Annotated in this window: 47 protein-coding genes (1 of these 47 running past the window's edge); 32 read left to right on the top strand and 15 right to left on the bottom strand. The window is 66.1% G+C overall.

What is annotated here, in order from left to right:
* The 4 genes from SOM47_RS16855 to SOM47_RS16840 form a co-directional block, all read left to right on the top strand.
* Positions 1-1,497: the 3' portion of an autotransporter outer membrane beta-barrel domain-containing protein gene (locus SOM47_RS16855; RefSeq protein WP_320506224.1), read on the top strand. It extends 2,181 nt beyond the left edge of the window; the window shows 1,497 of its 3,678 coding nt (coding positions 2,182-3,678); the start codon falls outside the window, past its left edge; the stop codon is at positions 1,495-1,497.
* A gap of 45 nt (positions 1,498-1,542) precedes the next feature.
* The gene (locus tag SOM47_RS16850) at positions 1,543-2,247 is read left to right on the top strand and encodes a VirB8/TrbF family protein (RefSeq protein WP_320506223.1); all 705 of its coding nucleotides are present in this window, start codon (positions 1,543-1,545) and stop codon (positions 2,245-2,247) included.
* A gap of 113 nt (positions 2,248-2,360) precedes the next feature.
* Positions 2,361-4,739, top strand: a complete 2,379-nt coding sequence (locus tag SOM47_RS16845; protein WP_320506222.1) for an ATP-binding protein — start codon at positions 2,361-2,363, stop codon at positions 4,737-4,739.
* Between the two features lie 109 nt (positions 4,740-4,848).
* Entirely contained in the window at positions 4,849-5,520 is a 672-nt protein-coding gene (locus SOM47_RS16840; protein ID WP_320506221.1) for a response regulator, read from the top strand.
* Between the two features lie 16 nt (positions 5,521-5,536).
* Here the strand turns inward: SOM47_RS16840 and SOM47_RS16835 are convergent, their stop codons facing one another.
* Positions 5,537-6,163 (bottom strand): response regulator transcription factor, encoded by a 627-nt coding sequence (locus SOM47_RS16835; protein WP_320506220.1) that lies wholly within the window; start codon positions 6,161-6,163, stop codon positions 5,537-5,539.
* 208 nt (positions 6,164-6,371) lie between these two features.
* Between SOM47_RS16835 and SOM47_RS16830 the strand changes: the two genes are divergently transcribed.
* The 11 genes from SOM47_RS16830 (at position 6,372) to SOM47_RS16780 (ending at position 18,445) form a co-directional block, all read left to right on the top strand.
* A complete protein-coding gene (locus SOM47_RS16830) occupies positions 6,372-6,599 on the top strand; it encodes a hypothetical protein (protein ID WP_320506219.1) in 228 nt (75 codons plus the stop codon).
* A 116-nt stretch (positions 6,600-6,715) separates the two neighbouring features.
* Entirely contained in the window at positions 6,716-6,847 is a 132-nt protein-coding gene (locus SOM47_RS16825; protein WP_320506218.1) for a hypothetical protein, read from the top strand.
* Positions 6,848-6,864: 17 nt separating this feature from the next.
* Positions 6,865-7,203, top strand: a complete 339-nt coding sequence (locus tag SOM47_RS16820) for a hypothetical protein (protein ID WP_320506217.1) — start codon at positions 6,865-6,867, stop codon at positions 7,201-7,203.
* Between the two features lie 45 nt (positions 7,204-7,248).
* On the top strand, positions 7,249-7,767 hold the full coding sequence (locus tag SOM47_RS16815) for a GspH/FimT family pseudopilin (RefSeq protein WP_320506216.1): 519 nt from the start codon (positions 7,249-7,251) through the stop codon (positions 7,765-7,767).
* A gap of 44 nt (positions 7,768-7,811) precedes the next feature.
* A complete protein-coding gene (locus SOM47_RS16810) occupies positions 7,812-8,231 on the top strand; it encodes a type IV pilus modification PilV family protein (RefSeq protein ID WP_320506215.1) in 420 nt (139 codons plus the stop codon).
* A gap of 26 nt (positions 8,232-8,257) precedes the next feature.
* Entirely contained in the window at positions 8,258-9,208 is a 951-nt protein-coding gene (locus SOM47_RS16805) for a PilW family protein (RefSeq protein ID WP_320506214.1), read from the top strand.
* Positions 9,208-9,771, top strand: a complete 564-nt coding sequence (locus SOM47_RS16800; RefSeq protein WP_320506213.1) for a pilus assembly PilX family protein — start codon at positions 9,208-9,210, stop codon at positions 9,769-9,771. The genes SOM47_RS16805 and SOM47_RS16800 overlap by 1 nt, the downstream gene beginning before the upstream one ends.
* A 45-nt stretch (positions 9,772-9,816) precedes the next feature.
* Entirely contained in the window at positions 9,817-13,482 is a 3,666-nt protein-coding gene (locus SOM47_RS16795) for a pilus assembly protein (RefSeq protein ID WP_320506212.1), read from the top strand.
* On the top strand, positions 13,479-13,856 hold the full coding sequence (locus tag SOM47_RS16790) for a type IV pilin protein (RefSeq protein WP_320506211.1): 378 nt from the start codon (positions 13,479-13,481) through the stop codon (positions 13,854-13,856). The genes SOM47_RS16795 and SOM47_RS16790 overlap by 4 nt, the downstream gene beginning before the upstream one ends.
* 81 nt (positions 13,857-13,937) lie before the next feature.
* A complete protein-coding gene (locus SOM47_RS16785; RefSeq protein WP_320506210.1) occupies positions 13,938-16,304 on the top strand; it encodes a TonB-dependent receptor in 2,367 nt (788 codons plus the stop codon).
* Complete coding sequence (locus SOM47_RS16780; protein WP_320506209.1) at positions 16,301-18,445, top strand: phosphocholine-specific phospholipase C; 2,145 nt, start codon at positions 16,301-16,303, stop codon at positions 18,443-18,445. The genes SOM47_RS16785 and SOM47_RS16780 overlap by 4 nt, the downstream gene beginning before the upstream one ends.
* A gap of 13 nt (positions 18,446-18,458) precedes the next feature.
* Here the strand turns inward: SOM47_RS16780 and SOM47_RS16775 are convergent, their stop codons facing one another.
* Entirely contained in the window at positions 18,459-19,097 is a 639-nt protein-coding gene (locus tag SOM47_RS16775; protein ID WP_042614729.1) for a response regulator, read from the bottom strand.
* A gap of 117 nt (positions 19,098-19,214) precedes the next feature.
* On the opposite strand from SOM47_RS16775, the gene SOM47_RS16770 reads away from it, so the two are divergent.
* Positions 19,215-22,421: an ATP-binding protein gene (locus SOM47_RS16770; protein ID WP_320506208.1), complete on the top strand. Its 3,207-nt coding sequence runs from the start codon at positions 19,215-19,217 to the stop codon at positions 22,419-22,421.
* Here SOM47_RS16770 and SOM47_RS16765 read toward each other — a convergent pair.
* Together SOM47_RS16765 and SOM47_RS16760 are read right to left on the bottom strand one after the other, a co-directional pair.
* The gene (locus SOM47_RS16765; protein WP_042614730.1) at positions 22,418-22,801 is read right to left on the bottom strand and encodes a c-type cytochrome; all 384 of its coding nucleotides are present in this window, start codon (positions 22,799-22,801) and stop codon (positions 22,418-22,420) included. The two genes, SOM47_RS16770 and SOM47_RS16765, sit on opposite strands and share 4 nt — an antisense overlap.
* 7 nt (positions 22,802-22,808) lie before the next feature.
* Positions 22,809-24,485, bottom strand: coding sequence for an electron transfer flavoprotein-ubiquinone oxidoreductase (locus SOM47_RS16760; protein WP_042614731.1), 1,677 nt, complete (start codon positions 24,483-24,485; stop codon positions 22,809-22,811).
* A gap of 374 nt (positions 24,486-24,859) precedes the next feature.
* On the opposite strand from SOM47_RS16760, the gene SOM47_RS16755 reads away from it, so the two are divergent.
* Together SOM47_RS16755 and SOM47_RS16750 are read left to right on the top strand one after the other, a co-directional pair.
* Positions 24,860-25,624: a polymorphic toxin type 15 domain-containing protein gene (locus SOM47_RS16755; RefSeq protein ID WP_052812042.1), complete on the top strand. Its 765-nt coding sequence runs from the start codon at positions 24,860-24,862 to the stop codon at positions 25,622-25,624.
* Positions 25,614-26,777: an acyl-CoA dehydrogenase family protein gene (locus tag SOM47_RS16750; protein ID WP_192084757.1), complete on the top strand. Its 1,164-nt coding sequence runs from the start codon at positions 25,614-25,616 to the stop codon at positions 26,775-26,777. The genes SOM47_RS16755 and SOM47_RS16750 overlap by 11 nt, the downstream gene beginning before the upstream one ends.
* Before the next feature lie 503 nt (positions 26,778-27,280).
* On the opposite strand, the gene SOM47_RS16745 is transcribed toward SOM47_RS16750, so the two are convergent.
* Together SOM47_RS16745 and SOM47_RS16740 are read right to left on the bottom strand one after the other, a co-directional pair.
* Positions 27,281-27,760 carry a tRNA (cytidine(34)-2'-O)-methyltransferase gene (locus tag SOM47_RS16745; RefSeq protein ID WP_042614241.1) on the bottom strand — a complete coding sequence of 160 codons (480 nt, stop codon included), beginning with the start codon at positions 27,758-27,760 and terminating at the stop codon, positions 27,281-27,283.
* Positions 27,761-27,880: 120 nt separating this feature from the next.
* Positions 27,881-28,354, bottom strand: a complete 474-nt coding sequence (locus tag SOM47_RS16740; RefSeq protein WP_320506207.1) for an XAC0231 family protein — start codon at positions 28,352-28,354, stop codon at positions 27,881-27,883.
* Positions 28,355-28,723: 369 nt separating this feature from the next.
* On the opposite strand from SOM47_RS16740, the gene SOM47_RS16735 reads away from it, so the two are divergent.
* Positions 28,724-31,576, top strand: a complete 2,853-nt coding sequence (locus SOM47_RS16735; protein ID WP_320506206.1) for a M16 family metallopeptidase — start codon at positions 28,724-28,726, stop codon at positions 31,574-31,576.
* 141 nt (positions 31,577-31,717) lie between these two features.
* On the opposite strand, the gene SOM47_RS16730 is transcribed toward SOM47_RS16735, so the two are convergent.
* Positions 31,718-32,233, bottom strand: a complete 516-nt coding sequence (locus SOM47_RS16730) for a DUF2059 domain-containing protein (protein ID WP_320506205.1) — start codon at positions 32,231-32,233, stop codon at positions 31,718-31,720.
* Between the two features lie 135 nt (positions 32,234-32,368).
* On the opposite strand from SOM47_RS16730, the gene arfB reads away from it, so the two are divergent.
* From arfB to dcp, 3 genes are all read left to right on the top strand, one after another.
* Positions 32,369-32,800: an alternative ribosome rescue aminoacyl-tRNA hydrolase ArfB gene (gene arfB, locus SOM47_RS16725; RefSeq protein ID WP_042614237.1), complete on the top strand. Its 432-nt coding sequence runs from the start codon at positions 32,369-32,371 to the stop codon at positions 32,798-32,800.
* 3 nt (positions 32,801-32,803) lie between these two features.
* Positions 32,804-33,406, top strand: coding sequence for a lysophospholipid acyltransferase family protein (locus SOM47_RS16720; protein ID WP_042614236.1), 603 nt, complete (start codon positions 32,804-32,806; stop codon positions 33,404-33,406).
* 114 nt (positions 33,407-33,520) lie between these two features.
* Positions 33,521-35,692 carry a peptidyl-dipeptidase Dcp gene (dcp, locus tag SOM47_RS16715; protein WP_042614235.1) on the top strand — a complete coding sequence of 724 codons (2,172 nt, stop codon included), beginning with the start codon at positions 33,521-33,523 and terminating at the stop codon, positions 35,690-35,692.
* Positions 35,693-35,814: 122 nt separating this feature from the next.
* On the opposite strand, the gene SOM47_RS16710 is transcribed toward dcp, so the two are convergent.
* Positions 35,815-36,261: a 3-dehydroquinate dehydratase gene (locus SOM47_RS16710; protein ID WP_320506204.1), complete on the bottom strand. Its 447-nt coding sequence runs from the start codon at positions 36,259-36,261 to the stop codon at positions 35,815-35,817.
* Positions 36,262-36,499: 238 nt separating this feature from the next.
* On the opposite strand from SOM47_RS16710, the gene lepB reads away from it, so the two are divergent.
* Both lepB and SOM47_RS16700 read left to right on the top strand, forming a co-directional pair.
* Positions 36,500-37,126: a signal peptidase I gene (lepB, locus tag SOM47_RS16705; protein WP_320506203.1), complete on the top strand. Its 627-nt coding sequence runs from the start codon at positions 36,500-36,502 to the stop codon at positions 37,124-37,126.
* A gap of 180 nt (positions 37,127-37,306) precedes the next feature.
* Entirely contained in the window at positions 37,307-38,599 is a 1,293-nt protein-coding gene (locus tag SOM47_RS16700; protein WP_320506202.1) for an MFS transporter, read from the top strand.
* On the opposite strand, the gene SOM47_RS16695 is transcribed toward SOM47_RS16700, so the two are convergent.
* Positions 38,565-39,473 carry a LysR family transcriptional regulator gene (locus tag SOM47_RS16695; protein ID WP_192084742.1) on the bottom strand — a complete coding sequence of 303 codons (909 nt, stop codon included), beginning with the start codon at positions 39,471-39,473 and terminating at the stop codon, positions 38,565-38,567. The two genes, SOM47_RS16700 and SOM47_RS16695, sit on opposite strands and share 35 nt — an antisense overlap.
* An 82-nt stretch (positions 39,474-39,555) precedes the next feature.
* On the bottom strand, positions 39,556-40,521 hold the full coding sequence (locus SOM47_RS16690) for a LysR family transcriptional regulator (protein ID WP_057509260.1): 966 nt from the start codon (positions 40,519-40,521) through the stop codon (positions 39,556-39,558).
* A 109-nt stretch (positions 40,522-40,630) separates the two neighbouring features.
* Between SOM47_RS16690 and aceB the strand changes: the two genes are divergently transcribed.
* The 4 genes from aceB to SOM47_RS16670 all read left to right on the top strand — a co-directional run bounded on the left by aceB (position 40,631) and on the right by SOM47_RS16670 (position 47,383).
* Positions 40,631-42,268 (top strand): malate synthase A, encoded by a 1,638-nt coding sequence (aceB, locus tag SOM47_RS16685; RefSeq protein WP_320506201.1) that lies wholly within the window; start codon positions 40,631-40,633, stop codon positions 42,266-42,268.
* A gap of 57 nt (positions 42,269-42,325) precedes the next feature.
* Positions 42,326-43,618, top strand: a complete 1,293-nt coding sequence (aceA, locus tag SOM47_RS16680) for an isocitrate lyase (RefSeq protein WP_042612293.1) — start codon at positions 42,326-42,328, stop codon at positions 43,616-43,618.
* Positions 43,619-43,789: 171 nt separating this feature from the next.
* Positions 43,790-44,833, top strand: coding sequence for a GGDEF domain-containing protein (locus SOM47_RS16675; protein WP_320506200.1), 1,044 nt, complete (start codon positions 43,790-43,792; stop codon positions 44,831-44,833).
* A 12-nt stretch (positions 44,834-44,845) separates the two neighbouring features.
* Positions 44,846-47,383: a putative peptide modification system cyclase gene (locus SOM47_RS16670; RefSeq protein ID WP_320506199.1), complete on the top strand. Its 2,538-nt coding sequence runs from the start codon at positions 44,846-44,848 to the stop codon at positions 47,381-47,383.
* Here SOM47_RS16670 and SOM47_RS16665 read toward each other — a convergent pair.
* A complete protein-coding gene (locus SOM47_RS16665; protein WP_320506198.1) occupies positions 47,338-47,640 on the bottom strand; it encodes an NHLP-related RiPP peptide in 303 nt (100 codons plus the stop codon). The genes SOM47_RS16670 and SOM47_RS16665 overlap by 46 nt on opposite strands.
* Before the next feature lie 132 nt (positions 47,641-47,772).
* Between SOM47_RS16665 and SOM47_RS16660 the strand changes: the two genes are divergently transcribed.
* Positions 47,773-48,945, top strand: coding sequence for a putative peptide maturation dehydrogenase (locus tag SOM47_RS16660; protein WP_320506197.1), 1,173 nt, complete (start codon positions 47,773-47,775; stop codon positions 48,943-48,945).
* 324 nt (positions 48,946-49,269) lie between these two features.
* On the opposite strand, the gene SOM47_RS16655 is transcribed toward SOM47_RS16660, so the two are convergent.
* The 3 genes from SOM47_RS16655 to SOM47_RS16645 are packed head-to-tail and all read right to left on the bottom strand — an operon-like array spanning position 49,270 to position 54,062.
* Positions 49,270-51,252 carry an acetyl-CoA carboxylase biotin carboxylase subunit gene (locus SOM47_RS16655; protein ID WP_320506232.1) on the bottom strand — a complete coding sequence of 661 codons (1,983 nt, stop codon included), beginning with the start codon at positions 51,250-51,252 and terminating at the stop codon, positions 49,270-49,272.
* Between the two features lie 26 nt (positions 51,253-51,278).
* A complete protein-coding gene (locus tag SOM47_RS16650; RefSeq protein ID WP_042613706.1) occupies positions 51,279-52,889 on the bottom strand; it encodes a carboxyl transferase domain-containing protein in 1,611 nt (536 codons plus the stop codon).
* A gap of 9 nt (positions 52,890-52,898) precedes the next feature.
* Positions 52,899-54,062 carry an isovaleryl-CoA dehydrogenase gene (locus SOM47_RS16645; protein ID WP_042613707.1) on the bottom strand — a complete coding sequence of 388 codons (1,164 nt, stop codon included), beginning with the start codon at positions 54,060-54,062 and terminating at the stop codon, positions 52,899-52,901.
* A 144-nt stretch (positions 54,063-54,206) separates the two neighbouring features.
* On the opposite strand from SOM47_RS16645, the gene SOM47_RS16640 reads away from it, so the two are divergent.
* From SOM47_RS16640 to SOM47_RS16630, 3 genes are all read left to right on the top strand, one after another.
* Positions 54,207-54,812 carry a TetR/AcrR family transcriptional regulator gene (locus SOM47_RS16640; RefSeq protein WP_192084722.1) on the top strand — a complete coding sequence of 202 codons (606 nt, stop codon included), beginning with the start codon at positions 54,207-54,209 and terminating at the stop codon, positions 54,810-54,812.
* 222 nt (positions 54,813-55,034) lie between these two features.
* Positions 55,035-55,553, top strand: coding sequence for a c-type cytochrome (locus tag SOM47_RS16635; protein WP_042613709.1), 519 nt, complete (start codon positions 55,035-55,037; stop codon positions 55,551-55,553).
* 117 nt (positions 55,554-55,670) lie between these two features.
* The gene (locus SOM47_RS16630) at positions 55,671-57,113 is read left to right on the top strand and encodes an ExeM/NucH family extracellular endonuclease (protein WP_320506196.1); all 1,443 of its coding nucleotides are present in this window, start codon (positions 55,671-55,673) and stop codon (positions 57,111-57,113) included.
* Positions 57,114-57,160: 47 nt separating this feature from the next.
* On the opposite strand, the gene SOM47_RS16625 is transcribed toward SOM47_RS16630, so the two are convergent.
* Complete coding sequence (locus SOM47_RS16625) at positions 57,161-57,664, bottom strand: DUF3011 domain-containing protein (protein ID WP_320506231.1); 504 nt, start codon at positions 57,662-57,664, stop codon at positions 57,161-57,163.
* Positions 57,665-57,671: the final 7 nt, after the last annotated feature.

Below are 57,671 nucleotides of genomic sequence, written 5' to 3'. Positions count from 1 at the left end.
ATCGCTTTCAATCATGACGACGGGGCATTCAAGACCCTGACCGTGACCGGCGATTACGTGGCCGACAACGCGGTGCTGCAGATGAACACCGTGCTGGGTGACGACACCTCGCTGACCGACAAACTGCACGTGCTCGGCAGCACCTCCGGGCAGAGCAGCATCCTGGTCAACAACGTGGGCGGGCAGGGCGCGGAGACCTTCGATGGCATCCAGCTGGTGCAGGTGGATGGCGATTCGGCCGGCGTGTTCAATCTGCTGGGCCGTGCGGTGGGCGGCTCGTACGAGTACTTCCTGCATCAGGGCGGTGTGGCCGATCCGACCGATGGTGACTGGTACCTGCGCTCGGAGCTGCCGGTTGAACCACCGGTCGACCCTGTCGATCCGCCGGTCGATCCGGTGGATCCCGTTGACCCGGTCGATCCGCCAGTCGATCCCGTCGATCCGGTTGACCCGATTGATCCGCCGACCGACCCGATCGTCATCGACCCACCGGTGGACCCGGAGATCGTTGATCCACCGGTCGTGCCGCCGCCGACCAAGATCTACCGCCCGGAAACCGGCGCCTATCTGGCCAACCAGGCCGCAGCAGTGGGCATGTTCGACATGACCCTGCATGAGCGTCTGGGCGAGCCCAACCTTGCGCAGCGGCTGAAGTCGGACGACACGCTCAACTCGGCTTGGGTCCGCACGACCTCAGACCACACCCGGTTCAACGCGGGCGAAGGCCAGTTGGACGTGGCCAGCCGCCAGTCGATGCTGCAGGTGGGTACGGACTTTGCCAAGTGGGGCGATGACAGCCGCGGCCTGGCCGGCATCATGCTGGCTACCGGCAAGTCCAGCAGCCAGACCACCTCCAATGTCACCGGTTACGGTGCCAAGGGCGAAGTGGATGGCAAGGCGCTGGGCCTGTATGCCACGTGGATGCAGAGCGCGGATTCCGAGAAGGGGGCTTACCTGGATGCCTGGCTGCAGACGGCGCGCTTCAAGAACGAGGTGCAGGGCGATGCCTTGGCGACCGAACGGTACGACAGCAAGGCGCTGATGGCCTCCATCGAAGCCGGCTACGCGATGCAGTTGCATGAAGGGGCAGATAAAGCCTTCTACCTGGAACCGCAGGCTCAGCTGACCTACACGGACTATTCCATGGACGGTGACCAGCACGTGGAGACCAATGGCACCACGGTGCAGACGGCGGATGCCGGCGGCCTGCAGACCCGCCTGGGCGTGCGTTTGTACGGGCATGACACCTCCAGCGAAGGCAACCGCGTGCAGCCGTTCGTGGCCGCCAACTGGATCCACAGCGAAGGCGACAACGCGGTGGCGTTCAACGGTGTGGGCCTGGCCGGTGGCCAGCCGAGCGATGTCTACGAGCTCAAGGCCGGTGCGCAGCTGCAGATGGGCGGTGGCTGGACGGGCTGGGGCGAGCTGAGCACGCTGCGCGGCAAGAACGATTACCGCAACTACGGTGCGCAGATGGGGGTTAAGTACAGCTGGTGAATCACGAGGAATCGGGTGTCCCCGGGCCCCCCGATTCCTCACCCATTGCCAGTTGTTCCCCTGATCGCCAACACCGAGGTCGCGACCGCTTTGAAGATATTCAGCTCCTATCTGCTTCTCCAGCAGAAACATAAGCAGGCAGAACGAGAAGCCCGCGCATGGCGTTGGGCAGCGGTAGGACTGGGCGCTATCGCGTTACTGGCCGTGGCCGGACTGGTTGCGTCGGTGAACCGACCGCCTCCCAAGCCGCTCATCACCCGGGTCAATGCAGATGGCAGCGTTGCCATGCTTGGGCGGGCGACTGCCGATTACACCGCGGCCGCCCCGGAGATCGAGCACTTTCTCAAGACGTGGATAATGCAGGTGCGCGCTGTGCCTGCGGATGTTTCGCGGCGTGAACAGAATCTGGCCAGTGCGATGCGTGTCCTCGGCCCAAGGGCGCTGGCAAAGTTGAAGGACTGGTCGGCGCAGTCCCGACGCCCGATCGACTCGCCGCTGACGGTGGAGATCATTTCAATTACTGCGGAGTCGGGAGAGCGTTACGCGATCGGATGGAATGAAGTGACACCAGACCCCCGGGGTAACGACCCACACACCTTGCGATGGACGGCGCAGCTGACCGTCCAGCAGGTAGTTCCCGCCCATGATGTGGACCTGACCAACCCCTTGGGGCTGTACATCACCGACTTCCGCTGGATGACGTCGCCCGGGGTGCCGACCGGTTCCCCGTCTTCACATCAATTCGAATAATTTCGAATTGTGGTGCGTGTTACGGTGGCACCCCGTCGATCGGTTTGGGGCTGCCCGCTGCATTGCCTCGTCCTGCCAACGTCGGATATACGGTCCGCCAGAGGAAGCTCCCTGTGATTGCTGCACTTCAGCGATGGTCCATCGCATTGCGGCGCGGCTGGCCAAGCGCGGTGGCGATGCTGATGTTTACCTTCCCGGCCGTGGCCAGCGCGCCTGAATTCACCGCGGCCGAGCGCCAATGGATCGCGGAGCACCCGGTTGTCTACTATGCCGGCGCACCCAACGTCAGTCCCCTTGAAGACATCGTGGACGGCAAGTACCAAGGCCTGATCGCGGCGTACCTCGACACGATTTCCGAGCGCACCGGATTGTCCTTCCAGATCGTTCCCACGCGTACCTGGGAAGAGTCCCAGCAGGTCTTTCTGCAGGGACGCGTGGATTTGTTTCCCAATGCCAGCCCTACCACGGTCAGTCGCGAGGTGGACCGCTCATTGCGCTACTCGCAGGCGTACTTCGCCAGTCCACTGATCCTGGTGACGCGCGGCGACGCCGCTTCGACCTTCGGGCCGGACACGTTGAAGGGCAAGCGTGTGGCGATCCGTGGCGGCCCTGATATCCAGAAAATCCTGACCGATCGACGGCCAGGCGCAATACCCATCGAGGTCATCAGCCCCGAGGAAAGCCTGCGGAAAGTAGTGGAAGGAGAGGCCTACGCTTCGGTGGGCACCGAAGCCACCCTATCGCCGCTGCTGCGACGCAAGTACGGGCGCCAGCTGGGTACTGCCAGCATGTTGGACATCCCGCCTTACCGGGCGCAGATGGGGGTACGCGCCAGCAATCCAATGTTGCTGACGATTCTGGGCAAAGCGTTGGGATCAATCACAGCGCACGAGAGCGACGAGATCTACGAACGTTACCTGTCCCAGGCAGATTACGGCGCACCCACCATCTGGTCTATCCTTCACTACCGCCGAGTGGAGTTGATGCTGTTGCTGCTGTCGGTGGCTCTCTTGGCATTCTTCGGCTGGCGGGCACGCGAGGAAAGACGCCGCGCCGTACGCAGCGAGCAGACCAAGGCGCGTTTCCTTGCGACCATGAGTCATGAGATACGCACCCCGATCAACGCCATGCTGGGCTCGATCGAGCTGCTGGGCCGTACACCGCTTGATAAGCGGCAGAGGGGTTTTACCGATGGCGCCACGGTAGCGGCCGAGGCGCTGATGGACCTGCTGGACAACGTCCTGGACTTGTCCAAACTGGACGCAGGAAAGCTTACGCTGGAAAAGCTGCCCACGGATGTCCGCGAGCTGCTGCAGCAGGCGGTCGACCTCATCCGTCCGCGTGCGGATGAAAAAGGCCTGATGATCAATTACGGGCTGGAGTATCAGGTCAATGGCCTGGTGATGATCGATCCGACGCGCCTGCGTCAGATAGTCAACAATTTGCTGGGAAACGCCGTCAAGTTCACCAAGCGCGGATGTATCAACCTGGATGCCCGGCTTGAGCCATCGAGCCCATCGGATCCGCGTAGTGCCACGCTGCTGATCCGGATCACGGATACCGGAGTGGGCATTCCCTTCGACCAGCAGCACCACCTGTTCCAGGCATACTCCCAAGCTGATGGATCGACGACGCGTGAGTTCGGCGGCACAGGTCTGGGACTCACCATCTGCCGCGAGCTGGTCACGATGATGGGGGGCAGCATCACGCTTGACAGCATCCCGGAAACCGGGACGACCGTGGTGCTCGCCATCCCGGTCAGTATGGTCGAGACGGCCTCGCGCGTGGTCGATCCGGCCGGGCCCGATCGCGCTTGTACGGCCCCTGAGGCGCACGATGCGCCCCCCGGCACAGTGCTGGTGGTTGAAGACCATCCCGGGAATCGGTCGCTGATCCAACAACAGCTGCTGGAACTGGGCGTTGCGCCTACGCTGGTTGAAAGTGGTGAGGCCGCCTTGGCCATCCTTGCACAGCAATCCTTCGACTTGGTGCTGATGGACTGTCACATGCCGGGCATGGATGGCTATGAAACGACCCGTCGTATACGGGCGGTCCACCGGGCCGAGCACCTGCCCGTGGTGGCCATCTCGGCCTCAACGGGCGCAGAGCACCTGGCGCGGTGCCTGGAATGCGGCATGGATGGTGTGCTGCGCAAGCCGCTGCGCCTGCAGGAGCTGCAAGGCATCCTGGAGTTGTGGCCCGTCCGGATTGTTCCACGCCGCATCGAACCCGTAGAGCCGGCGGGGATCGAGATCGACCACGAAGCGCTGCTTTCGGAGGACTTGAACGCGCTGGATGCTGCGCTGGCCCGTGGCGAGCTTGATCGGGCGCTTCACTATGCGCACCGGATCAACGGTGCCGCGTTGATGTTGGACCGCACAGAGCTCGCACGCTGCGCGCAGGCGGTGGAATCGGCCCTCAGCGAAGGTGGCAAGCCGTCCGATGGTCTCATGAATGCGCTGCACACGGCGTTGAACGCAGCGACGGGATAATGCGCTGCGGGTAAAGTGAATGGCGACACCGGCTTTCAAGCCATAACGTGCGTTGGATCACCGTGCTCTGGTAATCTCGCTGCGGCGCTTCCCTCCGGGATTATCGACGATGCATCCGAAAAAGATCCGCGTGGTGCTGGTCGACGATCACCCCATCGTCATAGAAGGGATCCGTGGGCGCCTCTCCGACGTGGGCGGTATCGATATTGTCGGTACATACACCAGCGCCCGCGATCTCATCCGTGCACTTGGCACAATGGGCGAGCCGGTGGATCTGGCGATCGTGGATTTCTCGTTGGGACCGCAGGACGTGGACGGGGTCAACCTGCTGCGCTCGCTGCGGACGCGCTTCGGCGACCTCTCCATCCTGGTACTGTCCTCGCACTTCAACCCGGCGACGGTATCGCTGGCGCTGCAGGCCGGCGCCAATGGATTCCTTTCCAAGGGAGAAGGGGCAGATGAGCTTCTCGTGGCGATTCAGGCCGTCACCAGTGGCAAGACCTATCTCAGCGGAGCCATGCGACAGCAACTGGCCGATCTGAGCGGCCTACGCGCCCAACGCGACGCCGTCCCGCAGGGCATTGCAGAACCGCTGACACCGCGGGAGCATGAGGTGCTGCGCTGCATTCTGGACGGTATGTCGACGACGGAAATCTCAGCCAAGTTCTCGCGTGCGGTTAGCACCATCAGCACGCAGAAGAAATCGGGCTACCAAAAACTGGGTATCCGCACCGATGCCGAGCTGTTCAAGGTGCGCGCCTTGATCGACAAGACGGGCTGACCCTCTGAGTTTCCGATCAGTGGAGCGGCCAGCGGAAATCAGGCGGCAGCAGTTTCAGGAACTCGTTCTCACTGCTGACCTGCAGCTTACGTAGCCCGCTCCATTTCTGTGCGCTCACTGTGCTGGTGGCGCGCATCAGCGCTTTGGCGATCTGTTTCGTACACAACCCATCCGCTACCAGCTGCATCACCTGCCTCTCCCGAGGCGTGAGGCCATGCAATGCCGAGCCGAGAAAGTCCATGTCTGCCCCGCGGTTGCGTGGCTGGGCCATCTCGACGACTGACCGCACGGTGGATGCAAGCGTGTCCAGTAGCTCGCACTTGCCGACATACGCATCTGCGCCTGCCGCGATGCACATGGCACGAGCACTGCTTGTCAGGTCGGAACTGAAGACCACCAATCTGCATTGAGAGCGGTGCTGTATCGCCAGAAGCAGTGCCTGCGCCTTGGCGGCATGCTTGCCCTGGAAGCAGTCCAGTACCACCACGTCTGCATGATGATCCTGCAGGTGGTCCAGCAACGCGCCCGCGTTGCGGAACTCCTCGGTGATCCGGATGCCATAGAGCGTATTGAAGAATGCGCGCAAGCCTGTGCGCACCAGCGCATGCTGATCGAGAACGATCACTGTTGTATCTGAACGCATGTGACGCCCTCCATCCATTAGTTCATGGGCCGTATCCATGATCAGATAAAAGCGATCCGAACGATTTCGAAATGCAGCACTACAGGACGATTTCTTGCCTCGAACGGGTGCTGCAGGCAACAGACGCGAGGTACCGTGCGGGAAGGCGGACGAAGAGCGTCGCCAGCCGTAGTCATCTGCCTGCACTCTTCACTCGGAGCACCGCGAAATGTCATCTGGTCACGTCACAGACGCCACGAAAGGTCTGGCCCGCACCTGCGAAGCCGGCGAACTGCATCCGGGTGATCTGATACTCGCATGCATTCCCGGTTGCGCCGAGTTCCTGTGCCGGGTGCTGCGTGTGAGACGGAACGAGCGCGGGCAGATACGGGTGGATCTCATGGATGGCTTTGGCAGCGTCTACTTCCACCCGCACGATAAGATCCGCTGCTTCTGAAGTGGCGGATAAGTAATTTCGAGGTTCTTCGATTCTTAATTCGGGAGGGCTTTCCTATTCTCCATCGACAGCGCCGGATCCTTGGCCGGTGAGTGAGCGAGCAGATGGAGAACGTGTTGAAGATACTGTTGATCCTAGTCGGTGCATGGTCCGCGATGGCGGTATGTCTGGGTCTGTTGTTCGGGCGCTGGATGAGCTTGCAGAAGGATGTGTCCGACCGCGATGAGCTTATGGAGCAGGCGCGGTGAGTCTGTCAGGTCCACCCATGGACGCCACCGACCCCTTGCGCAACCGGTTGGCGACGATCGTGCATGCATGGCTGACACACTTGGCCATGAACGACGAAGAGTTCGAGATGGTCGCCGGCAAGGACAAGCTGCGGATGACGATGGCAACTGCTGCGATTCTGCAGGTTCTCATTGGTGATGATGCACGCCTGGGCGCTGCCACCAAACGCATCACCACGCTGCTGCAGCGACGGGATCTCGCAGTAGGGACAGTGGACATCAAATCCGAGAGCACACCGAAGTTTGAAGCGCGTGTTGTCCGCGACGGTGATGCGGGTGCTCCACCACCAATGGACCGGCGCTCGACATTGCGCTAGCTCGCCGCCGCGTACGGATTCCACCTTCTCCCACCAGAGCAAAGCATGAGCTGTAGAGCTGTCCCGAACCGAGTCACCAGCGGCTTCACCTTATTGGAACTCATGGTCGCATTGGCGGTGCTGGCGACCCTGGTATCGCTCTCGATGCCTTCGTTCTCCGCCCTGATCGCACAGACGCGAATTGCCAGCGCAACGAACGATCTGTTGAGCGACATGGAGTTTGCCCGTCATGAAGCCATCCGCCGCAATGACAGCGTCGTCCTTTGCGGTTCGCGCGACCGCTCTGGATGCGCATCCGATGGCTGGCAGCAGTGGATCGTAACCACGGGCAAGGGTTTGGTGCTCCGTACGGGTCGCATGCCGGACAGGAGTGGCGTGACGGTCTCCGAGGCGCTCCGACGTGGCCTTGTCTTCCAGTCGACCGGGCTGGTGAGCATGGGGGGCCGCGTGCCGGCAGAAGGTTCGATCCTGGTCTGCAGCACGGCGGTACTGAAGCGTTATCGGCTGACCATAGCTAACGGTATCTCGCTTCAGCGTCGGAAAGAGGAACAGGGGTGCGGATGATGATGCGGGGAGTTGGCTCAAGGCGGGGCGTGGAAGGAGCAGGGTTGATCGAGGTCATGGTGGCGGTGCTCCTGCTCTCCATCGGCGGGCTGGCTGCGGCTTCTGCGCAGCTGGTGGCACTGAAGCGTAATGAAGGAGCGCTGGTCAGAACGGCCGCCGTGTACGCCACGTCCAGCCTCGCCGAGGCAATCCGTGCCAACCCTGCGGGATTCAAGTCGGGTGCCTATGACACGAACGGCACGGTCTGCACGCATGACGAGGCCCCGACCGGGGATCTGGCACGGCAGGACATCACACACTGGCTGCAGGGGCTGAGCGGACAAGGGGATGCGTCGATGCAGGTGTGTGGTGCAGTACGCTGCACGGCCGATGCCTGTACGGCGTCGATCACGTGGGACGACCAACGCGCCGGTGCGGGAACGGATCCGGACGCGGTGGAGATCGAGCTGGGATTTACGCCATGAGGCGCGCGGAGTGCACTGGACTCAGCTTGGTCGAGCTTATGGTGGCGCTGGCGCTTGGCCTGCTGCTCATCATGGCATGCGGGGGCATTTACCTGAACTCGGCCGCCAACGCCCACAGTACGATAGGCGTATCACGGACTCAGGAAGCCGCCAGGGTCGCGATGGAACTGATCGGCCAGGACCTGCGTGGCGCGGGGGATACCCTGTGCGACAATCGGCACCCGGTGGTCAATCTTCTCGCGCAGCGGGACAACCTGTTCTGGCAGACGCTGTCCGAGCCGGTAAGAGGAGCCGATGAAGCGAGCAGTGCGCGGGTCTTTCAGATGCCTGCACTCGACTCTGGAACCGCAGAAGCCGAACGCCTGGCCGGGACCGAGAGCATCCGGCTGTGGACGCTGACTCCGCTACAGCTATCGGTCACCGACACGGCGCAGTCCACGCAGCCGATTCCGGTCACCGGTGACGATACGCCTGTTGTGGGTGATGCATTGCTCGTGTGTGATTTCAAGGTCACCACTCTGCTGCGCGTTACCGCAACGGGCGCTGCCATCGGCCACACTGCGCCCGCCAACTGCGTGGACTACTTCGTCCGCGGCAATGCCTGCGCGGGGGCCATGCCACCGATGGCTGCCATGCAGCGCTATGGCCCTGATACCGCCATGGCGCTGCCGGAGCAGGTGCGCTGGTATGTAGGCACCGGCCCGGATCAACGCGCGGCGCTGTACCGCAGCGTGGTGCGTGACGGTAAACAGGCCCGGGCCGCGGCGATCGTACCGGGCATCGACAGCTTCCAGCTCAGGTACTTGGTCGGCGGTGGGTCCCGCTACGTCACTGCCGCCGAGGTCCCGGACGCGGAGTGGCAGAAAGTGACCGCCGTCTCTGTGCGCTTCTCGGTCGTGCCACAGCTGCCCGGGCGAATAAGCGACACGGCGGCGCGGCACTTTCAACACACCTATCAGATAAGGTCCCGAGGCTGATGCGCGCCCTTCAAAGCAAACGCGGCGGACAGCGTGGCATCGCCCTGTTCGTCGTCCTGATCACCTTGTTGCTGTTGTCGATCATCGCGGTGATGAGCTTGAACGCCGGGGTACTGCAGGAGCAGATGACGTCGTCCATGCGCGACCGCGCCCTGGCGCTGCAGAGCGCGGAGGGCGCCCTCGCGGCGGCCGAGAAGACAATTCAACTGAAGCGGTTCGGTGCCGGCGGCGAAGGCACGAACTGCTCTGAAAGCGGGTTGCCTGACAGTCCTGCATGCCGTCCCCTGCCCATCAGCAGCAGCGCAACCGAGGCCGGCCGAAGCTGGCAGGTGGCGCCGGATATACAAAGCAAGGAGATCAGTGCGGGCGCGCCCGAGTTTTCGGTGCAGTACATGGGCCGACGCGAGACCCATGTCGAACTGGGCCTGGGCAATGAACCCAACTACGGTGAGTCGCCGGGTCTGGTCGAGGCGGAATACTACCGGGTGCTGGCCCGCGGCTCGAACCCGGATGCCAACGGGCGGTCACGCGTGGTGCTGCAGACCGTCGTCGTACGTGAGTAAGGTGAAGTCATGCTGAGATATGGATATGCCGGTGCAGTAGCGGGCTTGACCCTGGTACTGGCGCTGGGTAGTGGTGGGTTGCACGCGAAAGTCGCACAGACGCCACTGACTGCGGAGATCCAGGTGCCCGCTAATCTGGTGCTGGTGCCGTCGGTGGAGTTTCCTACGCTGATCAGTGCGGCGAACCTCGGCAACTATTCTTCGACCAGCGCTTATGTGGGCTACTTCGATCCTGGTAAGTGCTACCGCTACGTCTATGCGACGCAGGAAGATCAGCGTCACTTTGCGCCGGTGTCGCTGCGTCCTGCAGCAGGCTGCACAGGCAAGCTCTGGGATGGCAGATTCATGAACTGGGCCGCCACGCAGACCATCGATCCTTTCCGCAAGGGCCTGACTGGCGGTTACAGGGTTCGTGACACACCGACAGAGACGTGGCTTGAGAAAGCCGACTTCTCCATCCAGGGCCGGGCAGCCAATTTCGAGACACGGCGGCTGCCCAGCGGCACGGCTGCCAACGAGCGTGCGGTCAATGCGGCCACTCCGGCGCAGTACAGGGCCTTCTATGCGCGCGTTTACGGGCTGGGTGCACGCATGTATTTTTCGTCCACGAGAAACCTGGATACGGCGACATCATCGGTCGCCTACAACCCGGAAAACGCGCGTCATACGCTTTCGCCAGCAAGCGGTACGAACCCTGGCGACGAAGGCGTCATCTATGAAGTGAGCATCCGGGTAAAGGTCTGCGATCCGGCCGTTGGCCTGGAGGACAACTGTGTGGCCTACGCAAACGGCTTCAAGCCAGAGGGTCTGCTGCAGAAGAACAACGATCGCCTGCGTTACTCCATCTTCGGTTATCTCAACAACGGTGGTCCCTCTGCCGGGCAGACGGGTGGCTATGAGACAGCAGCAGATGGAGGTGTATTGCGTGCGCGACAGAAGTTCATCGGGCCGTTCGTCCACGACCCGCTGACGCCACCCACGGTCAATGCGGCGCGGGAATGGGACCCGGTTACCGGCGTACTGCTGGACAATCCGGACCCTGCCGACGCGGCCGCGACGGGAGGCGGTGTCAGGAACAGCGGCGTGATCAATTATCTCAACAGATTCGGGCAAATGAAGACGGGACGCACGCCCAAATCTTATGACAATGTGAGCGAGCTCTACTACGCCGCACAGCGTTATATCCGCGGGCTGGGTAACGTAAAGGAATTCAGCGAACTATCGAAAAACACCACGACGCGCTATCGTCAGGCGGACGGCTTCCCCGTCATCGCGGCGTGGGATGATCCGATCCGCTACCAGTGCCAGAGCAATACCCTGCTAGGCATCGGCGACACCAACACCTGGACCGACAAGAACCTGCCTGGAGCAACCAGCAGGGGGGGGGAACCCGTGAAACCCGCAGGGGTTTCATCGGACACGTCGGTTGATGTCGTGAAGGCGTTGAAGCAGATCTGGTTGATGGAAGGATTTTCCGCTTCCCTGGCCAGCTCACGTGCGGTTGCGCCTTGGTACAACGGGGCGTCGCAGCAGCAGAACTCTGCCTACATCGCGGCGCTGGCCTATCTGGCCAACACGACGGACATTCGGCCTGACGAAGCGCGCAACGGATTCCCCGGCAAGCAGACGCTGCAGACCTATTGGGTTGATGTGATCGAGACGGGTGATTACAAGCTCACCAACAATCAGTATGTATTGGCTGCGAAGTACGGCGGCTTCGAGGTCCCGAGTGGCTACGAGACCTACGACCCGAAGGCACCGCCGCTGCTGCCAGAATGGTGGTGGAACGGCGTTGACTATGTGAACAATGACAAGCGGGAGCGCCGGCCGCGCAACTTCTTTGCAGCTTCCGACGCGGCGCGGATGGTCGCCAGCCTTGAGCAGGCGTTCAAGGCAATCTCCCAGGTCAAGCTGGGCGCTGGCTCTGCCGTGTCCACCAATGGCGGTGAGCCCGGGGACGATGGACGCATATACAGTGCGACCTATCAGACAGGGAGCTGGCGCGGAGACCTCAGCGCGTACCAGGCCGACGCGCGCACCGGAGTGGTGGGGACTACTGCGGTCTGGAGCGCGTCGACGCGGCTGGATGTACGCCCTTGGCGTGAGCGGAAGATCCTCATCTCAAAGGGTGGGGCGCTGGTGGCCGCAAGCTGGAATGCCTTGAGCGCGGAGCAGCGCAGTGCATTGGGCGAGGAGCGGGTGCTGCAGTATCTGCTGGGAGACCGCAGCATGGAGGGGAAAGAGACGTTCCGCCTGCGCGCAGGCGTACTCGGCGATTTCGTCAACTCTTCGCCCGTGTATGTCGGGCCGCCCAACCCCAGTCTTTACTGGGGTAAGCGCTTCCAGGGAGCTGACCGTTACGCCGCTTTCGTGCAATCGTTGTCCGGGCGCAGGCCGGCGCTGTATGCAAGTGCTAACGACGGCATGCTGCATGGCTTCGATGCAGCCAGTGGCGACGAGAACGTCGCGGTCATACCAAGCTCGGTTCCCTTTGAGGGCCTGCTGCAGTATGCCGGGCAAGGCTACCAGCACCGCTACCTGCTAGATGGCGAGCTGACCGTGGCGGACGCCTATGTCGGCGGGAGCTGGAAGACGATCCTGGTGGGAACGCGCGGTCGCGCTGGCCCGGGGGTCTTCGCACTGGACATCACCCGACCAGGCGACGTCCGCCTGATGTGGGAGCTGGATGGCAAGGCACTTGAAGGCATGGGTGCAGTTATCGGAAAGCCGTTGATCGCGCAGGTGGCCGATGGGGATTGGCGCGTCGTGCTGGGCAATGGTGCAGACGGTGGCGATGATCTGTCTCGGCTCTACAGCATCACACTCGATTCCGCGCAGGTGCATACCACTGTGCTGGATCGAGCCGGTGGTGGCGCTTACGGTGCGCGGCCATGGGATGCCGATGGGGATGGGTTTGCCGAGACGGCCTACGTGGGTGATGCAGCCGGTGGCCTGTTCCGCGTGGACCTGGTCCGCTCGCAATCGCAGCGTCTGTTCACCGCGCAGTACGGCGGCGCACGGCAACCCATCACGGCAACCCCCTTGGTCGGCCGCAATCCGGAAGACGGTATGACGTGGGTGTTCTTCGGTACCGGCGCGCTATTGGAAACGCGTGATCTGACCAACCTGGGCGTCCAGTCGTGGTATGGCATCCGCGACCGCGGACAGACCATCACCGGGCGCGTGGGGCTGGTGTCCACACGCATCTTCGCCGAAACGGCGACGGGGCGTGCGCTGGACAAGAACGAACAACCGGGAGCAGATGGTTGGGTGATTGACTTCATCTCACCTGGCGCGCCGCCGCGAGGCGAACGCATGGTGTTGCCCAATCAGTTCCGAGGCCGGACGCTGGTAGGTACGACCCGCATCCCCGATGCCAGTAACCCTTGCAATCCATCAGGGTCAGGCTATTTCATGGCAATTGATCCGTTCACAGGTGGGAGGCTGGACGACAGTTTCTTCGACATGGATGGCGATGGCACGGTGGGCAATCCTGGCGACCTGATCGATGCGGACGGGCATCCCGTGCCGTCCTCGGGCTTTCTGGTTGGACAGGGGCCCAACGGTCCGGGTTTCCTGGGCGACTGGTTGGGCGGGTCGCTGGAGGATGGTGGCCTGTCCGGTGTGATAACCAACCCGATCGGCAACCGGCTGCGTCGAGCCAGTTGGCGCGAGCTTCGCTGGCGCGGTGATACAGGCTTATCACGATGAGGCGCCGCAACCGGGGTATCACGCTGCTGGAGCTGATGATCGTGTGCGCGATCGTGGCGATCCTGGCGTCCATCGCGTTTCCCTCCTACACCCGATACATCATCAAAACCCGTCGCGTGCTGGCTCAGCACTGCATGCTGGATCAGGCTTCTGTGCTGGAGCGGCTGTATACGCGGCAGCTCAGCTACCGGAATCCTCCGGTAGCCGCCTGTGCAGGCGAACTGGTCGGTTACCGTCTGGAGGTGATGGTACCCGGCACGGGCGGGTATCTGGTGCGCACCACGCCGATCGACGCGCGAGGAGACAGCCGCTGCGGCGTGATGTCGCTGGATCGCGCAGGCAGGCGTACGGCCGCAGCAGACGATTGCTGGTAGCGCACGCACGGCGCTTGATGTAACAGCCACGTCACCGCTCCCCCCAATACTCCGGCGGACCCCACCCCATGAACCGACCCGATGCCTGCTCCCCGACTCCGCCGTTTGCCCCGCGCCTGCCTGCTCAGTGTGATGCTGCTGCCCGCCCTGCACGCCTATGCCAATGACGCAGCGCCTGTAGACGATGCGCGCACGCTGGACCAGGTGCAGGTGATCGGCCAGGCCACCAGCTATGCCAAGACATCGGTCAGCAAGGAAACCATCAACCGGCAGACCATCCTGAGCAGCGTCAACAACGCGCTCAACGAGCTGCCCGGCGTGGTGGTCAGCGAAGCCGATGCCACCGGTTCGTCGGTGTGGGGCACGCAGATCAGCATGCGCGGCTTCGTCACCAACCGCGATACGCAGCAGATCGGCACCACCATCGACGGCCTGCCCAACGGCGGGTCCGGCTATGGCGGTGGCTCGCTGGCCAACCGCTACATCGACACGCTGGACCTGGAAACGGTGGAGGTCAGCCAGGGCACGGCGGATATCTCATCGCGTTCCAACGAAGCCCTGGGCGGCACGCTTAATTTCCTGACCAGCGATCCGCTGCAGGAACAGCGCGTGCGCTTCGTCGTTGGCGGCGGTGACAACGATGCGCGCAAGTATTACGCACGCTTCGATACCGGCCTGCTGGCCGGACACACCCGCGCCTGGATCAGCGCTTCGTCCGCTGAGGTACGTGACTGGATCGACGGTAGTGGACGCACCAGCAACGACCACGTGGCGGCCAAGTTCGTCACTGAACTGGATCGCTGGACGCTGACGGGGTATGCGTCCTACAACGATGCCAACGAACCGGAATACACCAGCGTTTCGCCGGCCAGCTTCGCCACCAACCCCGACCGTGATGGCTTGGTCGGCAACCTGACCGGCATCCCGAACCTGGACCAGAACTTCCGTTCCGGCTCGCGCGCGCTGCGCGAAAACACATTCGGCTACCTGCGCGCAGCGTTCGATGGCGGCAATGGTTTCAAGGCCAGCGTGGCCGGCTACGCACACAAGATGGAAGGGCGGGGCGACTGGCTGCCGCCCTATCTGGTGCAGGCGCGCGAAGACGGCGTGGGCAATCCGGAGTCCGAGTACCGTGGCGGCGACACCGTGTACGGCGGGTCCGCGCTGGGCCAGTTCTATTTCGTCAATCCCGATGGCAGCGCCGCGCAGATGATCCCAGGATGCACGCCGCGTGCCGGATTCACCGCCGACTACGATCCCAACTGCTACGCCGCAGGCGTGCAGGGCATTCAATCCTATCGTCACTCGCACTACGACAACGCTCGTGCCGGCTTCACCGCCGACGTGGAATGGAAGCAGGACTTCGGCACCGTCGAGAACACCGTGCGCGGTGGCGTGTGGGTCGAAAACGTGGACCGCAGCGTGCGCCGCGACTGGCACCGCCTGCTCAACGTCGGAACCGATATCTCCTTCGACAACGTGCCGTACTGGGTGCAGTTCGAAGACCGTTACAAGGTGGACGAGCAGATGTACTACGTCGAAGACGTGGCGCGCTTCGGTCCGTTCAGTGCACGCGTCGGCGTCAAGCAGTTCTTCGTCGACCAGAAGCGCCAGCGCACGATCGGTGCGGCGGAGAACGTGCGATCCGATTCGAAGTCCGATCCGCTGCTGTCCGCCGGCGCCACTTGGACGCTGCCGGTGCAGGGCCTGGAGGCATTCGCCGGGTACTCACAGAACTTCGCCGCCATTCCGTCCGGCGTGCTCGGCGAGACCGACGCCCAGCGCTTCGCACGGGTGGAACCGGAAACCGCGGACAACATCGAACTGGGCCTGCGCGTCAGCCGCTGGCCGCTGACCGGCTCGATCACTCTGTACAACATCAAGTTCGACAACCGCATCGTCTACCTGCCGGCGCGACTGGCCGACGGCATCGACTACCTGGACGAGACCGATGGCGTCTACGAAAACTTCGGCGGCGTGGAAAGCACCGGCGTGGAAGCCGCGCTCGGTTACGGTTGGGACAACGGCTGGCGCATCAACGGGGCCTACACCTACAACCGCTCTGAATACCTGGGCAGCGGCAACGCCGCGCGCGATGCCGAACTGGGCATCGTCGACGGCGCCGATGTGATCGGGCAGCCGCGCCACATCCTGGTGATGTCGGCTGACTGGCAGGGTGAAAGCTGGAACTTCGGCGTCTCCGGTCGCTACCTGGGTGAGCGCTACCTGGATGCGTCCAATGCCAACAAGCTGCCGTCGGCCACGGTGTTCAACGCCAACATCGGCTTCGACCTGCAGGATCTGTCGCCGAAGCTGAAGGGCGTGGGCGCCAGCTTCGTGGTCAGCAACCTCACCGACCGCCGCTACCTGTCCGGCGTGGATGGCAGCGATACTGCGTTCATCGGTGCACCGCGCACCGTGGGCTTCTCGGTACGGGTAGATCTGTGAGCGAACGGCAACACACGCCGCACGATATCGGCCGCCGCCGCCTGCTGCAGGGCGGCGTGGCGGCCGGCATCGCCGCGTTGATGCCGAGCATCGCGCGCGCGGCCGCGATCGCCCCGGATGCGCGCACGCGCAGCCTGCAGGATCTGCAGCACATCGTGGTGCTGATGCAGGAAAACCGCTCGTTCGACCACTACTTCGGTACCCTGCCGGGCGTGCGCGGATTCGGCGACCGCTTCGTGCCGCCGGCACCGCCGCTGCAGGCCGGGCAGCCGATCCGCACGCTGTGGCTGCAGCCCAATGCCGCCGGTACCCACGGCATCGCGCCGTTCCCGCTGGATACCGCCGCGCACTTCGGCCACATGCGCGTGGAGGGCACCCCGCACACCTGGCCGGATGCGCAAAAAGCCTGGGATCACGGGCGCATGGCGCACTGGCCTGCGGCCAAGCAGGACCACGCGATGGGCTATTACCAACGCGCCGACCTGCCGTTCCAGTTCGCGCTGGCCGAAGCCTTCACCGTCTGCGATGCCTACCACTGCGCGATGCAGGCCGGCACCAACCCCAACCGGCTGTTCCTGTGGACCGGGCACAACGATCCGCACGCCCTTGGCGGCGGGCCCGCGGTAGCCAACTCGCACGACAACTTCCCGGAGCTGGGCGGCCACGCCGCGTCCTACACCTGGACCACCTATGTCGAGCGGCTGCAGCAGGCAGGCGTGGACTGGCGCATTTACCAGGACATGGCCGACAACTTCACCGACAATCCGCTGGCGGGGTTCGAGGCGTTCCGACTGGCCTGGCGCAACGCACCCGGTCATGACACCGAACTGCGCGAACGCGCGGTCAGCACGCGCGGACTGGGCCAGCTGCGCCAGGACGTGCTGGATGGGCGCCTGCCGCAGGTCAGCTTCCTGATTGCCGATGCCGCCGGCAGCGAGCACCCCGGTCCGTCCAGTCCGGCCCAGGGCGCGGCCTATACCGCGCAGGTGCTGGACGCCCTGACCGCCGATCCGACGGTCTGGAGCCGCACCGCGCTGCTGGTGATGTTCGACGAGAACGACGGCTTCTTCGACCACATGCCACCGCCGGCGCCCCCTTCAGCCGATCCCGCGCGGGCCGGTGGATGGGCAGGCGCCTCGGTGGTCAGCACTGAAGGCGAGTATCACCGGCGTCCTTCGCCGGGCAACGAGAAGCAGGACGAAGTCGCGCTGCGTGGCCGCCCCTATGGGCTGGGGCCGCGCGTGCCGATGTACGTCATTTCACCCTGGAGCCGCGGGGGTTGGGTGGATTCGCAGGTCTACGACCACACCTCGGTGATCCGCCTGATCGAGCGGCGCTTCGGCGTGGCCGCGCCGGATATTTCAGCGTGGCGGCGCGCGGTGTGTGGCGACCTGACCGCCGCCTTCGATTTCTCCCAGACCGACAACCGCCCGTTCGCGCACGCATTGCCGGCCACGGCCGCCACCGCGGCGCGCGCCGCTGCCTTGCCCGCGCGTACCGTGCCGGTGCCCCCGCAGGCCCTGCAGCCGGCGCGCCAGGAGCCCGGCGTGCGTCCCTCCCGCGCACTGCCCTATCGCCCCAGCGTGGCCATCCAGACCGACCCGGAGGCAGCAGACATCCGCCTGACGCTGGCCTGCGAGGGGGCCGCCGCCGTGCTGCACGTCTACGACCTGCTGCGGCTGGATGCGCTGCCGCGTCGCTACACCGTAGGCCCGGACGAGGACCTGCAAGGCATCTGGCCGCTGGATGCGGAACAGGGCTATGACCTGTGGGTGCTCGGCCCCAATGGCTTCCATCGGCGCTTCCGCGGCAGCGCCCAGGCGCCGATGCCGGTCGAAACAGCGATCGAGCGTGTCGCGGATGGCATGGTCCTGCAGCTCCGCAACCCAGGTTCGGCCCCCGTGTCGGTGGCGGTGCGCGGGGCGGCCTATCCGGGCCTGATGCCGGAGCGATCGCTTTCGCTGGACGCCGGTGAAGCGGCGCGCATCACCTGGCCGGCGGCTCCAACGGGCGCCTGGTACGACCTGCAGGTGCAGCAGCCGGGCGCCCGCCAGCGGCTGGCCGGGCGTGTGGAAAACGGCCTGCCCGGCAGCAGTGATCCGGCCATGGGCACTGCACCGCTGCGGTTCGAGATGGGATGAAACCGGTGCGGGATTACAGTTGGCCGTTGCGCAGGTAATCGAACAACTGCGCATCGCTGTTCAACCCCAGCTTCAGCATCGCATCGCCCTTCTGGCGGCTGATGGTGCTGGCGCTGCGATGCAGCAGCGTGGCGATCTCCTTGACCGTCATGCCCTTGCCGAGCAGGCGCAGCACCTCCACTTCGCGCGGTGACAGCGGGCGGCCTTCGCCTTCCACCATCGCGCTGCTGCCCGCTGCTTCCACGCGTTCCTTCAATGAGAGGCTGACGTAGGGCAGGCCACGGTGGACGGTGCGGATGGCGACGGGCAGTTCGTCCATCGACGATCCCTTGTCCACCAGCCCCAACACGCCGGCGTCGCGCACCATGCGCAGGATCGCCAGGTTGCTGGAAACACTGAGCATCAGCACCGGCAACAACGGATAGCGTCGACGGATCATGCTGATCATCGCAAAGCCATCCGGCACGGTGCTGTCCGGCATCGAGTAGTCGGTGACCAGTACATCGCAGGGATGGGTGGACAGGTAGGCCAGCAGGTCCTGCGCGGTGGCGGCTTCGGCCACGACTTCGCCGACGCCGCTGCCGTGGATGACCGACCGGGCGCCGATGCGAACCACGGGGTGGTCGTCAGCGATGATGATGCGAAGCGTCATGCTCTAGTATGGCCCCGGGTGACATGGGTTAGGTGGAAAGCAGGCATCGACGATATCCCTATTCTAAGGAGAGCGAACCTGGTGCGCACGATCCTGGCTCACTGCCGAGGATGCGGCATGGGCATCCTGCTGTCGCTGTTGCCTGCGATGGCATGGGCCGCGCCCCCCGCGCCCCCCGCGCCGCGTGCCGAGGCACCGTCGCCTGTACGGCCCCCCGCGGTTCTGTCGGTGGGGGTCTACGACAGTGGCTGGCCGCCGTTCGAGTTCGTCGAAGGGGACAGGGTGCGCGGGCTGGGCCCGGACACGCTGGCCGATCTTGCGACACGGATGGGCGTGACCCTGGATTACCGTCGCTATCCGGACTGGGCGCAGGTGCAGGAGGCCGCCTGCCGGGGCGATATCGACGTGGTGATGAACGTATCGCCGAGCACGTCCCCGAACCGGTGCCTGGCCTACAGCACGTCGTATGCGACCGCGCCGTTGGCCGTGGTCGGACGCAGCGATGACCTGCGCGCGTCCAATGATCCGAACCTGGCGGGCCTGCGCGTAGTGAGCGAGCAGGGCTTCCTGACCCAGGCGCAGATCCGCACCCGCTTTCCCGCCGCGCGCCAGTTGCTTGCAGCGCACACGCTGGATGCGCTGCGGATGGTGGCGCGGCAGGAGGCGGATGTGTTCATCGGCAACGCCTACGTGGCCAGCCAGCTGATCAACGACACGGCGTTGGAAGGCATCGCCCTGTTGCGTCCGATAGACATGGAGCTGGATACGCTGCACTTCGGCGTGCCGCCGTCCCGGCCGCAGCTGGTGGAAGCGCTGGACCAGGCGATGTCGCAGCAGCCGGCGTCGGTGCGTGCAGGCATTGCCGCGCGCTGGCTGCGCGTGCCGGTGTGGTCTGCGCCGGCGCGGCAGGCATTGGACCAGGTGGAGCGGCGGGCGCTGTCCACGCCGCTGCGTACCGGCTTTGCGCCCAATGCCGCACCGCTCTCCTTCACCGATGCCGATGGCCGGCCTTCCGGGCTTGCCAGTGACTACCTGCAGCGGCTGCGGCAGGCCGGTGCCACGCTCACCCCCGAACCCAGCCACGACTGGTTCGACCTGCGCGAAAAAATGCGTCGCGGCCGCATCGATGCCGTGATGGGCGTGCCCAACGATTCCCGTTACCTGGGCGAGGGCTGGGTGTTCAGCCAACCCTTCATCAGCGTGCCCAATGTCATCGTGACCGGGCCGCGCAGCGGCAGCGTGCTGGACATGGACGACCTGGCCGGCAAGCGCGTTCTGTTGTCCGATCCCGAACGGCTGCGCCTGCCGGTGCTGCAACGTGCGCCGGAGGCGCGCATCCTCGCCGCGCGCAGCGCCGAACAAGCCCTGCAGCGGCTGCTCGATGGCGAAGCACAGGCCTACATCGGCAACCTGGCGATCGTGGACCGGCTGCTGCGCGAACGCTTCCCCGGTCAGTTGCAGGTGACGGCACCGGCGGGCTTCGACGATGACCTGTCATTGGCGGTCAAGCGCGAGCACGCCGGGCTGGCAACGCGGTTTGATCGCCTGCTGCAGGAAATGGGCCCACGCCAACGCGAGGCGCTGCGCAACGACTGGCTGGCGGTGGCCTACCAGGGCGGCAGCGACTGGCGAACGGTGGCGCGCTGGGGAATTCCGATCACCCTGGTGTTGTTGACCGCGCTGCTGGTGCACCTGCTGGGCTACTGGCGGCTGCAGCGGGAAGTGACCAGCCGTCGGCGACTGGAAAAGCGCCTGGCCGACGTCACCGGCAACCTGCCCGCAGTGGTGTACCAGATGCGCCGGGCGGCCGATGGCGGCCTTGATTTCCCGTACGTTGCCGGCGACATGCAGCCGCTGTTCGGCATCGACCACGACAAGGCGATGGCCTCGGCGCAGGCGGTGCTGGACGCGATCGATGCGCGTGACGTAGCCGACGTGCAGGCCGCCATCGAACGGGCGGCGCGCGATTTCCTTCCCTTCGAGCTCGAGTTCCGCACTGTCGGCATGCCGGAATCGCCGCGCTGGGTACGCAGCCAGGCTCAGCCGTACGCGGCTGATGCCGGGATGGTCACCTGGAGCGGATACTGGGTGGACATCAGCGAGGCCCGCGCGCAGGCCGACGCACTGGAAGCGGCGATGGCCGCGGCCGAGCAGGCGGCCGAGGCGAAGGCACGCTTCCTGGCGACCATGAGCCATGAAATCCGTACGCCGATGAGCGGCGTGCTGGGGATGCTGGAGATGCTTGCCCATACGGCCCTGCAACCCGCCCAGCGCACCCAGCTGGAGGAAGCGGAATTGGCCGCGCAGGCGCTGCGGCAGATGCTGGACGACATCCTCGACTACGCCAAGATGGATGCCGGTGCACTGCGCCTGGATCCGTTGCCACTGCCGTTGCGCCCGCTGCTGGAATCGCTGCAGCAGCGCTACGCCGGGCAGGCCGCGGCCAAGGGCCTCGGCCTGCGGCTGGAGCTTGACGTGCGGCTCGCGGCCACCCACGAGGTGGATGGACTACGGCTGCGACAGGTGCTGGAGAACCTGCTGGACAATGCCATCGCCTTCACCAGCGAAGGGGGGGTGGTGCTGCGCGCGGAGGTGCTGGAAGGAAGTTCGCCGAGCCTGCAGGAACTGCGCCTGCAGGTCATCGACAGTGGCATCGGCATGCAGCCGCAACAGGTGCAGGCATTGTTCCAGCCCTTCACCGAAGTAGACCCCGCCGCGCCGCACCACCAGGGTGGCATCGGCCTGGGACTGACGCTCTGCCAGCGCCTGGTGCAGCTGATGGGCGGGCGCCTGCTGGTGCACAGCGTGGCGGGAAAGGGAACCGAGGTCGACGTGCTGCTGCCGCTGCCGGTGGCCAGCGATGATGACCTGGTGGCCAGCGCGCCGGGGCCGGGCAGCGTCCCGCCGCTGCCGGTGCACCTGCGCACGGCGCGGGTCCTGGTGGTGGAAGACCACCCTACCGCGCAGGCGATGATGGCTTGGCGCCTGCAGCAGCTTGGGGTATCGCACGCGGTGGCGGGCGACGGCCGGGAAGGGTTGGAACTGCTGGCCGCATCCGCCTTCGACATGGTGATCAGTGATTGCCGCATGCCGGTCATGGACGGCTATGCGTTCACCCGCCTGCTGCGCGAGCGCGAACAACGCCAGGGCGTTCGGCGCCTGCCCGTGGTGGCGTTGACGGCCAGCCTGCTGGAGCAGGACCTGCGGCGCTGCCGTGAAGCGGGCATGGATGAAGTGCTGACCAAGCCATTGTCGCTGGCCCAGCTGCGGCAGTGCCTGCTGCGCTGGTTGCCGGCCTCGCCGGTCGGCGCCGCCGGCGCCTAGCGCGCGTTCTGCTGCAGGTATTCGATGACCAGCCGGCGCCGCTCCGGATCCGGGAATGCGTTGTACATGCGCGTGCCCGGCACGCTGGCGCTGGGTGAACGCAGGAAGGCGTCCAGCGTCTGTTCGCTCCACACGATGTCCGCCGCACGCATGCCATCGGAGTACGCATAGCCGGCCAGGCTGCCTGCGCGCCGTCCGAACACGCCGTGCAGGTTGGGGCCATAGCGGTGGATGCCACCGGCGTGCACGGTATGGCAGCCGGCGCAGATGGCGAAGGCGCGCTCGCGTTCCAGCGCGGCGGCCTGCTCCGGATCCTGCGGTGCACGCGCGCGACACGCGCTCAACGCGGCGATGCTGGCCAACAACAGCAGGATCCGCATCGTCGCGTCACATGCCGGCGTAGTTCGGGCCGCCGCCACCCTGCGGGGTCACCCACACGATGTTCTGGGTCGGGTCCTTGATGTCGCAGGTCTTGCAGTGCACGCAGTTCTGCGCGTTGATCTGCAGGCGCTGGTCGCCCTCGCTGCCGACGAATTCGTACACCCCGGCCGGGCAGTAGCGCGCTTCGGGTCCGGCGTACTCGGCCAGGTTGACCTGCACCGGAATGCGCGCGTCCTTCAGCGTCAGGTGGCTGGGCTGGTCTTCGGCATGGTGGGTGCTGCTCAGGAACACCGAGCTGAGCTTGTCGAAGGTCAGTACGCCATCCGGCTTGGGATAGTCGATCCTGGTGTGCTGTGCCGCCGGCTCCAGGCAGGCGTGGTCCGGGGTGCTGTGGCGCAGCGTCCACGGCGCATTGCGGATGCCCAGCTTGGGCAGCAGCCACTGCTCGATCCCGGTCATCAGCGTGGCCACCGCCTGGCCCTTCTTGAACCACTGCTTGAAGTTCTTGGACTGCTGCAGCTCGGCATGCAGCCAGCTGGATTCGAACGCCTGCGGATAGGCACTGAGCTCATCGTGCTGGCGGCCCGCGGCGAGTGCATCGAAGGCGGCGTCGGCGGCCAGCATGCCGGTCTTCAGCGCCGCGTGGCTGCCCTTGATGCGGCTGGCGTTGAGGTAGCCGGCTTCGCAGCCGACCAGCGCTCCGCCCGGGAACACGGTTTTCGGCAGCGACAGCAGGCCACCGGCGGTGATCGCCCGTGCGCCGTAGCCGATGCGCTTGCCGCCTTCCAGGTGGGTGCGGATCGCCGGATGGGTCTTGAAGCGCTGGAACTCTTCGAACGGGCTCAACCAAGGGTTTTTGTAGTCCAGACCCACCACGTAGCCGATGGACACCTTGCCACCTTCGGCGTGGTACAGGAACGCGCCACCGTAGGTGCTGCCGTCCAGTGGCCAGCCCGCCGCGTGAACCACCAGGCCCGGCTCGTGCTTGGCCGGGTCGATCTGCCACAGCTCCTTGATGCCGATGCCGTACGCCTGCGGATCGCGGCCTTCATCCAGCTTGAAGCGGTTGATCAGCTGGCGGCCGAGGTGGCCACGCGAGCCTTCGGCGAAGACGGTGTACTTGGCGAGCAGTTCCATGCCGCGCTCGTAATTCGGGCCATGGCGGCCATCCTTCTCGATGCCCATGTCGCCGGTGGCCACGCCGATGACTTCACCGTTTTCGCCGTACAGCACTTCGGCAGCGGCAAAGCCAGGGAAGATCGCAACCTCCAGCGCCTCGGCCTGCTGGGCCAGCCAGCGGCCCACTTCGCCCAGGCTGACGATGTAGTTGCCTTCGTTGTGGAAGCACTCCGGCAACAGGGGCTTGGGCGTGGTGCGCGCGCCGGTTTCACTGAGGAACAGGAACTCGTCGCGGGTGACTTTCTGCTTCAACGGCGCGCCGCGCTCGGCCCAGTCCGGGAACAGCTCGGCCAGTGCACGCGGATCCATCACCGCGCCGGAGAGCAGGTGCGCGCCCGGTTCGGAGCCCTTCTCCAGCACGCACACCGACAGTTCGCTGCCGGCTTCAATGGCGCGCTGGCGCAGGCGGATGGCCGTAGCCAGGCCGGCGGGGCCGGCGCCGACGACGACGACATCGAATTCCATCACTTCGCGTGGGGGCAGTTCGGTGGCTTCTGCGCTCATGGATGACCTGACTCTTGGGTAGACCGCCCTGCTGCAGGGGCGGTGGTTGCCTTGGAATAACGCACGTGCTGCCACGGCGAAACGGGTGTTTGAATCCATCAGGTTAACGGCTGGCCGACGGATCGGCCAGTTGCCCGTCTCAGGGTGGGCTGCATCGGCGGCGGGGCGCGCGCTGCGGGCCGCGGATGCTGCAATGCAGCAGGTGTGCCGCGTCGAGTGCGAACCCTTGACGCCGTCCGGTATAGCGCGGATCGACACCGATGTTCGGCTTCATCGTTTGTCTTGAACGATGCGCGTTATGAGCAGGCCATCCCCCACTGGAACAGCCACTTATTCCTACGCTGTAGCGCACCGTGGGATGAGAGGAATGCGCGATGTCACGCCGGCAGGTCCGCGACGCATCAGGGTTCTACGCGGTGCCTGGCCGCGTAGATCAGATGGCGGCGCGGCAGGACCCGGTATGGGGTGCCCATGTAACGTCGGCGCACCTTGCCCTGGTATGGGTGCTGGCACGCGTGGCGGATTGCCTGGCCGGTGCCGGCATGACCTGCCTGCTTCTGGTTTTTTCCCCGCAGAAGCTCGATCAGGGCAAGTTCGGCGAGCTGGATCGTCAGCTGGCCGGGCAGCAGGCGGGTCTCAACGCGCTGACGGTGGAGGAATATCTCGGTGCGCGCGCGCGCTTCGACCCCCGTGCCCGCGATCCCCAGGTTGCGCGACGTGCGCGCAGCTCGTGGCGGAACAAACTGGCCGCTGCGCATGGTGAGGCGCTTGCCGGACAGGGCATCGCCCCGGCCGAAGCCGGCGAGCGCGCCGCGCTGCTGGCGGATCAGCAGATGCGCAGCCTGCACGCGCTGCATAATCCGGACCGGGTCGTGGGCGGGCACGATCTGATCGGCGACTTTGGCGACGGCCAGGTCAACTGCACCATCGGCCGCCAATGGACGCTGGCACGCCGGGGAGAGATCTCGCGAGTACAGCAACTGGATGCTGCCGCATCGCGGGTGCCGGAGTGGCTGCGAGGGAGCACGCGGATGAACGGGCAGCTGGTACGGGAAGCGCCCGCCGTCCTCGACGCGGCACTGCGCCACCACCACAATGACCTCGATTCCGGCCCACTTGGTGCACCCGATGCGACTTGATCCCTGCGACCTGTTCGATGTCCGTTCCCTGCTCAGCGACGAAGAGCGCGCCGTGCAGGACAGCGTGGCGCGCTTCGTCGACCAGCGCGTGCTGCCGATCATCGGCGACTGCTTCGACCAGGCGCGTTTTCCCGCTGAACTGGTGCCGGAGATCGCAGCACTGGGCCTGCTCGGCGCGTCCCTGCCGGTGGAGTACGGCGGCGGGGGCATGGACGCGGTGTCCTATGGATTGATCTGCCAGGAACTGGAGCGCGGCGATTCAGGCCTGCGCAGTTTCGTGTCGGTGCAGAGCTCACTGTGCATGCATCCGATCTTCGCCTACGGCAGCGAGGCGCAACGCCTGCGATGGTTGCCGGCGATGGCCCGCGGTGAAGTCATCGGCTGCTTCGGCCTGACTGAAGCGCATGGCGGATCGGATCCCTCCAGCATGAAGACACGTGCGGTGCGCGAGGGTGACCAGTGGCGCCTGGATGGCAGCAAGATGTGGATCACCAATGCGCCCATCGCCGACCTGGCCATTGTCTGGGCGCAGACCGAAGACGGCGTGCAGGGCTTCGTGCTGGAGCGGGGGATGGAGGGATTCAGCGTGCAGGACATCGGCCGCAAGATGAGCCTGCGGGCGTCCTCCACCGGTGCGTTGTTCTTCGACCAGGTGCAGGTGCCGGAGGCCAACCGGCTGGCGGGGGTGGTGGGCATGAAGGGCCCGCTGGGCTGCCTCAACCAGGCGCGGTTCGGCATCAGCTGGGGGCCGATCGGGGCGGCCATTGCCTGCCTGCGCGAGGCGCTGGCGTATGCCGGCGAACGCGAACTGTTCGGCCGGCCGCTGGCGGCGACCCAGAGCGCGCAGATCAAGCTGGCCGACATGGCCCGGCGGATCACCGGTGCGCAGCTGCTGGCCCTGCAGCTGGGCCGGCTGAAAGAGGCGGGCCGGCTGCAGCCACAGCAGGTGAGCCTGGCCAAGTGGAACAACTGCCGGATGGCGATCGACATCGCGCGTGAGTGCCGCGACGTGCTGGGTGCGGCGGGGATCACCACCGAGCACGCCGCGATACGGCATGCGCTCAACCTGGAATCGGTGATCACCTACGAAGGCACCGAGACGGTGCACCAGCTGGTGATAGGCCGCGAACTGACCGGCATCAACGCGTTCTGAGTGAGTTTTTTTTGCGCTTGCGCGCGGCATTGAAGCAACGGCAACGGCAACGGCAACGGCAAAAGCTTCAGGGCTGCTTGTTGGCGGGGCGGGGTGGCTGTGCAGGACACGCCACAAGTACGTCCGTGTAGGCTCGCTTTTCGCATCCATGCGAAAAGACGGTCCTGCACAGCCACCCCGCCCCACCTTCGACAGGTCCATGGCGGCCATGGACAAGGCGGTGGGTTGGAAGGGTGGGAGAAACATGGGGTCAGAGTCCTTTCGCATAGCGAAAGGACTCTGACCCCTGCCTTTATTCTATTTTCAACGCGGGTGGCGGCCACCGGAACCTGTCAGGGGGTCGGGCGGTGGGGCTGGGCGGGGGCGTTGAGCGCCATGGATGGCGCGAAACGAGGCCCGCAGGAGCGGCTCTTGCCGTCCCCCGCCCAGCCCCACCGCCCGGCCCAGACCAAGGCTGCTGCTTTGAAGCCACCCGCGAGGGGGTCCCACCCGTTCGACACCCCTCACGCACCGCCGGCAAACCCGTGCTGGCGCCATGCCTCGTACATCACCACCGCCACCGTGTTGGACAGGTTGAGGCTGCGGTTGCCTGGACGCATCGGCAGGCGCAGGCGGCGGCCATCGGGCAGCGTATCCAGTACGTCCTGCGGCAGGCCGCGGCTCTCCGGGCCGAACAGGAATGCATCACCATCTTCAAACGGCACGCTGTCATGGCGGACGCTGGCGCGGGTGCTCAGGGCAAACAAACGGTTCGGTGCAATGCGGGCCAATGCCGTATCCAGGTCCGGATGAACCTGCAGGCGGGAATACTCGTGGTAGTCCAGGCCGGCGCGCTTGAGCTGCTTGTCGTCCAGTGCGAAACCCAACGGTTCGACCAGGTGCAGGTGCGCGCCGGTGTTGGCGCAAAGACGGATGACATTGCCCGTGTTGGGCGGTATTTCGGGCTGGAACAGCACGACGTGGAACGTGGGGACCTGGCTCATCGACGCAGTGTAATGCGCGGCGCGGTGCTTGGCGGCCTGCCGGGTCCTTGCGGGTAAGGGGACCCGGCGTTCAGGGGTTTGTCGAGGGGCGTATCGCAACGATCAGCATGTGCAGGTCACTCACGGACGAACCAGGACCGAAGCGGTTTCCAGCGCCAGCGCTTGCAGGTCGGCCTGGGTCGGGCGCACATGCACCACCGGCAGGTTGACGATGACGTTGTTGGCAAACGCGGTGGCCGCGTTGGTCAGGGCAACGGTGTAGCGCTCTGCCTGCAGTTCGGCAGCCAGGGCGACCTTCTGCTCCAGGCTCGGGCGGACTTCAACGGCGGCCAGAGTGGTGACCGGCATCGCAGCGGAGGCGGCGATGGCCTGGCCGTTGATCTCGGCCAGCTGGTCGGCGCTCGGGCGTACCTGCACTGCGGCCAGGGTCGGGATGCGGCTGCTGCTCTCCCAGGCCTGCTGGGCCAGCTGTTCGGCGTCCGGGCGGACCTGCACGGTCTGCAAGGTGCTGATGGAAGGTGCGGCCTGCACCGGCGAAACAACCGCAGTACCGGCAATCAGGGCGACGGCGATGGCGAGGATCTTGGTGTTCATGGCGGGGCCTGTTTAGTGTGTGTGGGCGGTGGTGTGGTAGTAAGGTAGTACACCGAAACTGGGCTTGCAAGAACAATCGTCAATTTCCCAGTGCGGTTCAGCGTGCAGTCAGTTTCATTTCGGTCGCTTCGAGCTGCGAGGTAGAGGGAGCAATCGCCGTGCCAAGTTTTAAAGCTTCAAAATCAATGATTTAGAAATATCCGAAGTGTCCGCTGTCCGGACACTTGTCCGCGCCAGTGCGCCCGGACAACAGCCGGGCACGCGGAAAACCTTGGGTTCGGTCGCTTCCAGCGTGTGACGCTTGGCCGATGCTGGTGTGTTGGCGCACGCGGTAGGATCGTCGTTTACCTAGATGACCAAGGATCAGCAATGACCTCCTCACTGCGTCCGCGCACTGCCCTGCTTGCCCTGGCCCTTGCCACCGCGCTGGGCGGCCTGGCGCCCGCGCCCCTGCTGGCCAAGCCGGCCGCAGCGGCCAAGGTCGACATTCCTTTCGAGCAGTTCACCCTGCCCAATGGCCTGCGCGTGGTGGTGCACACCGACCGCAAGGCGCCGATCGTGGCGGTCAATGTCTGGTACCACGTGGGTAGCAAGGACGAACCCGCCGGCCGCACCGGCTTCGCGCATCTGTTTGAACACCTGATGTTCCAGCGCAGCGAAAACCACGACGGCGAGTACTTCGAACCCTTCAAGCAGGTCGGTGCCACCGGCCAGAACGGCACCACCAACACCGACCGCACCAACTACTTCGAAAACGTGCCGACCACTGCGCTGGACATGGCGTTGTGGATGGAATCCGACCGCATGGGCCACCTGCTCGGTGCGATCGACCAGGCCGCGCTGGACGAGCAGCGCGGTGTGGTGCAGAACGAAAAGCGCCAGGGCGAGAACCAGCCGTATGGCCAGGTGTGGACCCAGCTCAACCGCGCGCTGTATCCGAAGGGCCACCCGTATCACCACAGCGTCATCGGCTCGATGAACGACCTCAACGCGGCCTCGCTGGATGACGTCAAAACCTGGTTCCGGACCTGGTACGGCCCCAACAACGCGGTGCTGGTGCTGGCAGGCGACATCGACCTGGCCACGGCCAAGGAAAAGGCAGCGAAGTATTTCGGCAGCATCCCGGCCGGCCCGAGCATGGCGCAGCCGGAGGTGGACGTGGCGCAGCGCGCCGCCGACAGCCGCGAAGTGATGACCGACAAGGTGCCGCAGGTGCGCATCTACCGCGCCTGGAACGTGGCCCAAGTCGGCACCCGTGACATCGACGAACTGCAGCTGCTGGGCCAGGTGCTGGGCGGGGCGAAGTCATCGCGCTTGGGCAAGCGGCTGGAGCACGAAGAGAAGCTGGTGGACAACATCAGCGCCGGCGCCTACGCCTCGCAGCTGGGTTCCAACTTCATGGTGATGGCCACGGTGAAGCAGGGCGTCGACCCGGCGCGCGTGGAAGCGATCATCGACGAAGAGATCGACCGCCTGGTCGCTGAAGGCCCGTCGGCGGACGAACTCAGCCGCGCCAAGACCGCCTTCCGTGCCAGCTTCATCCGCGGCATCGAACGCATCGGCGGGTTCGGCGGCAAGGCCGATGCGCTGGCCGAATGCACCGTCTACACCGGCGACCCGGGCTGCTTCCGCGATTCGCTGAAGAACATCGATGGCGCCAGCGTCGCTGACCTGCGCGCGGTCGGTGGCAAGTGGCTGGGCACCGGCAGCCACACCCTGGTGGTGGAACCGGGCCAGCGCGTGGCGCTGGAAGAAGAAGCCTCGCAGAGCCCGAAGCCGTTCGAAGTGCCGGCCGTGGATCCGAAGTACACCACCCTGCCGGCCCAGGTGGACCGTGGCACCGGCGTGCCGCAGACTCGGCAGTTCCCTGAACTCAAGTTCCCCGAACTGCAGCGCGCCACGTTGAAGAACGGCACGCGGGTGATCCTGGCAGAGCGCCATGAAATCCCGGTGGTGCAGTTCAGCTATCAGTTCCCGGGCGGCTTCAGTGCCGATCAGGACCGTAAGCCGGGCACTGCCAACTTCGCCATGGGGCTGATGACCGAAGGCGCCGGCAAGCTCGGCTCGCTGGCCTTCGCCGATGCCGCTGACGCGCTGGGTGCGGACATGAGTGCGTCGGCCGGGCTGGACTTCAGCACCGTCGACCTGTCAGCGCTGAAAGAGAATCTGGCGCCGTCGCTGGGCCTGTATGCCACGCTGCTGCGCCAGCCGCGCTTTGACCAATCGGAGATCGACCGGGTCAAGGGCAGCTGGATCGCCGGAATCGCGCAGGAAAAGGCCAACCCCACTGCGTCGGCGATGCGCGTGCTGCCGCCGCTGCTGTACGGCAAGGGCCACCCGTATGCGATTCCGTTCACCGGCAGTGGTGACGAGGCGGCCATCGCCAGCCTGACCCGCGATGAGCTGGTCGATTTCCACCGCGACTGGCTTCGCCCGGAAGAGGGCACCCTGATCGTGGTCGGCGACACCACGCTGAAGGAAATCGTGCCGCTGTTGAACCGCCAGCTGGGCGACTGGAAGAGCGAAGGCCCGGCACCGAAGGTGAAGGCGGCCGTTGATGTGGCCGTGCCGACCCGCCCGCGCGTGTTCCTGATCGACCAGCCCGGTGCGGTGCAGGCGAACCTGTTCGCCGGCCAGGTGGTGCCGTCTTCGGTGGATCCGGGTTCGGTCCGCTTCGACATCGCCAACGGCGTCCTGGGCGGCGACTTCACCTCGCGCCTGAACATGAACCTGCGCGAGGAAAAGCACTGGTCCTACGGCGCCCGCAGCAGCGCCAGCAGCACCGTCGGCCAGCGGCCGTGGATGGCCATGGCACCGGTGCAGATCGACAAGACCGGTCCGGCACTGGCGGAAATGCGCAAGGAAATCGCCGAGTTCGCCGGTGGTCAGAAACCAGCTACCGCCGCTGAAGTGCAGCGCATCCGCAACATCCAGACCCTGAGCCTGCCCGGTGCGTATGAAACGGCCAGTTCGGTGCTGGGCACGATCGGCAGCCTGGTGCAGTTCCAGCGTCCGGACGACTACGTGTTCCAGCGCAAGGCGGCCATCGAAGCGATGACCCCGGCGCAGGTGCAGCAGGCAGCCGCGGCGATCAAGCCGGAATCGTTGACCTGGGTGGTGGTCGGCGACCTGAAGCAGACCGAAGCACCGGTCCGCGCGCTGAACCTGGGCGAAGTCAGCATCATCGATGCCGACGGCAACCCGGTGAAGGCAGCGAAGTAAGAGCGCGCGCCCCGGTAGTGACGGCCGCTGGCCGTCACGTGGGACGGCCCCGCATTTGGTGGGTGACGACCGTTGGTCGTCACGCTCTGCAGCAGGAAGCGTGACGACCCACGGTCGTCACCCACCTACGCTCACACACCGTTACTTCTTGGTCGGCTCGTTGACGATGGTTTCCAGGTCCTTCTGCAGGTCCGCGAACAGCGGCTGCATGCGCGCCTGGATGGCCACCATCACGTTCTGCATCAGTGCCGGGGTCTTGTCGAGCAGGCTCTGACCAGCCGAACTCTCGTAGAACTCGGCCATCGCCAGCACGTCTTCCTTGCTGAAGGTCTGCTTGTACAGGTCCACGTACATCGGCCGCAGCTGCTGCCAGGACAGCGCCTGGCGCAGGGTCTGTGCGGTGCGCGCCTGGATGCGTTGCAGCTGTTCTTGCTGCTGCGGGGTCAGCTGGCGTTGCTGGGTGACCTGTTCGAACTGCTGGCGCTGCATGGTCTCGATCTGCGGCAGCATCGAATCCAGCATGGCCTGCGCGCGCGAGGCCGACAACAGGCGGTTGATGTCGCCATCGGTGGGCGGCGCGGCCAGCGCAGGAACGGACGCAAGGGCAAGCGCGAGCAGCAGGGCGGTGCGGTGCAGGCGGCGGGAAAGGCGGATCATGCGGACGTCCTTCGGGGATGATGACGCCAGCATACCGCCCGCGCTGGCGAAGGCGACGTGTTGGGGACCTGATCGTGGTGGAACGGCTCGCGATACCGACAGCCAACCGTCACCGGCTACCGTTACAATGGGCCCATGGGTATTGGTCCAGTGGTCATCTCCGCGCAGCTTGTGATCCCCGACGATGAACTCGTCGAGCGGTTCGTGCGTGCAAGTGGCGCCGGCGGCCAGAACGTCAACAAGGTATCGACGGCGGTGGAGCTGCGTTTCGATCTGGCCGGCTCGCCGTCGCTGCCCGAGCCGTTGCGTGCGCGCCTGCTGGTGCGCCGCGACCGGCGCGTGACCGGCGAAGGCGTGCTGGTCATCGACGCGCAGCGTTTCCGTACCCAGGACCGCAATCGCGAGGATGCGCGCGAGCGGCTGGCCGAGTTCATCCGGGCAGGGCTGAGCGTGCCCAAGCCACGCAAGGCCACCAAACCAACCTACGGGTCGACCCTGCGTCGCCTGGACGCCAAGAAAGGCCGCGCGCAGGTCAAGCGCGGTCGCACAACCCGCAACTGGGAGTAAGCCTTGAATCATCCTTCGCCGCTGCTGCCACCCGTGCCGCCGAACATGCCGCAGGTCAAGCCGAATGCCTTCATCCGCTGGATCGCGCGCAGTGCGCTGCGCCTGCGCGGCTGGAAGGTGGTCGGCACCCTGCCCGACGTGCCCAAGGTGGTGATGATCATCGCCCCGCATTCGTCCAACTGGGATGGGTACTGGGGCATGGCAGTGAAGCTGGCGCTGGGCCTGGACGTGCGCGTGCTGGGCAAGGCCTCGCTGTTCTGGTGGCCATTGGGGCCGCTGCTGCGCAAGCTGGGGGTGATCCCGCTGGACCGCAGCTCGCCGCAGGGCACGGTGGAACAGGCGGTGGCGGTGATCCGTCGCTCGGAAAGGATGTGGTACGCGATCACCCCGGAAGGCACCCGCAAGAAGGTGACCCACTGGAAGGCCGGCTTCCTGAAGATCGCGCGGATGGCCGACGTGCCGATCCTCGCCGCCTACTTCCATTATCCGGACAAGACCATCGGCTTCGGGCCGCTGTTCCATGCAACCGGCAACGACGCGGCCGACATGGCCAGCATCCGCGAGTACTACCGCCCGTGGATCGGCAAGACCCGCGGCACGGTCTGAGCGGCCACAGCGTGGCAGCGCAGGCGCCACGTCCGGCACATGCCGCCACAGCGCCGTGGGAGTAGGCTGGAAGGCTGGCGGTCAGTCCTGATCGCCCCCCGAGGAGCCTTTTGCATGTCGCGTACCGTCATCCTGGCCGCCGCCATCAGCCTGGCGCTGGCTGCCTGTTCCGGCAAGGAGTCCACCCCCGTGTCCGAAGCCCAGAACGCCCCGGCCCAGCAGCCGGCCGATGCCTCCACCAACCCGCTGCTGAGCGCGAGCACGCTGCCGTTCCAGGCGCCGCCGTTCGACAGGATCCAGGACAGCGATTACCTGCCGGCCTTCGAGGAAGGCATGCGCCAGCACCTGGCCGAAGTGCGCGCCATCGCAGATTCCAGCGAGCCGGCCACCTTCGACAACACGATCGTGCCGATGGAGCGTGGCGGTGAAACGCTGACCCGCGTCTCGCGCATCTTCTTCGGCCTGGTGCAGGCCGATACCAACGATGCGCGGCAGAAGATCCAGGAAGAAGTGGCGCCCAAGCTGGCCGCCCACCAGGACGAGATCAACCTGGACCCGAAGCTGTTCGCCCGGGTGAAGTCGCTGTACGACCAGCGCGCCTCGCTCGGCCTGGATCCCGTGCAGACCCGCCTGGTGGAGCATTACTACGACGGCCTGGTGCGCGCTGGTGCGCAGCTCAACGACGCCGACAAGGCCAGCCTGCGCAAGCTCAACGTGGAAGAAACCACGCTGTCCACGCAGTTCCACACCCGTCTGGTCGCCGCCACCGCCGCCGCCGCCGTGGTGGTGGATGACAAGGCCAAGCTGGCCGGCCTGAGCGAAGACGCCATCGCCACCGCCGCCGCCGATGCCACCGCGCGCAAGCTGGAAGGCAAGTTCCTGCTGCCGCTGCAGAACACCACCCAGCAGCCGGTGCTCGGTTCGCTGAGCAACCGCGAACAGCGCGCCGCCGTGCTGGAAGCATCGGAAACCCGCGCCCAGCGCGGCGATGCCAACGACACCCAGCAGACCGTGCAGCGCCTGGCCCAGTTGCGTGCGCAGAAGGCCAAGCTGCTCGGCTTCGCCACCTACGCCGATTACAACCTTGGCGACCAGATGGCCAAGACCCCGGCTGCCGCGCTGAAGCTGCTGACCGACACCGTGCCGGCCGCTACCGCCAAGGCGCGCGCCGAAGCGGCGGACATCCAGAAGGTCATCGATGCGCAGCATCCTGATGCAAAGTCGGGCGGCTTCAAGCTGGCCGCTTCGGACTGGGACTTCTACGCCGAGCAGGTGCGCAAGGCCAAGTACGACCTGGACGAGTCGCAGATCAAGCCGTATTTCGAACTGGACAACGTGCTGCAGAACGGCGTCTTCTACGCCGCCACCCAGCTGTACGGCATCACCTTCAAGCCGCGCACCGACATCCCGACCTACCACGCGGACATGAAGGTGTATGAGGTGTTCGACAAGGATGGCACCTCGCTGGCGCTGTTCTACACCGACTACTTCAAGCGCGACAGCAAGTCCGGTGGCGCCTGGATGGACGTGTTCGTTGAACAGGACGGCCTGACCGGTGCCAAGCCGGTGGTCTACAACGTGTGCAACTTCACCAAGCCGGCCGCGGGCCAGCCGGCGCTGCTGAGCTTCGACGACGTCACCACGCTGTTCCATGAGTTCGGCCACGCGCTGCACGGCATGTTCTCCAACGTGAAGTACCCCTCGATCGCCGGCACCGCCACCTCGCGCGATTTCGTCGAGTTCCCCTCGCAGTTCAACGAACACTGGGCGCTGGACCCGAAGGTGTTCGCCAACTACGCCAAGAACTACAAGACCGGCGAGCCGATGCCGCAGGAACTGGTCGACAAGATCCTCAAGGCACGCAGCTTCAACCAGGGCTACGCCACCACCGAATACCTGTCGGCGGCGCTGCTCGACCTGGCCTGGCACACCCAGAAGGCCGACGCACCGCTGCAGGACGTGGGCAAGTTCGAAGCAGCGGCGCTGAAGAAGTTCAACGTGGACCTGGCCCAGGTGCCGCCGCGTTACCGCACCAGCTACTTCGACCACATCTGGGGTGGCGGTTATTCGGCCGGTTACTACGCCTATTTCTGGGCTGAAGTGCTGGACCACGATGCCTTCCAGTGGTTCAAGGAGAACGGTGGCCTGACCGCCGCCAACGGCCAGCAGTTCCGCGACAAGGTGCTGTCGCGCGGCAACAGCGTGGAGCTGAGCCAGCTCTACCGCGATTTCCGCGGCAAGGACCCGTCGGTGGAACCGCTGCTCGAGTTCCGCGGCCTGAAGTGAGTTGAACGAACGGCGGGGGAAACCCCGCCGTTCTGCTTTCCGCTCCGGCACCACGATGCCTGACGCAGGCCGCGCTCCGCGCTCGCCGAGCATGGCTCGGTGCTACCGGTTTCCGTGCTGGCTCACGTTCCTACGTGCACGCGCTCGGCGCGCTCGGCCAGGCCCAGGTGATCCAGCGCGATGTCCAGCGCCAGCACGTAACTCTGCGCCCCGTACCCGGCTGCGATGCCCAGCCGCTGGCCGATGCCATCGGGCAACCACGGCTCCGCCACCGCACCGTCGTCGTGCATTTCCACATACGCGTTATGCAGGTGCGGCAGCAGCCGCTGCAGCCGCATGCTGTGCGCGCACGCACCCGGGTCCAGCAGGGTCACCTCGCCGCGTGCATGGTCGGCCACGCGCAGCGCATCCAGCAGTTCCTGCTCGGACCCGCAGGCACGGATCGCCACGCTGGTACCGGCATCCACCGCGCGGTGCACCAGCGTTTTAAGCACCAGTGCGGGCAGCGGCTCGGCGGTGCGGATCAAGGTGCCGGATGCTTCCGGGCCACGGATGATGAAGATCGACATGGGGCAGCAACCACAAGCAAGCGCCCGAGGCGCGGTAGGCACACGATGCGCGCACCGCCCGTAAAGCCTCCATGGCGTGCGCGGCGACCGCACGTAAATTCTCCGTAGCGGTCGGGGTCAGAGTCCGGGGTCAGAGTCCTTTTCGCGTAGCGAAAAGGACTCTGACCCCTTTTCTGTCGTCCAGGGAACCGAACCGCCCTTCCCACGGTCTTACCCCCACACCTCCCGGAGCTTCGCCATGGATGCCATCGCCCGCCCTCCCGTTACCCAACGCGCGCTGCACTGGCTGAAGAAAGAAGCACTGCCGCTGCTGGTGATGCTCGGCCTGCTGGCCGCCGCGCGCGATACCCTGGCCAACCACTACGTGGTACCCAGCGGTTCGATGCAGCCCACCCTGGAACCGGGTGACCGCGTGGTCGTGGACATGCGCGCGTATGGCCTGCGCCTGCCGTTCACCCAGCACGCGCTGATGGACGTGGGCGCCCCGCAGCGTGGCGAAGTAGCGGTGTTCGATTCCCCCGCCGATGGCACCCGGCTGATCAAGCGCGTGGTGGCCGTGGCCGGCGACCGCGTGGACGTGCGCAACGGCCACCTCAGCATCAACGGCCAGCCGCTGCAGCAGGCCGGCAACCCGGCCGCGGAACAGTTCGGCAGCCGCATCGCGCAGCTCGGCCTGGACATGGGCGGCGGCCCGGACGTGGACGGCGTGGTGGTGCCGGACGGCAAACTGCTGGTGATGGGCGACCATCGCGGCAACAGCTTCGACGGCCGCTTCTTCGGCTTCGTCGACGCCGACAAGGTCTATGGCAAAGCCGTGGCCGTCTACTACCGCCGCGGCGAAGGCGTGGAGTGGCTGCACCTGTAACGGAGAGAGAGTGAGGGCTCGGTAGTGACGACCGCTGGTCGTCAGCCCTTGCCCTTTTGCCGCCATCCATACGCAGAACATATCAATCCGTACCCATCAGGTTATGGATCGACTCGATGACTGGGGCTAGCCTGACCGCATCCCCGCACCCCGGCCGCCTCCCACGGCCCTCCCGATCCCATGAACGGCGATACCGCGGCCGCCCTCGAGCGCCGCATCCCCCCAAGTCCCCCGACCGCGCCCGCAGACGCGGCCACCCACATCGAACAAGGCACGCCCGCGTTCCGGCGCACCGCGGTGGCCCTGTTCCTGGCCGGCTTCTCCACCTTCGGCCTGCTGTACACCGTGCAGCCGCTGCTGCCCGAGTTCAGCCGCCACTTCGGCGTGTCCGCCGCCAACAGCGCCCTGGCGCTTTCGCTCAGCACCGGCCTGCTGGCGGTGATGATGCTGATCGCCGGCCTGGTGTCCGACCGCGTCGGCCGCCGCAACGTGATGATTACTGCGCTGCTGGCCTCCACCGTGTTGTCTGCCGCCAGCGCGCTGGTGACAGACTGGACCACGATGCTGGTGCTGCGCGCGCTGCTCGGCGTGGCGCTGAGCGGCGTGCCGGCCGTGGCGATGACCTATCTGGTCGAAGAGATGGACAGCCGCGCGATGGGCCTGGCGATGGGCCTGTACATCGGCGGCAACGCGGTGGGCGGCATGAGTGGGCGCTTGATCGCCGGCATCATCGCCGACCACTGGGGCTGGCGCTGGGGCATCGGCGTGGTATCGCTGATCGCCGTCGCCAGCACCCTGCTGCTGTGGATGCAGCTGCCGCCCTCCCGGCACTTCCAGAGCCGTCGCGGTGGGCTGCGCCAACTGCCCTCGCGCTGGCGCCAGCTGTTCGCCGATCCCGGCCTGCCGTGGCTGTTCGCCACCGCGTTCCTGCTGATGGGCGTGTTCGTCACTACCTACAATTACCTGGGCTACCACCTGCTGGCACCGCCGTATCGGCTCAGCCAGACCGTGGTCGGATTGATCTTCAGCGTGTACCTGGTGGGCACGTTCAGTTCGGCCTGGATGGGTCAGCAGGCGATCCGCCATGGCCGCGGCCGCGTGCTGTCGATCAGCTACGCCCTGATCATCGCCGGCATCGTGCTGCTGGTGATGCCGTGGCTGTGGACGATGGCGATCGGCATCGCACTGGTCACCTTCGGCTTCTTCGGAGGCCATTCGGTGGCCAGCAGCTGGGTCGGCAGCCGTGCCGGCGCGATCCGCGCCGAAGCATCCGCGTTGTATCTGTTCTCGTACTACCTCGGTTCCAGCGTGCTGGGCGCGGTGGGCGGATTGGCCTACACCGCGTGGGACTGGGTCGGCGTATGCGCGTTCACCGGCCTGCTGACCGTGATCGGTGCCGGCATCGCCTGGAACCTCTGGCGCCGCTTACCAGCCGTCACTACCGACCAAACTCCGCCTGCAGCAGCGCAGTGAAGTTGCGGATCAACGGCGTCACCCCTTCCCGCCGCCACACCAGCTGCACTTCCGAATGCGCGCCCTGGTCCCCCAGCGCCACGAAACACGCGCCCTCGATCTGGATGTGGTCGCATGACGAGGGCAGGATCGCCGCGCCCAATCCCGCCGCCGCCAGGCTGATCAGCGTGGACGCCTCACCGGCCTCCTGCACGATGCGCGGCGTGAACCCTGCCGCCGCGCACAGCGCGATCATCTGGTCGTGGATGCCGGCGCCCACGCTGCGGTGGAAGCCCACGAACGGTTCGTGCGCGAACTGCTGCAACGGCAGTACCGTGCTGGCCGGGTCACGCCCGCGCAGGGCAGGGTGGCCGCGATGCAGCACCAGCGCCAGCGGATCAGTAAACAGGCTGTGCGCCACCAGTTCCGGCGGCAGCACGCGCTTGCGGATGATGCCCACGTCCAGCCGGTTTTCCAGCAGCGCATCGATCTGCTGCAGGGTGTTCATCTCGCGCAGCCGCAAGCGCACCTGCGGGAAACGCTCGCGGTAACCAAAGATGGCGCGCGGAATCTGCGGCACCAGCGGCGTGGCGCGGGTCAAGCCGATGTGCAGTTCGCCCTGCTCGCCGCGCTGCACCCGCTGCGCCTCGTCCACCGCCGCGTCCACCTGCTGCAGGATCGCGCGGGCCTTCACCTGCAGCAGCGCCCCGGCTTCGGTCAGCTGCACCCGCCGATGACTGCGCACGAACAGTTGCGCGCCAAGCAGTTGTTCCAGCTGACGGATCTGCTGGCTCAGCGGAGGCTGTGACATGCCGAGCCGCTCGGCGGCCTGGCCGAAGTGCAGGGTGTCGGCCACGGCGAGGAAGTAGCGGAGATGGCGGAGTTCGATCGACATGGGGGGATTGTAGAGAGGGACGAGGACAGCCAGGACGAAGCGCGTAATGACATGACGGCCCGCGGCCGTCAATACCAACTTCTCAGCGTTCGGAGTGGCCGCTCTGGTCGTATTCGCGGGGCGAGAACAGTTCGGGCTGGATCATTTCGACGAAGGCGCGGGCCTGCGGGGACAGGGCTTTGCCGCGGCGTACGATCACCCCGTAGCTGCGCTCCGGGAACCATTCGCGCATGGAGCGCGCCACCAGCTTGCCGGGGTCGGCATCGTTGAGGCACAGCGCTGGCACGATGGAGATGCCCATGCCCATCGCCACGTACTGCTTGATCACTTCCCAGCCGCCCACTTCCAGCGCCACGGTGTAGGGCAGGCGGTGGCGCTGGAATACCTGGTCCACCAGCCGGTAGGTGATCTGGCGCTTCGGCGGCAGCACCAGCGGGTGCTTGGAGATCGCCTCCAGACTCAGCGTGCCGCGCGCCAGCGGGTGGTCGTGCGGGGTGATCAGCATCTGCTCGAAGCGGTAGGCCGGGGCGTAGCTCAGGTCGGCCGGCACGTCGGTCATCGATCCCACCGCCAGGTCGGCGGCGTCGTCGCGCAGCAGGTCGGTGCCGTCGGCGCTGATGGCGTTGTGCAGGGTCAGCCGCACGTCCGGGTGCAGCTGGCGGAAGCGCTCGATGATGCGCGGCAGCAGGTAGAGGATGGTGGAACTGTTGGCCGCGATGTTCAGCTCGCCGGCGTCCATGCCGCTCACCTTGTCGCGGAAGCGTGCCTCCAGTCCGTCCAGGTCCTCCACCAGCGGCTGCGCCATTTCGAACAGCAGTTGGCCCTCGCGGCTGGGGACCAGGCGCCGGCCGCTGCGTTCGAACAGCACCACCCCCAACTCCCGCTCCAGGGCCTGCAACTGCTGGCTGATGGCCGGCTGGCTGACAAAAAGTGCCTCCGCCGCGCGTGAAACCGAGCCCAATCGCACCGTCTGGCAGAACGCCCGCAGCGGCTTCAGCCGATCAGATTTGTAGGAAAAACGAGGACTTGGCGGCGGGCGTGTGGGCATGGTGTAGCGAGTATAAGCACAACTTATCCAATGCATTGCAATAACTGCTTTGTCAAATACCTGGGCCGGGAAGCACGGTAGGGTCGTCCCTCGCTGCTGGAGTATCCCGATGTCCGCCGTTGCTTCCGCCATCCCGTCGCCGCCTGCCAAGCCCACCCCGGGGATCACCCTGACCACCCAGGTGGCCGGCCAGTCGGCGCTGTTGCCGGCCCCGCTGCTGGCCCTGCTGGTGTCCCTGCACCGTGCGGTGGAACCCGGCCGCCAGGCCCGTTTGGCCGCCCGCGTGCAGCGCCAGGCGTTCTTCGACCAGGGCGGGCTGCCGGACTTCCGCGCCGATACCGCGCCGATCCGCGCCGAGGACTGGAAAGTGGCGCCGCTGCCGGCCGCGTTGCTGGACCGCCGCGTGGAGATCACCGGCCCGACCGACCCGAAAATGGTCATCAACGCGCTGAACTCCGGGGCGAAGGTGTTCATGGCCGACTTCGAAGACGCCACCGCGCCGACCTGGCGCAACCTCCTGGCCGGCCAGCAGTCGCTGATCGGTGCGGTGCGTGGCGACCTGCAGTTCACCGCCCCGGCCAGCGGCAGCAAGCCGTCCAAGCACTACATGCTGCGTCCGTATGAAGAACGCGCCGTGCTGATCGTGCGCCCGCGCGGCTGGCACCTGGACGAAAAGCATGTGCTGGTGGATGGCCAGCGCCTGGCCGGCGGACTGTTCGACGCGGCGGTGTTCGCCTACCACAATGCCCGCACGCTGATGGCCAACGACCGTGGCCCGTACTTCTACCTGCCCAAGCTGCAGAGCATGGAAGAGGCGGCGCTGTGGGAAACCGCGCTGTCGCACATCGAAGGCATGCTCGGCCTGCCGCACGGCCAGATCAAGGTCACCGTGTTGATCGAAACGCTGCCGGCGGTGTTCGAGATGGACGAGATCCTGCACGCGCTGCGCGATCGCATCGTCGGCCTGAACTGCGGGCGCTGGGATTACATTTTCTCCTACCTGAAGACCTTCCGCCGGCATGCCGACAAGGTGCTGCCCGAGCGCGGCCAGGTGACCATGACCCAGCCGTTCCTGAAGGCTTATTCGGAACTGCTGATCCAGACCTGCCACCGCCGTGGCGCACATGCGATGGGTGGCATGGCGGCGCAGATCCCGATCGGCAACGATGCGGCCGCCAATGAACAGGCGATGGCGCGGGTGCGCGCGGACAAGCTGCGCGAAGTGACCGCCGGCCATGACGGCACCTGGGTCGCGCACCCGGCACTGATCCCGGTGGCGATGGCGATCTTCGACGAGCACATGCCCGGCGCGAACCAGCAGCACGTGCTGCGCCAGGACGTGCGCGTGGACCGCGACCAGCTGATCGCACGGCCGCCGGGCAGCATCAGCCGCGCTGGCTTCGAAGGCAACGTGGAAGTCTGCGTGCGCTACCTGGCGGCATGGCTGGATGGCAACGGCTGCGTGCCGATCCACAACCTGATGGAAGACGCGGCCACCGCCGAGATCAGCCGCAGCCAGCTGTGGCAGTGGCTGCATACCCCCGGCCAGCAGCTGGACGACGGCACCGCCATCGATGCCGCGCTGCTGGACAACGCCCTGGCCCAGCTGCCGGCCCGCCTGGGTGACCGCGCCGCACTGCCCGGTGGCGGCCGCGTAGACGAAGCGATCGCCCTGCTGGCCGAGCTGAGCCGCGCCGACGAACTCAACGATTTCCTGACCCTGCCGGCCTACGCACGCATCGACTGACGCCTGCGCCGGCCCGCTCTTCCTTCCTGCTGTAGCAATGACGAACTGGAGATAGACATGAGCACGCTGCCCACTGCCGAACAGATCCAGCACGACTGGGACACCAACCCCCGCTGGCAGGGGATTGAACGCAACTACACCGCTGCCGACGTGGTGCGCCTGCGCGGCACGGTCCACGTGGAGCACTCGCTGGCCCGGCTGGGGGCGGAAAAACTGTGGACCTACCTGCAGGAAAAGGACTTCGTGAATGCGCTGGGGGCGTTGACCGGCAACCAGGCCATGCAGCAGGTGAAGGCCGGCTTGAACGCCATCTACCTGTCCGGCTGGCAGGTGGCCGCCGATGCCAACCTGGCCGGCCAGATGTACCCGGACCAGTCGCTGTACCCGGCCGATTCGGTGCCCGCGGTGGTCAAGCGCATCAACAACACCCTGCTGCGCGCCGACCAGCTGCACCATGCCGAAGGCAAGGACGAGATCGACTTCCTGCAGCCGATCGTGGCCGATGCCGAGGCGGGCTTCGGCGGCGTGCTGAACGCCTTCGAGCTGATGAAGGCGATGATCGAAGCCGGTGCCGCCGGGGTGCACTTCGAAGACCAGCTGGCCTCGGTGAAGAAGTGCGGCCACATGGGCGGCAAGGTGCTGGTGCCGACCCGCGAAGCCATCGAGAAGTTGAACGCGGCCCGGCTGGCGGCCGACGTGCTGGGCGTGCCGACCCTGCTGGTGGCGCGTACCGATGCCGAGGCGGCCGACCTGCTGACCAGCGACATCGATGCCAACGACCAGCCGTTCGCCACCGGCGAGCGCACCACCGAAGGCTTCTACAAGACCCGCAACGGGCTGGACCAGGCGATCAGCCGCGGCCTGGCCTACGCCCCCTACGCCGACCTGGTGTGGTGCGAGACCGGCAAGCCGGACCTGGAGTTCGCGCGCCGGTTCGCCGAGGCCATCCACGCGAAGTTCCCGGGCAAGCTGCTGGCCTACAACTGCTCGCCCAGCTTCAACTGGAAGAAGAACCTGGACGACGCCACCATCGCAAAATTCCAGACTGAAATCGCCAAGTACGGCTACAAGTTCCAGTTCATCACCCTGGCCGGCTTCCATGCGTTGAACTACTCGATGTTCAACCTGGCCCACGGCTACGCGCGCCGCCAGATGAGCGCCTTCGTGGAGCTGCAGGAAGCCGAGTTCGCCGCCGCCGACCGCGGCTTCACGGCGGTCAAGCACCAGCGCGAGGTGGGTACCGGCTACTTCGATGCGGTGACCCAGGCGATCCAGCAGGGCCAGTCCTCCACCACCGCCCTGACCGGGTCCACCGAGGAAGAGCAGTTCAGCGCCGGCCGCGCGGCCTGATGTGAAGAAGGGAAAGGGGCGGCCACACCCCTGGCCGCTCCCACCCGCAGCCCGCGTTCAACCCCCTGATATTCCACGCACGGATGCAGGAAAATGGGACGCAGCGCACAGTTGCAAGCGGTGATATGCTCCGCACCTCAGGATGGGAAGTCTGATCGGCGGGGCAGGGGAATGACTGGCAGGGGTGCGGTCGTAGACGGGGTGGAACGATCAGGCATTGCCACCACGGCGATGGCTGAAATCGTGCACGCCGTCCTCAGCCCGGAAGAGTTCGACCTGTTCGCCCGCTTCGCCCACCGACGCACCCTGCGCGCAGGCGATTGCCTGTTTCGTCGCGGCCACCGCGGCAGCAGCATGTTCGTCATCGCCCAAGGCGAGATCGAACTGGATTTCGGTGAAGACCTGGTGCTCAAGCGCCTGGCGGGCAGCGAGTTCTTCGGCGAGCTCGGCCTGCTGATCGGTGACCACCTGCGCAGCGCCGATGCGCGCGCCACCTGCGATACAGATGTGCTGGAACTGGGCCATGTCGATTTCCATCGGCTGGTGGAAACCGAGCCCGGCCTGATCGCCTATTTCCTGCGCCGTACCATCATGCGCGTGGTGGGCAACGAACAGGCGCTGATCAGCCAGCTGCGGCGCCGCAACCATGATCTTGAAACCGCGCTGGACAACCTGTACGTGACCACCCACCAGCTCCGCGATACGCGCGAACTGGTGCGGACCGACGAACTGACCGGGCTGCACAACCGGCGCGGACTGGCGCTGTACCTGCAGGAATGCCGGGCGCACGAAGACGGCCCGGCGCAGGGCCTGCTGCTGATCGACTGCGACCGCTTCAAGCAGATCAACGACGAGTTCGGCCACCAGGCCGGCGACCGCGTGCTGCAGAGCGTGGCCAATATCCTGCGTTCGATGGCCGGTACCGAAGACCTGGCCTGCCGGCTGGGCGGCGATGAGTTCTGCCTGCTGCTGCGCCGTGCCAACGCGGAGATCGTGCAGCATGCCGCCGAGTTCGTGCTGACGGCCGTGCATGGCCTGATCGAACGCAGCCACGGCACCCCGCACGTGTGCTTGCTGAGCATCGGCGCCAGCCTGGTGCACCCCACCGCCGACTGGAGCGAGTGGTACGCCAACGCGGACCGTGCGCTGTACCAGGCCAAGCGGGATGGCGGCGACCGGCTGTGCTGGCCGCACGACGTCGTCGAAACCGGCTGAGCGGAGATTCCCATGAACGGTGGCACGGAAGCGACCTCCCACGTCCCGCAGCTGCGCGCGCTGCTGTTCACCGACCTGTGTGATTCCACCACGCTGGTGGAGCGTATCGGCGATGCGGCCGCCGCCGAACTGTTCCAGCAGCACGACCGGCTGGTACTGGCGATGCAGCAGCGCTGGCGCGGCCAGCAGATCGACCGCTCCGACGGCTTGTTCGTGCTGTTCGAGCGGCCGGTGGATGCGCTGGGCTTCGCGCTGGATTACCAGCAGGCGCTGCGCCAGCTCGGCCAGGCCAACAAGGTGCCACTGCTGGCGCGCGCTGGCCTGCACGTTGGCGAAGTGATCCTGTGGAACAACAGTGCCGAAGCGATCGCGCTGGGGTCCAAGCCGGTTGAAGTGGAGGGCCTGGCCAAGCCGATGGCCGCGCGCCTGATGCAGCTGGCGCGGCCGGGACAGGTGCTGTTGTCGGCCACCGCCGAATCGATGGTGCGCCGGGTTGCCGACAGCCTGGGGGAGGTCGGCAAGGGGCTGAAGTGGAAGTCGTACGGGCGCTGGCGGTTCAAGGGCGTGGCGCAGCCGATGGACGTGTATGGGGTCGTTTCCGAGGATGTCCCGGCGGTGGGTCGCCCGCGTCCCACGCCCAAGGCGATCCGCGATATCCCGTTCTGGCGCCGGCCGATGGCGATGGCGGCCGAAGCGATGTTCGCGGTGGTGCTGGTGCTGGGGGGCTGGCTGCTGCTGCGGCCGCAGCCGGCGATCGCCTTCGCCGAGCGCGACTGGGTGGTGCTGGCCGACGTACGCAACATGACCGGCAACAGCCTGCTGGATGATTCGATGGACCTGGCCCTGCGGGTCAGCCTTGAACAATCCCGCTACGTCAACGTGCTCAGCGACCTGAAGGTGCGTGACACCGAAGCACGCATGCGCCGCAATCCCGATGCTCCGCTGGACAGGAAGGCGGCAGTGGAAGTGGCGATCCGCGAGGGCGCCCGTGCCGTGCTGATTCCTTCCATCGCCGAGGTCAACGGACGCCTGCGCGTGGCGGTGGAAGTGGTGCAACCGCGCGATGGAGTCACGGTGTTCACCGAGTATGCGGACGGACGTGGGCTGGAGTCTGCGCTGCGTTCCACCGATACCGTCGTCGCCTCGTTGCGCACGCGCCTGGGTGAAGCCCTTTCCGACGTGCACAGCAATGCCTTGCCGCTGCCGCAGGTCATCACGCCGAACCTGGATGCACTTCGCGCCTACGCCGAAGGCAGCAACGCACTGGCAGACCGGCGTTACAGTGAGGCACTGCAGTTTTTCGAGCAGGCGCTCAAGCTCGACCCGGAATTCGCCTTCGCCCACGTCGGCAGGATGCGGATCCACATGGCGCGCGGCGAGGTCAACCAGGCCATGGCGTCGTACCGCAGCGCAGTGGCGCTGCGCGAACGGCTGCCCCCGCGCGACGTGTTGTACCTGGAAGCCTGGGGAAAGCAGCTGGACGGTGCACCGATCAGCGAAGTTGCCGCGAAATGGAAGATGCTGACCGATCTGTACCCGGACTACTACGCCGGCTACATGAATCGAGCGCGCGCGCTGTACTCGCTGGGCGACTACACCAATGCCCTGAACGCGGCCCGTCGCCTGCTGGCCACGCAGAATCCGATGCGATCGGTGGCCCATGATTTCGTCGGCCGTATCGAATTGGCGATCGGCCGCCACGACACCGCGCGGCGCCACTTCCGCACCGCCAATACGCTGGCCGGACGTACCGCCAGCACCCGCCTGGGGATCGTCTACGCGGTGGAGGGGGACATGCCCGCCGCGCTGGCCAACATCAAGGACGTGCAGGCCTCCAACATGGGCCAGCAGCTCGAACGCGCTGCGGTGCTGGTGGACGCCAACGATGCGTCCAGTGCGATAGCAGGCCTGCAGACCCTGCGTGATGGCTGCGGCGAAGAGGTCATGTGCACCCTGGTCGACGTGGTGGTGAAGAACCTGCAGGGCATGGGCGGGGTGCAGCACCGCGGGTATCGGCACGACATCCTGAAGCTGCTGCATGAACTGGATGGCGAGGTGGCCGTTCCGGACCAGCAGGAAGTGGCGTTCATCGTGGCCGCAACCGCCTACGTGGCACAGCGAGGCGAGCACTCACTCGGCAACCTGCTGCCGCTCATCAAGCGGCAGATCGCCACGCGCGGCGGTGATCGCTCGGCGCAGATGCTGGTGATCGTCGAAGCAACGCAGGCCCGCCTTGATGGACATCCGGAGCGCGCGCTGGCGATGCTCAAGCCGATGGTCGACGGACGCGAGCTCTACCAGGTGCATGCCGCGTTGCGCGACGCCTATCTTGCGATGGACGATGCCGCCAGCGCGCTGGTCGAACAGAAATGGCTCGCGCGCCATCGTGGCCTGGCCTATGCCGAAGACAACGGCAACTACATCCTGCAGGCACTGAACGTGCGCGACAGTCACGACCCACGCGGACAGCCGGCCCGTGGGCCGGCCGCGCTGGCCGTGGCGGCTCAGCCTTCCAATGCTTCCTGGACCTTGCCGGCTTCGAAGCAGTAAGGCACATCGAACGAGCCGCGCAGGGCGACATGTGCCTGCAGCTGCTGCGATACCGAAGCGAACTCTTCCTTGCTGGCCAGCGCCTGCACCGGGTCGCACACCGGTCCGGTGAGGTCGGCGACAACACCGAGGCCAGCAAGTGCCTCGGTCGGGCTGGCCGCGAACGCGGCACGGAACGCGTCATCGTTCTGCAGGCGGTCCAGCAGCGTGGCGGCCTGTGCCGGCGTCAGCGGGGTACGTGCGGGGGGAGTTGCCATGGTCGTCGTCCTGGTTGGGTTGGCTCAAGTAGGCTATAGCGGCATATCCGTGCAGAGGTTTAGCAGAGGATGGCTGCATCGGCGCGATGGGTTGCAGCCTAGAATTGTGCAAGCCTCCTGCTGGACATCTTCATGCGCTTCCGCCGCTGTTCCATCCTCATGATGCAGGTCAAGGAAGACCGTGGACTGGATCTGCAGTCCGTGCTGCAAGGACGCGCCGAGCTGCAGACCTTCCTGGCCTGGCAGGCGTTGGCCGGCCATCTGGATGAGCCGGTCACGCTGAGCGAAGAGGAGGTCAGCGCCTTGGGCAGGATTCCCCAGGAAGAGTGGAGCGAAGCCGATGCCTACGAGGGTTGCGAGCAGATCCTGCGCGGATTGATCCTCAAGGGCCTGGTGATCAGCGATGAAGAAAACGCCGCCGGCTTCGGCGACGCCGATGCGCGCGTGCGGGCCTTGAACGGGTGGCCGCTGACGGCGCTGGCACATCGCGCGGGGCGCTGGAGGGGCGTGGACAGCGCCCATGAAATGCGCAGCAACAACCTGGTCACCGCGGTGGAACTGCATGGCCGTTACGGCTCGCCCCCGGCGGCGGTCAGCCACCACGAAGGCACGCCCATCCCGCTGCCGGTCGCCGTGGATGAGGACTTCGATGAACTGATGTCGCGCCGGGTCACCTGCCGCAATTTCGATCCGGACCGCGCGCTGCCGCTGCAGACCGCAGCGAGGATACTGAAGCGCACGATCATGGCGCACGCGGTGATCCAGCCCGCCCCGGACATGCAGATCCTGAAGAAGAACATTCCCTCCGGCGGGGGCCTGCATCCGCTGGAAACCTATGCGGTGGTACGCAACGTGGAGGGCCTGGAAAATGGCATCCATCACTACGATCCGATCAGCCACTCGCTGCGCCGCCTGGCCGACCAGCCGGCCGACCTTGATGCCCGCGTCCGGCTGATGCTTGCGGGCCAGGACTGGTTCGTCGATGCCGCGTTGCACCTGATCCAGGTGGCGCGTTTTTCCAGGAATTTCTGGAAGTACCGCAGCCACCCCAAGGCGTACCGGGCGATCCTGCTCGATGCCGGCCACCTGTCGCAGCAGCTTGCGATCAGTGCGACCCTCGAGGGGGTCGCCTCCTACGTAACGGCCGCGATCAACGAGTTCGACATCGAGGACACGTTGAAACTGGACGGGATAATGGAAAGCCCGGTGATGATGTGTGGCATCGGCTGGCGCGCGCAGCAGCTGACCACCACCGAATTCGATCCCGCAGAACGGATCTGGATCAACGGCAAGCAACCCCGATAACGGCAGCGCCGAGCCACGCTCGGCGGCTCTTCGTTCCGTGCCCTGACACCATCCGCCGACCATGGGTATGCCGGTCGTCCTGACCGGCACCCTTCGGGCCGTCGCAGGCGACGTTGGCAGCGGCTCCTGCCGCTGCTTTCGGCGCTACCAGGACCGAAGGTTCCATGGCCCCCATGGACCTGTCGAAAGTGGGGCGGGGTGGGTTGGCGGGGGCGTTGAGCGCCATGGATGGCGCGAAACGAGGCCCGCAGGAGCGGCTTTTGCCGTCCCCCGCCAACCCACCCCGCCCCGCCAACCCACGACCTCGCCGCTTCTGACGTAGCGCTAAATAGGCTCGAAATCCACCAGCACCGCGCCGTCGACCACCTGTTCCCCGGCCTTCGCTCGGTAGCCATGCACGGTGCCGTCGGCCGGCGCGGCCAGGGTGTGTTCCATCTTCATCGCCTCCAGCACTACCAGCGGCGTACCGCGGCTGACCTTGCTGCCCGGTTCCACCAGCGTGGCGACGATCCTGCCCGGCATCGGTGCCAGCAGGCTGCCGGCATCCGCCGTGGCCTGCTCGGACTCGCCTACCGGGTCATGCACGGTGAAGCGCTGCTGCCCTTGCGGGGTGAAGAGGTACACCTGGCCCGCATCGCGCAGCACGCCCGCACGCCACCGTTGTCCATCCAGCGTCACGTCCAGCTGGCCGTCGGCGAAGCGGCCACTCGCCTGCTGCGCCGGCTCGGCATCGCGCTGCACCCGCCAGCCGCCCGGCTGTGTCCACACCTGCAGCGTGTGCTGGCGCTCGCCCTGCTGCAGCGGCAGCAGGCGCGAGGCTGAAGCGCCGATCCGCCAACCGTCCTGTGCCTGCCACGGTGAGCGCGGATCGCGCGCATCAACCTCCGCACTCGCCGTAGTGACCGCCGCGGCAATCGCCGCCAGCGTCCACAGCGCTTCATTGCCCGCCGCGGGTGCAGCCAGCGCATCCTGCTCGCGTTCGATCAACGCGGTGTCCAGCTTCGCCTGCGAGAACGAACCGGTGCCCACCAGCCGACGCAGGAAGCCGGCATTGGTGGTCACGCCCACCACCTGGCAGGCGGCCAACGCCTGCTGCATGCGCCGCAACGCCGCCTCGCGGTCCACGTCCCAGACGATCAGCTTGGCGATCATCGGATCGTAGAAGGGGGTAATGGTGTCGCCCTGTTCCACGCCCGTATCCACGCGCACGTTCGCGCTTTCCAGCGGCAGGCGCAGGTGGCGCAGCGTGCCGATGGAGGGCAGGAAACCTTTGTCGGCGTCCTCGGCATACAGCCGTGCTTCCAGCGCATGGCCGTGGATGGCCAGCTCGTCCTGGCGCTTGGGCAGCGGCTGGCCGGCGGCCACGCGCAGCTGCCAGGCCACCAGGTCGGTGCCGGTGATGAACTCGGTCACCGGGTGTTCCACCTGCAGCCGGGTGTTCATTTCCATGAAGTAGAAATCGCCCTCCGGCGAGGCGATGAACTCCACCGTGCCGGCGCCCACGTAACCCACCGCGCGCGCGGCATCCACCGCCGCCTTGCCCATCGCAGCGCGACGCTCGGCGGTCATCCCCGGGGCGGGTGCTTCTTCCAGCACCTTCTGGTGGCGGCGCTGCACCGAGCAGTCACGCTCGAACAGGTGCACCACGTTGCCGTGGCCATCGCCGAACACCTGGATCTCGATATGGCGCGGCCGCAGCACGTACTTCTCGACCAGCACGTGATCATTGCCGAAGGCCGAACGCGCTTCGCGCTGGCAGCTGGCCAGCGCCTCGATGAAGGCCGCGCTGTCGTCCACCCGGCGCATGCCCTTGCCGCCGCCACCGGCGCTGGCCTTGATCAGCACCGGGTAGCCGATCGCATCGGCCTGTTCGCGCAGGAACTGCGGGTCCTGGTTGTCGCCATGATAGCCCGGGGTCAACGGCACGCCGGCCTGCTGCATCAGCGCCTTGGCCGCACTCTTGTCACCCATCGCGCGAATGGCGCTGGCTGGCGGACCGATGAACACCACGCCGGCAGCCGCGCACGCGTCAGCGAAGGCCGCGTTTTCAGACAGGAACCCGTAGCCGGGATGGATCGCCTGGGCCCCACTGCGGCGGGCCGCCTCCAGGATTACATCGGAACGCAGGTAGCTTTCCGCCGCCGGTGCCGGACCAATCGCGATGGCTTCGTCGGCCAGCCGCACATGACGCGCATTGCGGTCGGCATCGGAGTACACCGCCACCGTGGCGATGCCCAGCCTGCGGCAGGTTGCAATGACGCGGCAGGCGATCTCGCCGCGGTTGGCGATCAGGATCTTGGTGAACATCATGGAAGGCTCGGTCATGGCGCAGGTCACATGCGGAACACGCCGAAGCGTGTCTCGCGGGCCGGGGCGTTGAGGCTGGCCGACAAGGCCAGGGCCAGCACGCGGCGGGTGTCGGCAGGATCGATGATGCCGTCATCCCACAGCCGCGCGCTGGCGTAGTAGGGGTGTCCCTGTCGTTCGAACTGGTCGCGGATCGGCGCCTTGAAGGCGTCCTCCTCGTCGGCGGCCCAGGCACCGCCCTTGGCTTCGATGCCATCGCGCTTGACCGTGGCCAGCACGCTGGCGGCCTGCTCGCCGCCCATCACCCCGATGCGTGCGTTGGGCCACATCCACAGGAAATTGGGCGAGTAGGCGCGGCCGCACATGCCGTAGTTGCCGGCACCGAACGAACCGCCGATCACCACCGTGAACTTCGGCACCTTCGCACACGCCACTGCCATCACCAGCTTCGCACCGTCCTTGGCGATGCCGCCCTGTTCGTACTTGCGGCCCACCATGAAGCCGGTGATGTTCTGCAGGAACACCAGCGGGATGTTGCGCTGGGTGCACAGTTCGATGAAGTGCGCGCCCTTCAGCGCGGACTCGGAAAACAGGATGCCGTTGTTGGCGATGATGCCCACCGGGTAACCGTGCAGGTGCGCAAAGCCGGTGACCAGGGTGCTGCCGTAGCGCGGCTTGAACTCGTCAAACCGCGATCCGTCCACCAGCCGGGCGATCACTTCGCGCACGTCGAACGGCTTGCGCGTATCGGCCGGGATCACCCCATACAGCTCATCTGCCGGGAACAGCGGCGCTTCCACCGGCTGCAGCGCCATCGCAGGCTCCGGCTTGCGCCAGTTGAGCTGGGCGATGATCGCGCGCACCCGGGCCAGCGCCTGCAGGTCGTTGTCGGCCATGTGGTCGGCCACGCCGGAAAGCCGCGTATGCACGTCGGCACCGCCGAGGTCTTCGGCGCTGACCACTTCACCGGTGGCGGCCTTCACCAGCGGCGGGCCGCCGAGGAAGATGGTGCCCTGCTCGCGCACGATCACCGTTTCATCGCTCATCGCCGGCACGTAGGCGCCGCCGGCGGTGCAGCTGCCCATCACGCAGGCGATCTGCGGGATGCCCTGGGCGGACAGGTTGGCCTGGTTGTAGAAGATCCGGCCGAAGTGGTCGCGGTCCGGGAACACCTCGTCCTGCAGCGGCAGGAACGCACCGCCGGAATCGACCAGGTAGATGCACGGCAGGCGGTTCTGTTCGGCGATCTCCTGCGCCCGCAGGTGCTTTTTCACCGTCATCGGATAATAGGTACCGCCCTTGACCGTGGCATCGTTGGCCACGATCACGCATTCCACGCCGCTCACCCGGCCGATGCCGGCCACCACGCCGGCGCAGGGCACCGCGTCTTCGTACATGCCGTGCGCCGCCAGCGGGGCGATTTCCAGGAAGGGGCTGCCGGCATCCAGCAGCGCATCGATGCGTTCGCGCACCAGCAGCTTGCCGCGCGCGGTGTGCTTGTTGCGTGCCGCCTCGCTGCCGCCCAGCGCGGTACGCGCCAAGGTGGCATGCAGGTCATCGACCACCGCCTGCATGGCGCTGCGGTTGCTTTCGAAAGTTTCGCTGCCGGCTTGCAGCTGAGTGTTCAGAGTGCTCATGGAAGGCCCTTACAGCGTGCGCTGGAACAGTTCGCGACCGATCAGCATGCGGCGGATTTCCGAGGTGCCCGCGCCGATTTCATACAGCTTGGCGTCGCGCCACAAGCGGCCGGTGGGGTATTCGTTGATGTAGCCGTTGCCGCCCAGGATCTGGATCGCCTGGCCGGTCAGCCAGGTGGCTTTCTCGGCGGCGTACAGGATGGCGCCGGCGGAATCCTGGCGGGTGGTGCGGCCCTGGTCGCAGGCGCGCGCCACCGCATAGACGTAGGCACGGCACGCGCCGAGGCCCACGTACATGTCAGCGATCTTGGCCTGGATCAGCTGGAAGCTGCCGATCGCTTCGCCGAACTGGTGGCGCTCGTGCACGTACGGCATCACCACGTCCATCGCCGCGGCCATCAGCCCCAGCGGGCCGCCGGACAGCACCACGCGCTCGTAATCCAGACCGGACATCAGCACGCGCACGCCACTGCCTTCCTGGCCGAGCACGTTCTCTGCCGGTACTTCACAGTCCTGGAACACCAGTTCGCTGGTGGGCGAGGAGCGCATGCCCAGCTTGTCCAGCTTCTGCGCGGTGCTGAAACCCTTCATGCCTTTTTCCACCAGGAAGGCGGTGATGCCCTTCGCGCCGGCGTCTGGATCGGTCTTGGCATACACCACCAGCACGTCGGCATCCGGGCCGTTGGTGATCCACATCTTGTTGCCGTTGAGCACGTAGCGGTCGCCCCGCTTCTCCGCGCGCAGCTTCATCGACACCACGTCCGAACCGGCACCGGGCTCGCTCATCGCCAGCGCGCCGACCAGCTCGCCGCTGCAAAGGCCGGGCAGGAAGCGCTGCTTCTGCGCTTCGGTCCCGTTCTTGCGCAGTTGGTTCACGCACAGGTTGGAGTGCGCGCCGTAGGACAGGCCGATGCCGCCGGAGGCACGCGAGACCTCTTCCATCGCCACCACGTGGGCCAGGTAGCCCATGCCGGTGCCGCCGTATTCCTCTTCGACGGTCATGCCGAGCAGGCCCTGCTCGCCCAGCTTGCGCCACAGCGCCAGCGGGAACTGGTTGGTTTCATCGGCGTGGGCGGCCAACGGCGCGATCTCGGCGGCAGCGAACTGGGCCACGCTGTCGCGCAGCAGGTCGATGTCTTCGCCAAGGTCGAAATTCAGGGATGGAACGTGCATGCGGGCGACTCCACGGACAGGCGGCGGGTAGGGGGGCGCACCGGAGGGGAGCAGGCAAGGAACCTGCGCGGGCGATGGCCCCAGACTAGCCCGGATCAAGTAAAAAGTGAACACAAGTTCAAAAATTGAATCTACAATCACCCCATGGCTTACAAACGCTCACCGCTGATGGAAGAACGGATGGCCGGAGCGCGCGAGCGGATCCTGCTGGCGGCCCGTGAACTGGTCGCGGCGGGCGGTTACCGCAATGCGCCGGTCACTGCCGTTGCGGCCCAGGCGGGGGTGTCCACCGGGCTGATCTACCGCCACTTCCCGTCCAAGGCCGAGCTGTTCGTGGAGGTCTTGAGCGCGGCGGTGGAGCACGAAGTCGAGATACTGGAAGGCATCGCTGCCGGCCCTGAACCGGCACCGCAGCGGCTGCGGCTGGCGATCACCGCTTTCGTGCGGCGCGCGCTGGCCGGGCCCGGGCTGGCGCATGCCTTCATCGTCGAACCGGTAGACCCGGAAGTCGAAGCCGAGCGCATGCGCGGGCGGCGGCGCTTCGGCGACGTGTTCCGTCGGCTGGTGCAGGACGGCATTGCCAGCGGCGCGTTCCCCGCGCAGGACGTAGACGTCACCGCGGCCTGCATCGTCGGTGCCTTCACCGAAGCCCTGGTGGGCCCGACCGCGCCCAGCCGCCAGGCCCATCGCGACGAGCACGCCCTGGCTGACTCGATCAGCGCGTTCTGCCTGCGCGCCGCCGGCGGCTGATCACGGTTTGGTCGCTGACGACCCTTCTGGTGGGTGACGACCGTTGGTCGTCACATGCCTGCAAGGGGTAGCGCCCAGCCACGCTCGGCGAGCGCAGCGGCCTGGCCTCCGCCATCCATGCTGCACTGCGCTGTTGTCCCCGGCGAGGCCCGTTCTATACTCGGGCAGCAGGCTCATACGCTCAGCCGTGGTCCATCGACTATCAGCCAGGGGTAACGAAGAGTGCGGAATCACGATCTTGAGTTCCTGAAACGCTTTTCCATGGTCATCGGCCTGCTGGCCGTGATTACCTTGGGGTTGATCTTCCTGGCCGCCTGGCTGCACACCCGGATTCCTGCCGAGGTATCGCCCACGGCGGTGCTGCGGACCGGCCAGCGCATCGCCCCGTCCGGCGCGGTCTACGCCGGCAGCACCGGTGCGTCGGCGCAGGCGGCAGCCCAGGCGGCCGCGCTGGCGAAGGCCGCCTCGCAGGTGGCCTACGGCGGCACCACCGACGGCAAAGTGATCTACGACAACCTCTGCACCGCCTGCCACACCACCGGTGTCGGCCTGGCCCCCACGCTGGATCATTCGCACTGGGATGCGCGCATCGCGCAGGGCAAGGAAACCCTCTACAAGCACGCCATCGAGGGTTACACCGGCCCCGATGGCGGCATCATGCCACCCAAGGGCGGCAACCCTGCGCTCAGCGAAGAGCAGATCCACGCCACGGTCGACTGGATGATCGGCAACCTGAAATAGGGTGAACCATGCCGCCTGTGGCCGCTGGTCCCATGACGCATCAGGCTTTCATGTTTTGTGGTTACAGTGGCGACCTGTCCCTTCCGTTGCCGCTGTAACCGTCTGGAGCCGTTGTCGATGCGTCGTTGCCTGCTTGCCTTTGCCGTGGCCTTGTCCGTTTCCCCCGCCTTCGCGCAGCCGCAGCCCGCGCCGCAGGCGATGCCCGGCCAGTTGGCCAGCGCCGACGGCGCGACGATCACCCTTACCCGTGCGCCCAGCGACTGGCGTGCACTGGATGGCAAGTACGTCCGCATCGCCGCCCCGCTCACCCTGGCCGGCACTGACGGTCTGGAGCGTTTCGGCCAGCTCACCGTGGCCTTCGAAGGCCGCCTGTGGCAGCCCACCGAAGTGGCCGTGCCCGGCAGCGCCGGCTACAGCCAGGTGATCGCCGACAACCAGCGCCGGCGCCTGTTGCTGGACGACGGCAGCGATGCCCGCGATCCGCAGCAGGTGCCGTACCTGGCTGCCGATACGGTGCTGCGCACCGGCATGCAGCTGCGCGGCGTGGAAGGTCGGGTACGCGTGGACGCACAAGGCCGCCCCAGCCTGCAGCTGGGCCGCGCGCTGGCCCTGCCTTCGCTGCAGCGCCCGGCGGTGCCGCAGGTGGACGGTTCGCTGAAGGTGGCCGCCTTCAACCTCGAAAATTTCTTCAATGGCGACGGCAAGGGTGGCGGCTTCCCCACGATGCGCGGGGCCAGGACGCTGGAAGAGCACCACGCGCAGCTGAAGAAGCTGATCGCCACCATCGCCCCGCTGGACGCTGACGTGGCCGCGCTGATGGAGCTGGAGAACGATGGCTACGGCCCGCAGTCGGCCATTGCCACGCTGGTGGATGCGATCAACGCCGCCCCCGGCAGCCATGCTGACTGGCGCTTCGTCGATGCCGGCAACGGCCCGGGCGAGAATCCGATCCGGGTCGGCATCATCTACCGGTCCAGCCGGCTGACCGCGCTCGGCAAGCCGGCCACGCTGCAAGGCGGTACCTTCGTCGAACATAGCCGGGTGCCGCTGGCGCAGGCCTTCCAGGCCAAGGGCGGTGCGCCCTTCATGGTGGTCGCCAATCATTTCAAGTCCAAGGGCTGCCGCGATGCCAGTGGCGCCGATGCCGACCACGATGACGGCCAGGGCTGCTGGAATGCCACGCGGGTGACATCGGCCCAGCAGTTGAACACCTGGATGCAGGGCGATCCGACCGGCACCGGCACGCGGGATGCGGTGCTGCTGGGCGACTTCAATGCCTATGCGATGGAGGATCCGATCCGCGCGCTGCGCAGCGCCGGCTGGCAGGACGCTTTCGCGCTGGCCAGGGTGGAGCGTCCTTACAGCTATGTCTACAACGGCTACAGCGGGCGGCTGGACCACGCGCTGCTCAACGCCGGCATGGCCAAGCGACTGTCAGGCGCGGCCGAGTGGCACATCAATGCCGACGAGATGGATGCTGGCGGCTATGCCAAACGCAACGGTGCGGGGCCGTGGCGCAGCTCGGACCACGACCCGCTGCTGCTGGGCTTCGACCGCTGATGACCGGGATGTGCCGGATCGGTCCGGCACATGCCCTGGCTTACAACTCAGCGCTCGACATTGAACGTGGCACGGCAACCATTGTTGACCCAGATGCCGTCCCCGGTGCTGCCCCAGTCGCGACCTTCCATGCAGGGTGAACCAGAGTGCTGTTCGGCCAGCCACACACGGCCGGCAGGGCCTGTGCGACAACGTGTGTAGCGCTGGTGGATGCTGCTGCAGCTGATGCGCTGCAGCGCCACATCCGGGTAGGGCTGCCCCCTGCTGACGTGCCCGCCATGGGGGCGCGCCGGGCGCGTGTAACTGTGCGGATCGTACGGCTGCCCGGGTTCTGCCGGATACGCGGGAGCCGGGGACACCGGGTGCGCAGGTTGCGCGGCCCAGGGCGAGCTGGGGCGTGCGCGTCCTGCTTCTGGCCCGGCCCGGCGCAGGGGCTCATCGCGTTGCAGGGAGACCTCGCCGGACTGGCCTTTCTCCAACGTTGCTGTGCTGGCAGCGGCCTGCTGGGCAGCGACAGGTGCGGCGGCACAGAGGGCTCCGAGCGCTGCCATGCCGGTC

This window comes from Stenotrophomonas sp. CFBP8980 (assembly GCF_034046095.1).
Classification (GTDB): Bacteria; Pseudomonadota; Gammaproteobacteria; order Xanthomonadales; family Xanthomonadaceae; genus Stenotrophomonas; species Stenotrophomonas lacuserhaii.
Note: the sequence above shows the minus strand (reverse complement) of the source record. Positions and strands in the feature narration are given on the sequence as shown.

Coding starts and splice junctions, on each gene's coding strand:
- SOM47_RS16840 (WP_320506221.1), top strand. CDS start 4,849: ATGCATCCGAAAAAGATCCGCGTGGTGCTGGTCGACGATCACCCCATC.
- SOM47_RS16835 (WP_320506220.1), bottom strand. CDS start 6,163: ATGCGTTCAGATACAACAGTGATCGTTCTCGATCAGCATGCGCTGGTG.
- SOM47_RS16830 (WP_320506219.1), top strand. CDS start 6,372: ATGTCATCTGGTCACGTCACAGACGCCACGAAAGGTCTGGCCCGCACC.
- SOM47_RS16820 (WP_320506217.1), top strand. CDS start 6,865: ATGGACGCCACCGACCCCTTGCGCAACCGGTTGGCGACGATCGTGCAT.
- SOM47_RS16815 (WP_320506216.1), top strand. CDS start 7,249: ATGAGCTGTAGAGCTGTCCCGAACCGAGTCACCAGCGGCTTCACCTTA.
- SOM47_RS16800 (WP_320506213.1), top strand. CDS start 9,208: ATGCGCGCCCTTCAAAGCAAACGCGGCGGACAGCGTGGCATCGCCCTG.
- SOM47_RS16790 (WP_320506211.1), top strand. CDS start 13,479: ATGAGGCGCCGCAACCGGGGTATCACGCTGCTGGAGCTGATGATCGTG.
- SOM47_RS16785 (WP_320506210.1), top strand. CDS start 13,938: ATGCCTGCTCCCCGACTCCGCCGTTTGCCCCGCGCCTGCCTGCTCAGT.
- SOM47_RS16775 (WP_042614729.1), bottom strand. CDS start 19,097: ATGACGCTTCGCATCATCATCGCTGACGACCACCCCGTGGTTCGCATC.
- SOM47_RS16770 (WP_320506208.1), top strand. CDS start 19,215: ATGGGCATCCTGCTGTCGCTGTTGCCTGCGATGGCATGGGCCGCGCCC.
- SOM47_RS16765 (WP_042614730.1), bottom strand. CDS start 22,801: ATGCGGATCCTGCTGTTGTTGGCCAGCATCGCCGCGTTGAGCGCGTGT.
- SOM47_RS16760 (WP_042614731.1), bottom strand. CDS start 24,485: ATGAGCGCAGAAGCCACCGAACTGCCCCCACGCGAAGTGATGGAATTC.
- SOM47_RS16755 (WP_052812042.1), top strand. CDS start 24,860: ATGTCACGCCGGCAGGTCCGCGACGCATCAGGGTTCTACGCGGTGCCT.
- SOM47_RS16750 (WP_192084757.1), top strand. CDS start 25,614: ATGCGACTTGATCCCTGCGACCTGTTCGATGTCCGTTCCCTGCTCAGC.
- SOM47_RS16745 (WP_042614241.1), bottom strand. CDS start 27,760: ATGAGCCAGGTCCCCACGTTCCACGTCGTGCTGTTCCAGCCCGAAATA.
- SOM47_RS16740 (WP_320506207.1), bottom strand. CDS start 28,354: ATGAACACCAAGATCCTCGCCATCGCCGTCGCCCTGATTGCCGGTACT.
- SOM47_RS16735 (WP_320506206.1), top strand. CDS start 28,724: ATGACCTCCTCACTGCGTCCGCGCACTGCCCTGCTTGCCCTGGCCCTT.
- SOM47_RS16730 (WP_320506205.1), bottom strand. CDS start 32,233: ATGATCCGCCTTTCCCGCCGCCTGCACCGCACCGCCCTGCTGCTCGCG.
- arfB (WP_042614237.1), top strand. CDS start 32,369: ATGGGTATTGGTCCAGTGGTCATCTCCGCGCAGCTTGTGATCCCCGAC.
- dcp (WP_042614235.1), top strand. CDS start 33,521: ATGTCGCGTACCGTCATCCTGGCCGCCGCCATCAGCCTGGCGCTGGCT.
- SOM47_RS16710 (WP_320506204.1), bottom strand. CDS start 36,261: ATGTCGATCTTCATCATCCGTGGCCCGGAAGCATCCGGCACCTTGATC.
- lepB (WP_320506203.1), top strand. CDS start 36,500: ATGGATGCCATCGCCCGCCCTCCCGTTACCCAACGCGCGCTGCACTGG.
- SOM47_RS16700 (WP_320506202.1), top strand. CDS start 37,307: ATGAACGGCGATACCGCGGCCGCCCTCGAGCGCCGCATCCCCCCAAGT.
- SOM47_RS16695 (WP_192084742.1), bottom strand. CDS start 39,473: ATGTCGATCGAACTCCGCCATCTCCGCTACTTCCTCGCCGTGGCCGAC.
- SOM47_RS16690 (WP_057509260.1), bottom strand. CDS start 40,521: ATGCCCACACGCCCGCCGCCAAGTCCTCGTTTTTCCTACAAATCTGAT.
- aceB (WP_320506201.1), top strand. CDS start 40,631: ATGTCCGCCGTTGCTTCCGCCATCCCGTCGCCGCCTGCCAAGCCCACC.
- aceA (WP_042612293.1), top strand. CDS start 42,326: ATGAGCACGCTGCCCACTGCCGAACAGATCCAGCACGACTGGGACACC.
- SOM47_RS16675 (WP_320506200.1), top strand. CDS start 43,790: ATGACTGGCAGGGGTGCGGTCGTAGACGGGGTGGAACGATCAGGCATT.
- SOM47_RS16670 (WP_320506199.1), top strand. CDS start 44,846: ATGAACGGTGGCACGGAAGCGACCTCCCACGTCCCGCAGCTGCGCGCG.
- SOM47_RS16665 (WP_320506198.1), bottom strand. CDS start 47,640: ATGGCAACTCCCCCCGCACGTACCCCGCTGACGCCGGCACAGGCCGCC.
- SOM47_RS16660 (WP_320506197.1), top strand. CDS start 47,773: ATGCGCTTCCGCCGCTGTTCCATCCTCATGATGCAGGTCAAGGAAGAC.
- SOM47_RS16655 (WP_320506232.1), bottom strand. CDS start 51,252: ATGTTCACCAAGATCCTGATCGCCAACCGCGGCGAGATCGCCTGCCGC.
- SOM47_RS16650 (WP_042613706.1), bottom strand. CDS start 52,889: ATGAGCACTCTGAACACTCAGCTGCAAGCCGGCAGCGAAACTTTCGAA.
- SOM47_RS16645 (WP_042613707.1), bottom strand. CDS start 54,062: ATGCACGTTCCATCCCTGAATTTCGACCTTGGCGAAGACATCGACCTG.
- SOM47_RS16640 (WP_192084722.1), top strand. CDS start 54,207: ATGGCTTACAAACGCTCACCGCTGATGGAAGAACGGATGGCCGGAGCG.
- SOM47_RS16630 (WP_320506196.1), top strand. CDS start 55,671: ATGCGTCGTTGCCTGCTTGCCTTTGCCGTGGCCTTGTCCGTTTCCCCC.
- SOM47_RS16625 (WP_320506231.1), bottom strand. CDS start 57,664: ATGGCAGCGCTCGGAGCCCTCTGTGCCGCCGCACCTGTCGCTGCCCAG.